The following is a 57,671-nucleotide window of genomic DNA, read 5'->3' as shown; positions in this document are numbered from 1 at the left end:
TCGGCCGATTCACACAGTTTCAATACTGCTTCCACTCCGCGGGGGGCTTTTAAGTTAAGGGCGATGGATTTCTTGCCCCGCTCACTAATAATATTGGCTACTGGGGCGTCGGCAGCGGCAGATTTGCGGGTAATCGAAATTACCTCGGCGCCCATGTCTGCGAACATCATGCCGGCAAAGGGGGCAGGCCCCAGTCCTTCCAGTTCAATAATCCGTATTCCGCTAAGTGGTCCCATAGTTATTTCCTGTTAATAGCATTGATTAGTGAGTGCGCCCAAGGTGGGCTTTATTTCGGATTAATCCGATTATTATTTAGCGGCCAACATTCCATTTTTGCCGCCAAGCCCGCTATTTTGCACCGCTCGCACAAATTAGGCAAAACGCGGACTATTGAAAGTGGCACCTAGGGCCAATGGTTGAGTTTCCAGTAAAGTGCTATACACATACCCGCAAGCACTGACACCACCAGACAGCCCGCGACAAAAATGCCATGATAAGTTCACTAATAAAACCTAAGGCCAGAGGCATTTATGACTTCAGCTACGCAGATTCAAATCGACCGCCGTCCACCACTGCTGTGGGTCACTATTAATCGGCCCCTCGCCCGCAACGCTGTAGACGGCAAAACCGCCCACGCCCTCGCCAAGGCGTTTCAAGCTTTTGATAGCGACCCAGAGTTATCGGTCGCTATTCTCTGCGGCGCCGAAGATCATTTTTGTGCGGGCGCAGATTTAAAGGCCGTGGCCAGCGACGATCCCGTGCAACGCAACCCACTTAACACCGAAGGTATCGGCCCTATGGGGCCTAGCCGGATGCAACTTAGCAAGCCAGTAATTGCCGCCATAGACGGCTATTGCGTGGCCGGCGGACTCGAATTAGCACTGTGGTGCGATATGCGCATTGCCACCGAACGCGCCATTTTTGGGGTATTTTGCCGACGCTTTGGGGTGCCGCTTATCGACGGCGGCACGGTGCGCCTGCCGCGGTTAATAGGCATGAGCCGCGCTATGGATATGATTCTAACCGGCCGCGCCGTCGACGCCGCAGAAGCTCACGGGATCGGACTAATTAACCGCGTAGTGAGTGTTCACAACCTGCGTGATAGTGCTGAGCAACTGGCACTGCAAATTGCTGCCTTTCCCCAGCAGTGCTTGCGCAACGACCGGCTCAGCGCTTACCAGCAATGGGGCATGGATGAGGAGCAGGCCATTCGCAATGAGTTCACCTTGGCGGCAATAACGCTCGCATCGGGTGAAACCCTCGCTGGCGCCCACAGCTTTAGCAATGGCCGTGGCCGCCACGGCGAAACCGAGAGTTGATGTAAACTGCCTAGATAGCCATTAAGTAAGCCTAACGCTGCGATCAAACCGTGTTCTTAGGCTCAAATTCCGGACCAAAGGGTTTGGTGATTAATAATAACGCAGGCATAAATAGCATATCAGCCAATAGTGCCACGCTAATTGCCACGCACAGCAATACTCCAAAGCTAGAGATAATCGCCATATTCGACAGCAAATAGCAGGAAAACGCGCCGATCAGTATTACCGTAGTAATCACTAGCGCAGGGCCTACATCACGCATAGCGTCTTCAAGCGCACGGCGGTAATTGCCAGTTTGTAAAAAGCAGCGCCGAAATCGAATCACCAAATGCAAGGTGTCGTCCACGGCAATACCAATGGCAATGGTCGCTAACAATAGTTTCATATAGTCGAGGTGAATACCCAGCCAACCCATTACCCCCAACACCACAATTACCGGCGCCAAATTGGGGATCATCGCCAACATACCCACTTTTACCGAACCAAAGGCCACACACAAAAAGCCAGCAACCATAATAAATATAAGGCTATAACCATAGAGCTGAGTCTCGGCAATGTACTCACCCATTTTCACCCACATTAGGCCAATACCCGTTTTACGCACTTGGGCGTTAGGCAATGGGTTTGCCGCGATATAGTCATCGATGGTTTTTAGCAGTTCGGTAATTGCCGCCGAGCCGGTCATTTCTACCCGCAGTTCCATCACTGTGCGGCTATAATCCTGGGACACAAACTCCTGCAACTCTTCGCCACCGGAAATTTCGTAAACCAAGAAATATTGCGCGATTAAATCCCGCGCGTCCGGCAGTCGATACCAAGCGGGGTCGTCGCCGTGAAAACTGCGATTGAGGTCTTTTTGTATATCCACTACCGAGTAAGCTTTTTTAACCAGCGGCTGCGACTCGGCAAAGTTTTGCACACTTTCAATGGCCTTTAATAAATCGGGGCGTTTAACACCTTCGGCGTCATTGGTGTCGATGATATAAGTCACATTTAGAATGCCGCCCATGACACTTTCGGCCAGTTCAGTATCTTGGCGCCACTCAACGTGGGGCTTAAAGTCTTCTAAGAAATTAAAATCTACTTTGATCTGAGCCAAACCAATAAACGATACCAGTAGCACCGCCCCGCCCAGTGCTAGCAACGTCATTGGCCGCTTGAGGTTGACCGCAATGCAGGCCTCCACGGCGCGCAAAATCACTGGCAATACCGTGGCTTTTACTTGCTCAGGCCTTGCCTTTACGTTGCTTGGCTTGCCAAAAGATAAAACCACTACGAGCAAGGTCATAGACAATAAAAAGGTGAAAATCACCCCAGATGCCGCATATAAAGCCATCTCGCTCAAGCCCTTGAGCTGCGACACCGTCATCACCAAAAAGCCAACGGCGGTGGTAATTGAGGCTAGCAAGCAAGCGCCCCCCACCTTAGCTATAGCGGCCTTGACCGAGGCCTTGCGATCGCCGGTTTCGCCGTAGGCGCGCTGAAACTCCAATAAAATATGCACTGCTTGCGCCACACCAACCGCGCAAATTAAGGTGGGCACAATGCCAAAGAACAAACCCAGCACCCAGCCAAAGGCGCCCATCATGCCCATTACCATCACAATACTGAGCAATACCACCGCGAGCGGGCCGAGCAAAGCAATAACGCTTGCCCTAAACAGAATGGCAGAGAGAATGGCTAATATCACCAAGGTCACTGCGGTGCCAATGGCGGCGTCTTCCATAAACACATGGTTATAGGCCGAGTTCATTGGCACGTCGCCGGTCACAAAAAAGTCGATACCGGCGTACTCTGGCCTTGCCAGTATTTCGCGTATTTTATTGTCGCTGACCTGGGGGTAGAGGTTCTCTAACTGGTTACCCAATTCCTCGTCGTAAATAATCTTTTCTAGCGGGTCAACGCTGCTGCGTTCCATTTCTAAAATAATCGCGGCGTAGTCCGCCTTGGCGTTAATCAGGTAATTAACATACAGGGGGCGATTTAAGACCTCTTTGCGCAGTTCCAGCAGTTCAGCCTGACTCTGAGGAAAATCCAACATCAGCTCATCAACGCTAATCGAATCGCCGTCGGCGCGAATAAACTCCACCGTCGGCAGGCTAATCACATCACGTACATAGGGAACCTCGTCAGTGAAGGCCTGACTGAGCTGGGCAATTTGGCGCATGGCATCAATATTAAAAGGCCCGTGAGCACGCTCTGGCACCTTATAGACTATATAAGTGACTTCGTCCGACAAGAACTCATCTAAATATTCAGTGTAAGCAATATAAGCCGGATCACTTTTATCAAAATAAGCATCAAGGCTATTGTCGCTCTTCACCATGCTAGCGAAGAACAAACCCGCACTCAAAAACAGCAGGGACAACAGTAAAACGATCGCGCGATGATTAACCGCCCATTCGGCTAAATGGCCAAATAGCTGATCCACTTTGTCGACAAATTTATTACCCTGAATAGCCATACTCGGCAGCAACTCCCCTGTTTATTATTATCGCCTGCGGTGAGTCCAGCGAAGGCCACTGCGCGCACAAACTAAGCAAATTTGATTTATGGCCCGATTATGCTTTAAGTTCACCCGTCCCTACAAATGTATAATTGCTAACCCCCCTGTCGCTCCGGAGCTTGCCACGTGACCATAATAAAACCGCTAGCACTTAGTATTAGTCTTGCTTTTAGCCTATTACTGCCACTTCCCAGTACAGCACAAGAGACATCATCTGCGGCCACTCAACAGCTTTCTCCACAAGCCAAAGGCCTCACCATTGCCAAAGAGATGAAAGCCCGCGACCGCGGCTGGCAAGACAGCAGCGCCGACATGGAAATGGTATTGCACAGTGGCAAGCGCGAAAGCCGCCGCGAGATGCGCATACTCGCCTTGGAAGTTGCCGATGACGGCGATAAATCTATGACCATCTTCGACAGCCCCAACGACGTTAAGGGCACAGCATTCCTCAGCTTCACCCACACCAATGCCATGGATGACCAATGGTTGTACTTGCCCGCGCTTAAGCGAGTTAAGCGCATCTCGTCCAAAAATAAGTCCGGACCGTTTATGGGCAGCGAATTTGCCTACGAAGATCTGAACTCCTTTGAAGTAGAACAATACGACTACCGCTGGCTGCGCGATGAAACTGTGGACGGTCAAGACTGCTTTGTTATTGAATCCACTCCACGCGACCAGTACTCCGGCTACCGCAAACAAGTAGCTTGGGTAGATAAGACCCACTATCGCGTCCTTAAAATTGATTTCTACGATCGCAAGGACACCCTGCTTAAAACCCTCACCCTGTCGGACTATAAATTACATCTCGATAAATTCTGGCGCCCCACCACTCAGAGCATGGTTAATCACAAAAACCAGCGGCGCACCGAGGTATTTTTGCGCAACTACCAGTTTGGCACGGGTCTCGACGAGAGCGACTTTACCGAAAACAGTCTGAAACGGGCGCGCTAAGGGCGGGTTTATGAAGTATTGCCTCACTACCTTACAAGGTCTTAGCTTAGCCACAATCACGCTGCTGCCCTTATGCGCACACAGCGAGTTACTCGGCTATATCGGCATACAGGGCCGCACTTACCCGATGTCGGCCGCCGAGCAGGCGCAAGGTTCCGAAACCCTCTCCGCGGTGATTGCACCCGAGTGGTTTAGACAGTGGAATGACGGCGACGACAGTTTTAATATCAAGGCCTTTTACCGCTACGACTCCCTAGACGAGGAGCGCAGCCACGGCGATCTGCGGGAATTTTACTGGCAGCACGTCGGCGCCGACTGGGAGCTGAGCGTGGGTATTAACACCGTATTCTGGGGCGTTACCGAGTCCCAGCAATTAGTCGACATTATTAATCAAACTGATTTTGTCGAGTCCGCCGACGGCGAAGACAAGCTCGGCCAGCCCATGATTCACTTCGCCAGTATTAAAGGCTGGGGCGTGATCGATGTTTTTATACTGCCCCAGTTTCGGCCCCGGCAGTTTGCGGGCGAAGCGGGCCGCCTGCGCTCTACCCCCGCCACTGTCAATAACCAAGAATTTTACCAAAGTAGCAAAAAAGAAAATCATATCGACTACGCCCTGCGCTGGAGTCATTATTTAGGCGACTGGAATTTGGGCTTATCTTGGTTTCAAGGCACCTCGCGGGAACCCCTCTACCAAGCAATAAGCCATAACGGTGGCATTGCCCTAGCGGCCTATTACCCGCTAATTGAACAAAGCGGCATCGATGCCCAATACATCAGCGGCAATTGGTTGTGGAAGCTAGAAGCCATTCATCGCCGTGGTATTGGTCACTCTCCGGCCGAAGATCTTAGCGCCAGTACCGCCGGTTTTGAATATACCTTCACCGGCATTAATCGCCGCTTCTGGGATTTAGGCCTGCTACTGGAATATTCTTGGGACAGCCGCAGCACGGCGCAGGCGGGGATTTTCCAAAATGATCTGTTCACCGGCGGCCGCCTCAGTTTGAATGACATTGCCTCCAGTGAAATTTTATTTGGCCTGAGCCAAGATCTCGACGACGCTCAAAGCCGTTCAGCGGTCATCGAAGCCAGCACCCGTATTGGCGACACCGTGCGCCTAGTTGGCGAGCTATATCACTTTCACAGCACACGTAGCGATGACCCACTGTATATGATTCGCCGCGACAGCTATCTTGAATTAGGCTTGGAGTTTTATTTCTAGGGCGGTTACTACTCGCAAATACACACCCTCGCCCAAAGCAACGCCGCTCACAATCTAAAACCATGCCTTGCATACTTTATGGTTTTCCAGCAATGCGGTAGCGAGCAGCGCCATTATTGACTATGATGACAATTCACTACATTACACGGGAGGTATTTGGTGTAGTGAGTAATGGAGCGTGCATTCCATTGCACAAAAATAATGATTTCCAACATCGAGACGGACCCCGACGCATAGAATCCGCAGCTTATTTAAAACCCACCTCATCGAACCGTGGTTGCCCAACGCAAGCGGAATAAGCGACTATAAATTACATCGAAACCGCTTTGTTGTAAGAGTGCTGTGGGCAACGCTGTTTTACATTACAACAGTAGTACTTGCCAGTCAGTTTTGGGAACATATCGAAATAGAAAGCCGCAATTTATTAAGCGAATTTTCATTATTCGCCATCGGCGGCATTATCGTTTCATTATTTACAATTCGTCTCGCTAACCGCTTGTTTTTGGCTGTAAATATTTTCATCACCACACTCAGTTGCGGGCTACTCTATGTTGTCCTAAACACCGGCGGCATTTATTCGCCTATAACGCCCTGTATCGTTATTATTCCCGCCTTGGCTACCCTTAGCATTGGCGCCGTAGCGGGAGTTATTTGGAGTGCCATTGTATTTATTGCAAGCCTGTGCCTCTATTTAGCGGCGCAAAAAGGTGTTGTTGTAATGAATGTAGTAGCGCCACAAACTCAAATTCTGGCCGAGTTTGTCGGCATCTTCACCGCCACGGCATTTACTATTTTTATTACGGTGCACTACGATCTATCAACCCGAAAACTGCGCAAACTCGTGGACGCTGAGCACCGCAATGTTGTGCATTTAGCACACCACGACAGCCTCACAGATTTAGCCAATCGTCGTCATTTTATTAAAGAGATCGAGCGCGCAATATTTAACGCCAAACTTAACGACAGCGTCTTCTGCGTTTTGTATTTTGATTTAAACGATTTTAAAAAAATTAATGACACCCTTGGCCATCACTGCGGCGATATTATTTTAGTGAAATTTGGCAGGCGTTTACGCAGCCAAAGTCGCGGCAGCGACATTGTCGCTCGCCTTGGCGGTGACGAGTTTTGCATGCTATTACCAGGCCTAGGCGACAGTGAAATAATACAGAAGAAAATATATTCATATTCCAAGGCCTTGGCCGAGCCAATACAATTAGAAAATCTCTCTTATCAAATCTCCGTTAGCATCGGCTATGCGGTCTATCCTAGACACGGCGAAGATTACGAATCATTGCTCAAAGTCGCAGACCAAAGAATGTACGAAGTGAAACGGGGAAACACGGGCAAAATCCCAAGTGCGGTGTGAGCCTAAGCAAGTACATCACTCTAAAATCCCCGCTACCGCCTGCACGATTGCCGGCGAATTTCCCGCAGACACCCACACCACCAAAACACTCTGCTGCTGTCCCCGCTCAGGGATACTGGGCGGCTTAAACCGCGCACTGTAACTATCAGAAATATCGCCTGCAAGCGGCTGCCGCTCCAGGCTCAACACCACAAAGTCGTGGGCCAAGGTTCTACCACTATTTTCACCGCGCTGTACTTGTGTTGTTAAGCCCATACCCAATATCGCAATATTTGCCCATAGCGACTTATCTGCTAACACCTGAGGCTTAAAATCCACCGCAATGAAATCGTCTGGGCTTTCCCATAGCGCCGTTAGCACGCCTGCGTCTCGGTTTGGATTCACAAGCTGCGCCGCCGACGGCTTACTGCCGCGTTTAAACCACCCCCGCCATTCTGCGTTGTTCACCACAAAACCTGGGGTATACACCTGCGACAACACAGCATGAGCCTGCATTTGCCGCTGGCGAGTAGAGTAAGCCGCTGCGGAAAAGCGATCTCGCCAACCCAGCTGATTCCAGTAATCCACATGAAAAGCCATGGGAATAAAGCGCGTAAATAATTGGGGATCGTATTTAAGGGAAGACAACCACACATCGGCTGGCGGACAACTGCTACACCCCTCAGAGGTGTATAGCTCAATAGTTGCCGTTGCCATTGTAGCGCTGCGCAGCTCTAGAGATTGCGCATTGGCAGTTGCCAGCACGCATAACAGCGTTGCCACTGCACCTCGCATGTTCATTGCACATACTCCACGTTGCGAACAGAGCACAAGGCCGCCGAGCAGTGGCCGACCTTGGATATGCAATTAAGACGAGGCGCGCTAGGCCTTGTTACAAAGAAAAATACAAAACCAACTTATTTATTAATGGCACGCAGCATCCACGCGGTTTTCTCGTGTATGCGCATGCGGTCAGACACCAGCGAGGCGGTAGACTCATCATCGCCCTGCTGCGCCACTTTTAAGGCCGCGCGGCAGCTTTTTACAACTTGCTCGTGGCCACGGGTAAGGATGTCGACCATGTCCTCGGCAGAGGGCACACCGTCAATCTCTTCAATCGAACTTAAACGCGCAAACTCCTTGTAGGTACCCGGCGCAGCAACGTCAAGCGTACGAATGCGCTCGGCAATATCATCAACCGCCACCGCCAATTCAGTGTAATGCTCTTCAAACATCAAATGCAGATCGCGAAAACGCGGGCCGGTCACATTCCAATGAAAGTTGTGAGTTTGTAGGTACAAGGTGTAAGAATCAGCAAGCAAAGCTTTTAAGCCACCCGCGATCTCTTCACGGTTTGCTTCGCTAATACCAATATCAATGTTTTCCATGACATACTCCTGTGAATTTCTAAGTCTTGATGCCAGACTAGCAAAAGCCTATCCATATCTAAAATTTTTAATTACGATAGATACGATAGCTGTTTACTATGATGACTTTTTGGACTCAGGGTTCCCTTGCCGTACCTGATACCTCTTAACCACGCACAACAATGGACCGACCGATGCCATCAACTATTTACCTACGCGCTGTGAAACTAAGCTTATTATTGCTGTTGGCGGGGGGCTTACTCAGCGCCTGCGCAAGCTCTAAGCCGGCACCCGATGCTGCCGTTGTCGAGGGTTTTAAAACCTGCGAAGCGCCTCGCCCAGAGATGTGTACCAGAGAATACAAGCCCGTCTGCGGCCATGTTGACACCGGCATTCGCTGCGTAACAACGCCCTGCCCGTCAAAGCGCCACCAAACCTACGGCAATGCCTGTAGCGCCTGTGCAGACGAAAAAGTAATGGGCTTTGAGCTAGGCGATTGTGCTAGCTACGGAAAATAATGCACTGCAGAAAAACAAAAAGGCCAGCTTCCTTAAGCTGGCCTTTTATTTAAAACGCGAAAGCCTCCCCAAAGAGGCGCAGCGAACTTAACGCTCAATAATCGCCGTTACGCCCTGACCGCCTGCCGCGCAGATCGAAATCAAGCCGCGACCGCTGCCCTTCTCTTCAAGCATTTTTGCCAAGGTCGCTACAATACGACCGCCTGTAGCCGCAAAGGGATGACCCGCCGCCAATGAACTGCCGTTCACATTCAGTTTGCTGCGATCAATACTACCCAGTGCTTTATCTAGTCCCAACTTGTCTTTACAGAACGACTCATCTTCCCATGCCTTCATTGTTGCCAAGACCTGAGCGGCAAAGGCTTCGTGAATTTCGTAATAGTCAAAATCCTGCAAGCTCAAGCCCGCTTTAGCCAGCATCCGTGGCACAGCGTAGGCTGGAGCCAGAAGTAATCCTTCTTTCTCAGAGGCGCCATCTTTACCGAAAAAGTCCACCGCTGCGGTTTCGACAAAGCTCAAATATGCGCGAACTGGCAAGTTATGTTCAGCAGCCCACTCTTCACTGGCCAATAACACCACGGAAGCACCGTCGGTTAGGGTAGATGAGTTACCAGCCGTTAACGTGCCCTGCCCGCTTTCTTTGTCAAAAGCTGGCTTTAAGCCGGCTAACTTTTCTGCGGTGGTATCGGGACGCAGAATATTGTCTTTGTTCACGCCATTGAACGGCGTAATTAAGTCGCTGAAAAAGCCGCGATCGTAAGCTGCCGCTAAGTTCTGGTGACTTGCCGCCGCCAACTCGTCTTGCTGGTCGCGGGGAATTTGCCACGCTTTGGCGGTAATTTCGGTGTGACCGCCCATCGACATGCGGGTGCGCGGCTCAGCATTGGCGGGAATCAACACGCCCACGTCTTTAGCGCGCAGCTGCAGGAAGGGCTTAACGCGTTCGCCAAACGAGCGCGCCTTGTTGACTTGCAGTAAAATTTTACGCAGACCTTCGCTCACACCAATCGGCGCATCAGAGGTGGTATCAACGCCACCGGCAATACCGGCATCAATCTGACCGAGGGCGATTTTGTTGGCCACCAAATTAATGGCCTGCAAGCCAGTGCCACAGGCTTGCTGAATATCAAAACACGGGGTATTGGCGTGCAGCGAGGTGCCCAATACCGATTCTCGCGTTAGGTTAAAGTCGCGGCTGTGCTTCATCACCGCACCGGCGGCCACTTCGCCCAAACACTCGCCCTGCAAATTATAGCGCTGCACCAAGCCTTCTATGGCCGCAGTGAGCATTGTCTGATTGCTGACGCCAAAATACGCAGTGTTGGAGCGAGTAAAGGGAATACGGTTACCGCCAATAATTGCAACGCGCTTAATAGCCTGTGTCATATCTGGACCTCAGTATTAAAAATAAGGATATTGAGTAAAGCCTAAAGTGCGCGCAGTGTAACAAGCCTGAATTCCCCAGCATTGGCTGAAGCGACGGCCAGCAGGCGCGCCACTGTCAATCATGTTAGCTTATAGAGTCGTTACAATGCCCAACACAACGCAGTTATCAAGAAATTGTCGGGCCAACATTAGCAAAAAATACCCCTGAGCCTAGGCAATGTAAACTGAATTCAGACAATAGCCCCATAGGGCTGCGGAGCACACAGCATGAGCGACAAAATCGAAAATTTGATCAATTCCAGCGTCGGCAAAAAAATCATGGGCGCGCTCGGCGTAACCGTACCCACCGAATTATTGCGCTACCACGCCGAGCAAAATAACTTTTTCTCGGGCGCCCTGCTGTTCGGTGCGGGCAACAACGCGCAGTTAGTTGATGCCACCCTGCGCAATCTTAACGACAGCGACGCCAGCCTCGCGCTAACCACTGAGTGCGCCGCCCAAGCCAGCAAGGCCCCAGAAACGGTGGTCGCTGAGCGCTACCAGGCACTGGTTTTTGACGGCAGTGGCTTTACCGACGGACTGCAATTAATTCAAGCCTACCGCTTCTTCAACGCCAATATTCGCAAATTACGCCCCAGCGGCCGCATTGTTATTCTGGGCCGGCCGCACATGGAGTGCGCCACCCCCGAAGCGGCCGCTGCCCAGCGCGCCTTAGAGGGCCTGAGCCGCTCACTGGCCAAAGAAGTTGGTAGCAAGGGCGCAACCGCCCAGCTGATTACCGTCGCCGAAGGCGCCGAAGCCAACCTAGACAGCAGCCTGCGCTTTGTGCTGTCGCCCAAGTCTGCCTACATTAGTGGCCAAGTTATAAAAGTGCGCAGCGCCGCAGTAAACGAAACCGCCGATTGGCACAAACCTTTGGCAGGCAAAATCGCCCTCGTTACTGGTGCCTCGCGGGGCATTGGCGAAGCCATTGCCGAAACCCTTGCCCGTGACGGCGCCACCGTTGTTGGTGTCGATGTAGTGCAAATGGAAAAAGAACTCGCATTGGTCATGACTCGCCTTAAAGGCCAGCCAGTTATTGCCGACATTACCAGCAGCGATGCCCCCGCAAAAATCGCCGCAGCCCTTAAAGCTTTGGGCGGCGCCGACATTGTAGTTCACAACGCCGGTGTAACCCGCGACAAAACCATTGCCAATATGTCTGAGCAGTTCTGGCAGATGACTTTAGACATCAACCTCGCCGCTGCCCAGCGCATTACCAGCGAGCTGCTCAGCAGCGGCGCGCTTAACGATGGCGGCAGCATCATTGGTGTTTCTTCTATGAACGGCATCGGCGGCCAGCGCGGCCAAACCAACTACGCGGCATCTAAAGCCGGTGTTATTGGCTATGTCGACTTTATGGCCAAATCAGAAGAGCTGGCGGCGCGCAACATTACTGTTAACGCCGTGGCGCCTGGCTTTATTGAAACCGCCATGACCGCGGCCATTCCCCTGTTCACCCGCATGTTTGGCCGCCGTTTAAACTCGCTATCCCAAGGCGGCCTACCGGTAGATGTAGCTGAAACAATCGCCTTCTTCGGCAATCCGGCTTCACGCGGTGTTAGCGGTAATACTGTGCGTGTTTGCGGCCAATCCTGGTTTGGTGCGTAAGCGTTAGTTTAGCCCCAAAAACCAAAAAACCCCGCAGCTAATAGTAGCTGCGGGGTTCAATTAAGGCGGGGAAAATTATGCTAAGCCCGCTGCAACAAGTCTAGAAACGCGGTCTATGTGACGCACTCAAACTCAATCGTAGCATCCGTATATAAACCGTAAGCTTAAAGGCCACTTTGGGTACTGAGCGAATCACAACACTTCCCAACATTGCGCGCTAATCACGCCCTGCAGGGAAGCTGCCTCCCTTTGGTCAGAAGACTTTTTTGAGTACTACGTAGAAATCGGTTTCTAGGCGCTCGATCTCGTCGTTAACGTCGAAACCATCGTCAGCAATATTACGTGCCGCGACCGCATCCAGAGTAAGCCCCCAGCCGAAGTCTGCGCTTACACGCACACCGGCGTCGGCAATACTGCGCTCGTCACCCGCTGCACCCGAAACATTTTCATACCACGCTGCGCCGTATTCGGTGAATATTGAGCCAGTGATCTTCACGCCTGAAAAGTCAATTTGATGCTCATAGTTAGCAATACCAAAATAACCGCTGTCACCTGCCAATACACCAGGCAGATACGCGCTGATCGAACTCATGCCACCCAGTACCCACTGCTGCTGCTGAGGTACTTGCTCATCCGAATATTGGGCTAACACATTAATGTTAAATGAGCCCGCATCGCTCACGGGGAGCTTGAGAGATAATTTCGGTTTCAGGGTAATAAATTCAGCGGTGCGCGCTGCTGGCGAAATCTGTGCTGACAGGGCCGCAGCGGGATTAGCCGCTATAAAGTCGTCATATGTACCTAAGGTGCCATCATCGCCAGTCACGCCGCCTTTTACCGACAACTGCGCCGACCAACGTAACAAGCGCTGATTACTGATGGCGTGTGCGGCGAAGTACTTTACGCCTAACTCTAGTGTGGCGTATTTTTCATCTTGTATGGGGTCAAAGCCATCGACGTCAATTTGCGAATCAACATAATCCAAACGTTCAAACAGATTAAAGCGATAATCAAGGTCGCTAGCGAGCACTTGTTCACCGCTTAAGCCGACAACATTTATGTCCGCCTCTAAATCGACACTAGCACTTGCGGACGCAGCCGGCGTACACAAGCCCAGTGCCCCCAATACCTGACACAAGCCTTGGGACCCAGCGTCACCAGCGTTACTGCCAAGGTTCTGCGCGTATTCAACATGACTTGCTGTTACGCCGTACAATCCCGACGCAAAGGGTTTATCCAAGCCTATTTGTATGCGGTGATAATCTTCGCCTCCGCGAGATTCACCCCACTCGGTAAACGCCGTCTCATACCCAATAGACCCTTTAGCGCCACCGCTAAAGTTGTGGTTAAGTGCGATGTCACCAAAGTAGCGACCTACATAACGACTGCCCTGATTACCAAGCTGCAGGATTAGGTCAGTGGCGTCGTGATCTTCAACCGGCTGCGGATTAAGTACGAGGGTGACGCCTTCGCCGTCGTTATCAACACGAAAAGAACTGGTGTAGTTCACACCAACTCGCTCGCTTTTAACATTGGCCATTACGCGCGCGCGATCAAATTCACTGCGGGTTAAATCAACGTCGCCGACAATCGAGTCGAAGTAGCCAGCAATGCCTTCACCCTCAACACGGCTCACTCGCTTCTGAACGGCGTGCACATAAACCACTTTACCGTCTGGCACGTAAACCATACTGACTAAATAGTGGCCTTTTAACGCGACTTGCGCATTCATCAAAATAATGGCCTGCGACGTTGTTTTGGCCGCAGCCATCACTCGGTCTAACTCATCGTTACTCAAATAGTGTTGGCCGCTAATATTCAGCTGGTAGCCATTCACATTACCCACGTATGGCGCGCCCGATGAATAGGATTGAATTTCTTGCAGTGTTACTAACTGTGGCGGAAGCGCCGGAGGAAGATCAATAGCCATAGTGCCCATCCCTTAATAATCAATATTCAGTTTATGCAAGCCGATGCCGATCTGTCTGATGTGCATCAACTCGCAAATATCATTTAGTACAGCGCGACTTAGCGCTCCTTACAATTCTGTGGTTTTATTAATCTTGTTCGTTATTTTGCTTTGCTACCGCAAAATCTTCCGGTGAGAGAATGTTCAGTTCAACTCGGCGGTTTTCTGCACGTCCAATTGGATTGTCGCTGCCGTCCTCGTAGGTGTTTGGGGCTATCGGCATACTTTCGCCAGCACCACGGTACACTAAGCGATCTCCGTCGATACCTGAATTAACAAGGTACAAGTAAACTGTGCGTGCACGGCGATAAGACAGGCGTTGATTGTAGTCATCGTCACCTTTTGAATCAGTGTGGCCATCGATGGACACCAAGGCCTCAGGTTGAGCATTTAGCACGCTTACCGCATGTTCCAATATCGGTGTAGAAACAGACGTCAGCACGTCTTTGTCAAATTCAAAATTGACGCCACGCAATACCAATGGCACACCTTCTTTAAGCACCTCTTCACCATCGGGTGGAATGCAGCCATCGAAATCAACCAAAGTGGCAGCAGGGGTATCTGCACACTGGTCATACTCGTTGCAAACGCCATCGCTATCACTATCGATACAGCCATCCATTTGTTTCAAAAATTCAGTGTTAGGGCAACCTGTTGCGCCGGAAGCAGTACAATCCGTCGCGCCACTGTTGTCTTCATTGCTAGGAGTATTAATCGCTGCAACCGTAATGGCACCGCCGGCGCCAGAGTTAGGCCCATTCAGCGCGGCAACACTGGTGAAGTCGGTATTACCTGAATTTGCGCCATTGATTGCCGCCACCGCTAGCGTACCGGTATTACCGGAATTATCGCCATTTAATGCCGCTACCGAACCAAAATCAGAGTTGCCCGAGTTATCGTCGTTTAGTGCGGCAATAGCCAGTGCATCAGCATTGGCAGAATTATTACCATTGAGCACACCCACCGCAGCAGAATCGCCATTGGCACTATTGTCACCATTTAAAACACCGGCGCCAACACTGCCACCGTTACCACTATCACTGCCGTTTAACACGGCAACGCCAAGCGTGTCGCTATTGCCACTATTGGCACCACCTAGCACAGAAACCCCGATAAGGTCACCGTTGCCAGCATTGTTTCCGCCAAGAACTGACAAGCCGATTAAGCCGCCATTTCCAGAGGCGCCATCTGTTAGCAGAGCAATACCCGCCAAACCATCAGCGCTTGCGTTGCCAGAATTGGGTTCACCCAAAATAGCCAAACCCAAGGGTTGGTCATTCAAACCTGGCAAGCCGCCCAATTCACTTACTTGTAAACTGCCATCACTAATCATTGCCGTCAGTTGGTCAATGCTATCGACAACGGTGAGGGTAACAGTGCCATCTGGACCCAGCAGCCCACGCAATTGAGTTGCCAATCCAGTGTCGTAGGTCAAGCCTAAGGCATCCAGCAATTGGCTCAAACCTAAAGCATCCAGAGGAATTGCTGTCGCGGTTCCCGTATTATTGCCGAATCCAAGCAACTCGCCTGACGCTAGCGTGGCGCCCAGATCATTTTCAGAATTCAATAAATCAGCACCAACAAAATCATTATCGCCGGTACCGTTGGGATCTAATACCGAAGCACTGATATCGCCCACTGGTTGCGTAACATTCTGCAATTGACCAGCACCAATTGACTCCAAAAAGTCAGTAATCGGATCAGCGGCTACGTGGCCGGCCTGTGACAAGATCAGCGAAAATGCCAAGCCTGTGAAAATTTTATGAGGTAGCACCATAGGGAATATCTCCATTGGCTATGCGGAAATCACCTGCAAAAGTATCGGTAGCGGGTAACGAATATGGTTAAGTAGATGCAACACTTCCCACAACAGCAGGTATTGCAAAATGCGGATCTGTCAGTGTGTCGAGCCAAAATTGGCCGGTAGACTATTAGACCAAATAATGCATGACGAAACAATTACAATCCCTGCGGAAAAATCACGCAGCAAACCACGCGAAACGAGACCTACATCACATTATAATCATTATGTGCAATATAGCCGATAGCCATCGCTGCAAAAAATACGATACAAACAAAACACAAAACAGTGCACAAAAAGAATCTTGGCAATATGGCAAGTTCGATTTGCTCGCCTAAGCAGGAAGCTATACTGCCTAAATATCGCGTCGTTAATTTTTTTGGCATATATTTAAAATCAACCCGTAATACAGAGCCCAACAAGGTTCTTTGTGCAAAAAAATCATCTAAGATTGGCAAGATATTATCGGCAGCGGCTACGATGGATACCCAAATGGCGTCCATTTGGAGGCATAAATATGACGAGTAATTTCACAAGAAATATTGCACCACATGTGCAGGCCGAGCTGGAATTGGCCGACAAATCCCGCGCCAGCGGTGATCCAGCTAACGAATTTCATCACCTAGAAAACGCCCATATTATTGGCCAAGAATCAACCTATTGGCACGTAAATGTACACTGGCAAATGCTGAAATGGGCCGTTAGAAACTGCGGTGGCAAAGAATTTCTTGGTCAAATTCTTCGCTTGGTTGGCGCGGCGGCATTAACCGCGTTTGGCCTGATACCTCAAGGCAATACTGGCGGCGCCAATGTCAGTCCCTTTAGCGTTATGCCAATTAAAGCTGAGCATCAAACTATCATTAGCAAAGCCAAACGCTAACGTTCATTTCAAGCAGCGGGCACCGGCAATGAAAGCTACAACCACAATAAAAACCAGAGCCTCGCTGAGTAATTGGTTCTCTAAAAACCTCGGTGACGCGATGCTAGCATCAGAGGCCATTGCGTCCCTCGAAAATTATTTTTTGACTCGATACACCGACGCCAAGCAGCCCAAAGATATGGCAATTTTTATGCGGCATGAATCAGAAGGGCGACTGCATTGCGAAGTAAAGGTCTACTTCTCCCCTGCCGCAGCAGATATTGCAAAAGAACTCAATGCTGAGCCATGCCAAAAACCCTACCCCAACGGCTTAAGCCTGCTCGCTGGTGCAGAAGAGGCTTGGCAAACACTCTTTCCCTCAGCCGAGCCGAGGCTGCCATAAAAATCGGTATTAACAACGCATTATTAACAATGCTTAAATCGGCTCTACTATTGAGCCAATATCTCCCGACTTTGCCAAGGTTAAAAACGCCTCACCCAGCTCTAGGCTCCGTTTCGCAGAATCCCACCACAGGCGTTTGCGCAGTGGGTCGTCGCCCTGCATACGCAGGAAATCGCGACGATCAGGAATGCGGCCTAATTCAGTGGAAGCCAAGAAGGATTCCGACGGGCTGATTAACACCACTTTATCAAGCAGGGCTTTAGGAGTTTTGCGCCAAAAAAAGTATTTATCAAACCAGCCAGAAGTAACTTCTGAGTAAAAATGTGGGTAGAGCACCAAGCCATCCCCCTGCCACACGTTACCTGGCACGGGGTGATAATCGAGCAAGCCGCCGTCGCGGTGCATACCCGCCGGCGCGCCAACAATGTCGCTCACGCCGTGCATCACCACCGGAATCGAGCCAGAGCCAGTTATCGCAGCACGTAAATTGTCGCGGTTTAACACAACTCTATGGCTCGTGTAGGCGTCGCGACCCGCTAGGGTGCCATCGGCTCTGGCGTCTGCAAATATCACCCGCTGCATGATCTTTGTGTGTATATTGCGGCCAAAGCCATTCAGCGCAAAGGCCATGGCCATTGCGTATTTTTGCCGAGTTACCGACGTACTCGCCAACCCGCCTTTGGCCAGTACACTACCGCAGTGATACCGAAACACCGGATGACTGAGGATTTCATCAAGCCCCGCTGCATCAACAACAGAGTCCAATAATTTTTGAGTTTCTCTATCGATAAGGTCAGCACTAAAGCCATTGGGGTAGGATTGTTCAATATAAGCGTGTGCCAATTCATCTAGCGCTTTGCCAGGATTCTGCCGGCACGCCCCCGCCAATTTAAAGGCGCCTACCGAGGTGCCAAACAGATTGATCGGCTGGGGAGCATCAACCAGCCACTCTGAAAATATAGCGCGGTCTAAACCGTATATTGCCAGCCATTTCGCAGCGCCAGAGGCACCGAACACCGCACTAATATCAGACGGGCTAAGCCCCTTGCTTCGAATATGCTCAAGTGCAGATTGTCCTGCTCGAATTCGTAGTAAACTCATTACACCCTATTAAAAATATGCCACCTGCTGATGCTTTCCATAATACACCACCCGACACTTATGCAGATAAGCACCGCAGGCTTGTATCATTACCGTACACTGTGCGCTCGCAAAAACTGGATGCCCTGACGTTGACTACTGCCGCTGTCCTACTTATTACAACTTTGGTATTAACCGCACTGATGCTGCCAGCTCTGCGCCGCGCTCGCGACTGGCGCGCCACGGTCACGCCCTTAGCCTCCATAATCGGCAGTGGTTTTTTGGTGGTTGCGCCGCTGCTCACCTCCAGCTTTGGCAACTATGCCGTGCTCGCGATGCTGCTTATTGTCATTACCGCCTACGGCTTAGGCGATGCAATGCGTTACAACATATTGCATGTTGAGCCCCTGCTAATAAAACAAACCCCACCACTTGGCCTAGCTCAACGCGAACAATTATCCCGAGTAGTGCTCGCTTTTGCCTATGTAGTATCGGTATCGTTTTATTTGCAGTTACTGGCTGCATTTGTGCTTGAAGCGCTACCGGCTAACGTCGTTTTATCGTCTAAATCGATTACCGGCGGTATTTTGTTGGTGATTGGTGTATTGGGTATTTGGCGCGGCTTGCAGATGCTTGAGTCGTTAGAAAAATATGCGGTCTCGGTCAAACTGGCAATTATAGCGGGGCTGTTGGCGGGGCTGTTAAGCTACGACCTATCGCTGCTAAGTAAGCCCGCGTTAGCCGCCTTTCCAAGCCTGCCAATATTCAATGGCGATAGCGTGCGCAGCCTGCTGGGCATGTTGATTATTGTGCAGGGCTTTGAAACCTCCCGCTATTTAGGGGATGAATACAGCGCCGCAACTCGCGTTAGCAGCATGCGCCGCGCGCAGCGACTATCCTCGCTAATCTATCTGCTATTCATTATTTTAATCTTGCCCGTGGCCGGACTCCAACAGGGTATTAGCGAGACCGCGATTATTCAATTTGGCGCACAAATCAGCTGGGTGCTGCCGCCGCTATTAATTATTGCGGCGTTAATGAGCCAATTCAGCGCAGCGGTGGCCGACACCATTGGCGGTGGCGGTTTATTCAGCGAGGCCACGCACAGCAAAATACCACCGCGCCGCGCCTATTTGCTGGTTACCGCACTCGCCCTTGCAATTACCCTACTCACTAATATTTTTGAGGTTATCAGCCTTGCCTCCCGCGCGTTTGCACTCTATTACCTATTGCAGTGCATAGACGCAGTGCTGATAGCACATCACCGCAAAGACCGGCGCCGTAGTGTTATTTACGGGTTGCTCGCGCTGATTATGCTAGCGGTTGCTCTATTTGGAATTCCAGCTGAATAAGCCAACGCAATACCACAAAACCTCAATAAAAAAGGCATTATTTGTTATTACGCACTACCGAGGCCAAGTCGATCGCGCACGCAGCTCAGTGATCGGTTTAGGTTTATCAATGTGGTAACCCTGAACCAGATCCACACCGATGTCGGCAAGGGTGTCCATTATTTCTTTAGACTCGACGAATTCGGCTATGGTGGTGAGGTTCATCAAGTGCCCAACATTATTAATGGTCTCGACCAGCGCCTTGTCGATAGGGTCGTTAAGAATATCCCGCACAAAAATGCCGTCTATTTTTAGGTAGTCCACTGGCAGGCTTTTGAGGTAGCCGAAAGACGAGAGGCCGCTACCAAAATCATCTAGGGCAAATTGACAACCCATCTCCTTAAGCTCAGTGATAAAAACCCGCGCCTTGGCAAGGTCGGCAATGGCGGCAGTTTCGGTGATTTCAAAACACACCCACTCTGGCTTAACCTTGTAGCGCGTAATACAGGCTTTAATTTCGGCAAGGAAGTCGGCATTGGTTATCGACGAGCCCGACAAGTTAATTGCATAGCAAGCTGGCTCGCAGGGCTTGCTGCCGATAAACGCCAAGGTATTGCGCACCACCCAGCGATCAATAGCTACCATTAGGTCGTAGCGTTCTGCCGCGGGAATAAACGAACCTGGCGATACAATTTCATTGTTTTCATCAAGCATGCGCACAAATATTTCGTAGTGGGCGACCGCAGCTTGTGTAGTTTTATCTGCCGGCACAATAGACTGGTAGTAAAGGCGCAGCCGGTCTTCATCTATAGCTTGCTGAATTCGCGCCGCCCAGTGCATTTCGCCGCGGCGCGCGAGTATTTCGGCATCGTCATGCTGATGAATGTGTACGCGATTACGACCGCCGTCTTTGGCCATAAAGCAGGCGGTATCAGCCATACCCATTACCTCTTCCGCGCTCTCTACCTCCTTGGTAATTGCCACCACGCCAAGGCTGCCGCCCACTGAGAAAATCCCCTCGCCCCACTTAAAACGGTAGCGCTCAATTTCCGCGCGAATATTCTCGGCCAATACAGCGCCCTGCTCTAGCGAACAATTTCCGAATATCACACCAAACTCATCACCCCCTAAACGGCCAACGGTATCGCTGCCCCGCACACTCTCGGTAAATACATTGCCGAGCTGGCGCAGGAGTTCGTCGCCCGCATGGTGCCCGCAAGTATCGTTAACAATCTTAAATTGGTCGAGATCGATATAGCAGAGCACATGGCAACTATCATCAATCTTGGCAAGGTGCAGGGCTTCGCGCAGGCGATGCTCAAACTCGCGGCGGTTAATCAAGCCGGTCACCACGTCGTGAGCAGCTTGATAACTCAGTTTCTGCTCCAGCTCGCGCTCCTGCGACACATCCTGAAACACAATAACAGTGCCTACCGGCTCAAAGTGACGATTGCGAATCGGTGACGAAGTGCATTTTACCGTCACCTCGGTGCCGTCTTTTTTACGCCGCAGGGTAAGCGCATTGTGGCGCTCAACTCGCAAGTGAGTGCGCGACAGACGGCCAACTTCTATCGGTTCGCCTGACTGCTCATCTATACACTCAAAGCAATCTGCCAAACGTTTAGGTAGAGCATCGGTTTTTGCTAAGCCTATAATTTTTTGCGCCACCGCATTTAGGTAGGTAACTTCACCGTCGGGGTCAGTGGTAATAACACCCTCGCCCAAAGACTCCAAGGTCACCTGAGCCATTTCCTTTTCGCCAAATAATTGATCCTCAAAACCTCGGCGCTCAGAAATATCACGGATTAGCGCAGTGAACGTGTCCGGCGCGTCATTGCCGTCAATGCGGGTATTAAAGGAAGTAAATTCTAGGACCAGTTCACTACGGCCTTCACTTAACCGCGTTGCCTCGCGCATTACTGGCTCCAAATCAAAGCCTTTAGCGTTACTGCGCGCAGGGTTTAATCGCCGCTGGCAGAGGGTCTCAACAAATTCTGACTCGGTGGTGAATCCAGCATTTTCAAGCACCCCGACTAGGGACTTACCAATCGCGTAGCGGCCCTCTTGGCCAAGTAGTTTTTCGGCGCCAGGGTTTAAGCTCGTAAGCACCCCTTCGCGGGTAAACGTAATAATACCGTCGCGAATATCACGCAAGACCTGCCGAGTTTTTTCATTGGCAGACTCCAAGGCCTCCATTACCCGATTGTAACGGCCGGCAATCTGGCCAACTTCGGTAAACGGCTCAACCGGCACACGCGCACTCAAGTCGCCGCTGGTGCGCTGCAGCTCCATTGCATTGAGCAAATCTAGCATTGGCGTTCTGGCGCCGTGCTCAGCCACATTCAAGCCAATATCCTCGGCTTCGGCGCTAACCCGCAAAGGCCTGCGCCTAGCGCGAATTTTAAGGGCGCAGTAAGTCAATACAAAGGCCAACAGCCCGCAGCTCACAATGCCCTCTAACTGCACTTGCAGTTGCGCCATTCGCGACAGCCCGGTACCGAGTATTTCTAGGTCACCAAATAATGCGACCGCAACCGTACCCCAGATTCCGGCAAATAAGTGTACGGGGATTGCGCCAATGGCGTCGTCAACTTGGTTTTTAAGCAATAAGCGCTCGCCAAGTAACATCACCACCGCCCCGCCCATGCCAATCATCGCCGCCTGCCCCGCGTGAACTGCGTGACAACTGGCAGTGATTGCCACCAAACCGGCAAGCGCACCGTTAATCAATGCCGTAGGCCCGTCAGTGTCTGGCGACAACCGCGTGCGCAGCATAGCCGCAGTAATCGAACCCACACAGGCCGCAAGAATGGTATTCATGACGATGCCCGGAATCGCCATCGACATTTCTAAAGTGCTACCGCCGTTAAAACCAATCCAGCCAAAGATAAACAACACCAAGCCCAGCATACACAGCGGCAAATTAGAGGCCGGCATTTGCTGGGGTTTACCATCGACAAAGCGGCCGCGACGGGGGCCTATTAGCAATACCGCTGCCAGTGCTATCCAGCCACCAACACTGTGCACGACCGTTGAACCGGCAAAATCGACAAATCCGCTGGCGGCAAGCCAACCCGGAGCACCCACCAGCACACCGCCCCACGCCCAGTGGCCAAACAAAGGGTAAATTACCGCGCTGGCAAGCACAGTGAGAAAAATATAGGTATCAAACCGCGTGCGCTCTGCCACCGCGCCCGAAACTATGGTGGCGGCGGTTGCGCAGAACATCGCTTGGAATAGGAAGAATACCGCTTCCCAAGGGTCAAAACCCGACGACCCAGAGAGAAAATTGGAGAACCCGAACCAACCGTTAACGCTTTCGCCGAACATAATGCCAAAGCCAAGCACCCAGAACAGAATTACCGCAACGACGAAGTCGACCACGTTTTTCATTGCGACATTAATCGCGTTCTTGGTTCGAGTAAGACCACTTTCTACACACAGAAACGCCGCTTGCATTAGCAGTACCATTCCCGCCGCAACCAGCAGCCACAAAATATCGATATGGTCTTTACCGTTCAAGGACACACCCTCATTCCATATATTCAGCATCCTGCAAAGGTCGCCGCCTTAAACCAATACTGTTTTATCAACAGCAGCGGGTAGTTAAGAAAGCGATAAATTTCAGCAGCTCAACGAATCAGTAAGGAACGCTGGGTAGACGCGACACACATCTGCAAAGTCCAATTTCACACAAGATGCCCTCCACAAACCCAGAGTAGGGTAAGGTGGCAAGAAACGTCGATAGGGGATTATCCTTAAGCCTCGCCGCCGCCGTAACGCTGCGGCGCAAAAACTAACGAAATCAAGGAGCGATTCGTTATGCTAGCCAAGCAAGGCGTACTATTGCTTTTGTTGCTCACTGTACTCTGCGGTAACGCAGAACAAGGCCGCGCAGTAACACCAGATTCACACCCAGACAAACCCGCACTGATGCTAGCAAAAGCCTATCGCAGTGATATTAGGCTTAGCGATTATTGGGTTAGCGAAAAACTCGACGGCGTTCGCGCCTACTGGAATGGCCGCCAGCTTATCTCCCGCCAGGGAAATACCTTTGCCGCGCCACAGTGGTTTATCGGCAGCTTTCCCAAAACCCCGCTAGACGGCGAGTTGTGGATGGGGCGCGAAAATTTCGCCGAGGTTTCCGGCGCAGTACGGCGCCAAATACCCAATCCAGCCCAATGGCAAAAAATTCGCTTTATGGTGTTTGATGCCCCGAGTGAATTGGGTGACTTCGACCAGCGGTTACAAAGCCTCAAGACTTTGTTCCACACCTTCAACTCCCCCTATATTGCATTAATAAAGCAGTATAAGGTCGATGACGAAGCAGCATTGATGCAGGAGCTCGACACAGTCATTGCCGGCGGCGGCGAAGGGCTGATGCTGCATTTAGGCAGCGCGCCGTATCGCGGTATACGCAGTGATGATTTATTGAAGCTGAAGCGCTTTAGTGATGCCGAAGCGATCGTTATTGGCCACGTTCCTGGCAAAGGTAAATTCAATGGCATGCTGGGAGCCTTAATTGTAAAAACCCCAGCGGGGCGCGAATTTAAAATCGGCTCGGGCTTTAGCGATGAGCAGCGCCGCCGCCCACCCGCAATTGGCAGCACCATAACGTATAAATACCAAGGTTATACCGCTACGGGGCTACCGCGCTTTGCGAGCTTTTTTCGGGAGCGCAATGACTTTTAAAACCAGCTTGGCGAGGACTACTCAGCCTCGTTAACACCGTTCTGCGCCGCCTTCTTTTGCTGGCGATATTCGATGGGGGTTAATTCGGTCCAGCGTTTAAACGCGCGATAAAATGTACTGGGTTCCGAAAAGCCAGTGAGGTAAACCACGTCGGCGATACTTTCATCGGTTCTCGCCAGCAGGCGCTTGGCCAATACGCAGCGGTAATCCGCTAACACCTGATTAAAGCTGGTGCCGGCTTCGGTTAATCTGGCCCGCAACACACGTTCATTCATATCTAAGCGAGTCGCTACGCTCTCTAAGCTCGGCTGGCCAAGCTCGAGCATTTCGGCAATGATTTGCCGCACATCGCCCACCACATCTTGGCGCGACAGCCGCTCTAGCTGTTTACTGGCCAGCTTCTCGTGCAGGCGCAGCAAGTCTGGCTCGGCATGGGTAGAGGGTGTTGCCAGGATACTGGTGGCAAAAACCAGCGAGGCTTCCTGTTGTTTGAAATTCACCGAACAGCCCATCACCTTGGCGTACTCGGCCGCGTCGCCCACCGCCTCGTGACGCAAGTTCACTTCGTCGGCAACAAACGCGCCCTCGGTCACGGCTTGAAAATAACGAATTAAAAAGCGCGTAAAACACTCGTTGCGATGACGAAGGCTTTGACCATCATCACCCGCGAAGCCCAAAACCAATTTAGATTGCACCTCCCCCAGCTGAAACTCAAACTGCATGGCGTCGGTTACCAAGCGCTGGTAATTCTGGGCGCGCTTAAGCCCCTCGCCAAAGTTGGGGCTACTTAAAAACAGGTATTCTAGTACTTGGCCTCGATATACTTGCACCGCGTCGGCAAGGTGCAGGCCAATCTGCGGATCGCCGCTCACCTCTTCTAACACCCGCCAGAATTGCTGCTGGGCGGCGTGGGGGAAACGCGAGCTGCGATCTTGTAGCAAAGCCGGCGATATCCGACATTCGCTCACAATACGCTCTACGTCTAAGCCCATTGCCTGCATGGCGGGATAAACCAGTTGAATTAAAAAACTGGAATCACTGAGGTCAGAGAGATTTTTGGACCTTACTTCAATCATTCAACGTCGTTTCTATTGTGTATAAAGGTGAACAGGATTAAATCAGTGGCTATTGGCCGAAAACCAGATAAAAGACCATGGTCGGGCTAATTATTGGCAGGCAGTTTTTCATTATACTGCAAGCTCACGCACCACTGGAATTTTCCAGTATGGAGATAGAGTTGTATGACCGCAAGTAATGAGTTGAGGCTGAAACGCCTGCCCAGCACGCTGCCGATGCTATTAAAAGCGGCGATTACCCGCAAAAAGCCCAGCTCTGCCCCCCGCTTCCCCAGCTACACTTTAGACGTAGATAAGGTCGTTTGCGCTAATAGCCAATTACAACGCTACCGCAAAGCCTGTGGCTTTAATACCGACAACACTATTTTGCCCGTCAGCTTCTTGCACGTTCAGGCCTTTCGCCTGCATATGAAAATGATGCTAGACAAGCAATTCCCTGTGTCGCCCATGGGCTGCGTACACCTAAGTAATAGTATTACTCAGCTGCGACCAATCAATGCCAAAACCCCTGTTCGCCTAACCTGCCGTGTTGCTGGTCATCAGATTACCGACAAAGGTATCGAGTTTAGCTTTCACTGTAGCGCCTTTGTCGACAATGAAAAGGTTTGGGAAGACACCAGTCGCTACCTGTCGCGCTGTAAAACCGACGTTGCCGCTGCGCCCAAAGCTGCGCGGAGCAGCCCTCGGGTTTATAGCCACAACCGCAGCATTGCTATTGGCCGTCAAGATGCGCGCAGCTACGCGCGCGCCTCGGGTGATTTCAACCCGATTCATTTGCACGACATAAGCGCCAAATTATTGGGCTTTAAGCGCATGGTCATTCACGGCATGTGGAGCAAGGCAGCGTGTTTGGCGGCATTGAGTTCAGAAATCAACAGTGTGAGCTATTCCTGCGATGTCGATTTCAAAACCCCAATTTTTTTACCCACCAGCGTGCAATTGCACTACGACAGCCTCGCTGACGGCGTGGATTTTGAGCTGCGTGATAAATCTGGCGACAAACCCCACCTCATTGGCAGAATTCGCACTATTGGCAATTAAAAGAAGTAGTGGAGATAGCAGCCAGTACCGTGCAAGGCAAGGTACTGGCTAATGTGGCGGGGCTTATCGCTTACAAGTAACTTTCCAGCTCACGCAACCAATCTTGAAGTTTTTTCATATTGTCCGGCCCTAAGCGCCACATCCACTTACTCAGGGGGTCGGCATTTTCCAGCACGGGATCAACATACTCGTACAAAACTTTGGGGCGTTTAAACGCGGCGTCTTCAGGAATAGGTTCAACCAATAACAAGTGCTCAATCATGGTTCGCAGCTGATTATCAAAGGATTGAGGATTACCCAATTCATTGTAGGTTCCCTCTAAGAACGGCGACCATTTCTTATAAAAAATAGCCAAATTCTTAGGTTCTGCCGCCGTCACAGTAGAAATCATACCGTTCCAACGCTGGTAGTTGCCCGGATCGTTAACCAAGCCTTTTTCGGACTTAATCACCAGAAAAGGCTCTTTATTGTACACAATGGGTAAATGTTTAATGGGCAGGCGATAAGTGGCGAGTTGATCGATAGCCGACACCCACTTGCGCACTTGCTCGGTGGGTTGCAGCCAACCCGCCAAAGGCGCAGACAGTTTAGCGGCAGCAGCGCGCAACTGTTCGTCGCTGCCATTTATCTCGGCAGGCGGCTCTGGCACTTCAGCCGCTTTTTCGCTGTAATCGGCTTCAGATTCAACCGCCAAGGTTTCCTTAACGGTCTTTTCAGGTTTTGCAGAGTCGTCCGTCACCGTAGCCATAACTTCATCGTTAAATTCGCTAGTGGCAGAACGATCCAATACAAACCATACGAAGGCCGCAATTCCGACGATGACCGCAACCGCAGACAAGGCTTTCCAGTTCATTACAAAATCCTGTTGTTAAATGGAACTAATTATTGCTGTGCCTATAGTTTAGGCCAGTGGCAGACTCCTACCGTAACGCTCAGGGCAACTGCATGCAAATACCCTTATGTTACAACGATGGTATTACTGCGAAGGAAATTCAGCAAGCCGTAGCGCAAAGCGAAGAGATATAAATGAAAAACGCCACAAATTGTGGCGTTTTGCTGATGAACTTTGCGCTCGCCCCACGGTTGAAAGGCGCAACACATCACTACAGGTCGAAATCGTCCAACAAATCCAGTTCATCCATCAGGCGTTTACGCTCTAAGCGCTCCTCGATTTTACGGCGGATACTGCTGTCGCGCCCCCCCATATCACGACGCTCGTCAAAGTCGGCGCTCGAGGAATCATCGTCAACGATATCGTCGATATCGTCATCTGCTAGGTCACTTGCCATTGCTTGCCCACTCCAGTACTACGTCGATACAGAATGAACACCTCGGCTAACCGTGGTGGTTCAGGGCACTATTTATGATGATCTCGCATTTCTGTCAATATAAATTTTCGACTATTTCATCGCGCCAATTTTTAGCTTTCGTCAAAGCCAAAATTCCTACAGCAATATCGCCAACAATCTCTCGCGGCAAGCGCGAGCAGCCACTAACTTTTATGCAGCAGAGGTAGGTATATGTCGCCGTCAGATTGCATCGCAATTAAAGGCGGTTTAGACCATTCAAGGCGGCAGTACGATAAGCCTCGGCCATGGTCGGATAATTAAATGTGGTCGTCACAAAATAGCGTAGCGTATTACCGCCGTTCTTTTGTTTCATTATTGCCTGACCAATGTGGATGATTTCGGCCGCCTCGGCACCAAAGCAGTGAATGCCAAGAATCTCCAAAGTATCAACATGGAATAGCAATTTGAGCATTCCCACGGTCTCGCCGCTGATCTGGCCGCGGGCAGTGTCTTTAAAAAACGCACGGCCCACTTCATATGGCACTTTTGCCTCGGTGAGTTCGCGCTCGGTAAGCCCTACCGAACTAATCTCTGGCAGGGTGTAAATACCGGTCGGCACATCGTCAACAAAACGGCAGCTCTCCTTGCCCCGCGCCGACGCAGCCGCCGAGCGACCTTGATCGTAGGCCGCGCTAGCCAAGCTGGGCCAACCAATAACATCGCCCGCCGCGTAAATATTTGGCACGGTGGTTTGATAGTGCTCGTTCACCACCAACTGACCGCGATGATCGGTTTCCAAGCCAATAGTCTCTAACCCCAAACCGTCGGTGTTACCGCTGCGGCCATTACACCAAAGCAGGGCATCGGCATGCAGGCGCTTACCCGATTCCAAATGCAACACCACTTCTTTATCGCTAGCTTCAACCGATTTATACACCTCGCGGTGACGAATCATTACGCCGGTATTGCGCAGCTGGTAGCTCAGGGCGTCGGAAATTTCATCGTCCAAAAACTCCAATAGGCGATCGCGACTATTGATGAGTTCAACCTTCATGCCAATACCAGCAAATATCGACGCGTATTCGCAGCCAATCACCCCCGCGCCATACACAATAATTTTCTTGGGGGTGTTATTCATTTTTAAAATGCTGTCGCTGTCGTAAACCCGCGGATGCTTAAAGTCGATATTGGCGGGCTGATATGGCCGCGAGCCCGTGGCAATAACCACCGTCGCTGCCGTAATGACGTCTTCCTGACCATCCTCGCCACGCACCGCAACGGTGTGCGCGTCAACAAAGCGGCCAAGCCCGCAAATTAGCGGAATTTGATTGCGGTGGTAGAAGCGGCTACGCATTGCCACTTGGCGAGAAATAACCTCATTGGCGTGGCTCAGCAAGCGCGGATAAGTGAGAGTACGAGGATCACCTATTTCGCGAAAAATAGGGGTTTGATTAAAGCGAATCGCCTGCCTAACCATATGACGCAGGGCTTTAGAAGGCAATGTGCCCTGATGGGTGCAAGCGCCACCGACGGTGTCTTGCGCTTCAATCACCACCACACTACTGCCGTGCTTCACCGCATTAAGTGCAGCACTTTCACCTGCGGGACCACTGCCCAACACCAACATATCGTAATCGAACTTTTTCACCACGGTCCTTCCTCGTATTTCGTAACACACCCAATACTGAGTCAGCGCTGTGCGACAAAACCAGCGCACCTACTCCTTCCTCATCAAATTGCGAGCATGAGCAAAATTACTCGCCAGTTTTCAATTCAAACCATAAAATGCACGCCACACTTAGCGCCAAGCAGGAGATTCTCCATGTCTGCCCCCACCTCCCACAGCCAGCAGTTTTATGGCGTTACCAGCTTACTAGCCGCCCATCCCGATATGCGCAGACTCAAACGGCGCACCGCGGCTACCCATTTGCATGGCAATAAACTCTGGGGCAGCGCCTATATTCTAATGGACTATTTGCAAGAAAATCCTTTGCCGCTGGGGAGCCGCGTACTTGAGCTGGGTTGTGGCTGGGGCCTAGCCAGCATATATTGCGCCAAGTACCAGCAGGCAGCAGTAACAGCGCTTGATGCCGATCCTGCGGTGTTTCCGTATCTGTCCCTATTAGCAGAGCATAATCAGGTGACGATCAACACCTTAACAGCTGATTTTACCGCGTTTAGCACTGAAGAACTCGGCGCTTACGACATTATAATCGCCAGCGATATTTGCTTCTGGGACGAGATGAGCGAAACCCTGTTTAATTTAATCGACCGCGCGGTGAATGCTGGGGTTAAACAAATCATCATTGCCGACCCTCACCGCCCGCCATTCATCGACGTGGCCGAAGCCTGTATAGACGAATTTTTTGCCGAACTTCTGCCCAGAGAAGTAACAACCAATCGCCGCCATCGCGGCAGTATCTTGCTAATAGAAAACGCCTAAATGCGCTTTTAAAAATGCCTATTTTGTCTTAAAAGTGACATAGCACAGTCACACAAATGCAAACAGCGGGGCGTATGGTCTTAAGTGTGAGGACCATACTATGCGCTTAATACAGTCGATAAATCAGTTCGATGTGAGAATGTTTCTGGCCTGCGTAAATACTCGCCACCAGCAACATTTATCTCGTGTAGCCCGCAGTGTATCAAAAACTGGCGACGGCTACGCTCAACTCGGCCTTCCTATCTTGGTGTACGCCACGGGTGTGCAGCAGGGCCTAGCCTATTTTAGCGCAGTGTTAATCAGCTTTGCCGCGTGGTTGCCCGCATACTGGGTATTAAAAAATACCTGCCGAAGACGGCGCCCACCGGCGGCCATCCCCGCCTTTTGCGCCGCGATTATCGCCTCAGACGAATTCAGTTTTCCGTCGGGCCACACCGCCGCCGCCTTTCTACTGGCAACAATGACCGTGCTGTTTTTTGGCATTATCGGCGCGCCGCTATTCATTTGGGCCACGGCCGTTGGTGCATCCCGCGTCATCTTGGGGGTTCACTTCCCCACCGACACCTTGGCCGGCGCCAGCCTCGGCATTGCCATCGCACATTTAGGCCACAGTATTGCGACCGTCTGACTGCCAGCGCCTGCGCCCAACATCAGCGCTCGCGCATTTTATTTACCCAGTAAGAGAATCTCTATGAAATTGCTTTACGGTGTGCAGGGAACCGGCAACGGCCATATCTCGCGCGCCAGAATGATGGCTCACCACTTTAGCCAACGCGGCATTGAGGTCCAATATTTATTCAGCGGCCGCCCGCCCGAACAGTATTTCGACATGGCCGCCTTTGGTAATTATCAGGTTTATGCGGGACTGACCTTTGTTACCGACAAGGGCCGTATCAGCAATTTAAAAACCGTACTCCAAGCGCAGCCTGTGCAATTTATTCGCGACCTGCGCAGCCTCGACCTCAGCAGCTACGACGCCATCATCACCGATTTTGAGCCCTTAACCGCCTGGGCTGGCCGCCTGCAAAACAAGCCAGTAATCGGCATTGGCCACCAGTACGCCTTTGGCAATGCCGCCGTACCAGAAAGCGGTGTAGACCTGCGCAACCGGCTAATTATGCGTTATTTTGCACCGGCAAAATTTCGCCTTGGCCTCCACTGGGATCGGTTTAACGCCGCCATCGTGCCGCCGATTATAAACCCCGCCGAACAACGCCAAACGGTGGCGGAACATGTTTTGGTCTACCTGCCTTTTGAAGACCAAGCAATTGTAAGCGCCGCGCTGCAAAATATTAGCGGCCAACATTTCATTCAATACGCGCCGCAGCTCAGCCATGCCGAGCTAGGCAATGTTAGCCAGCGCCCCACCAGCTTGCACGGATTTAAAAAAGACCTGTGCAGCGCCAAGGCGGTTATTTGCAATGCGGGCTTTGAATTAATTAGCGAATGCCTGCACATGGGCATACCCGCACTGGCCAAGCCGGTGGCCGGCCAATCTGAGCAACTCGGCAATGCCGCCGCACTCCAGCAACTCAAATTAGCCACCGTGATGCCCGAGTTTAGCCAAAGCGATATTGAACGCTGGCTTAAGGCCATTCCCGCGCAAGCGCCCCAATACTACCCCGACGTAGCCGAGGCCATTTGCGACTGGCTACTGAGTAAGCAATGGCATAATAGCGACGCACTGGTCGCGCAATTGTGGCAGAGCAGCGGCGCTATTCGCGAGACCTACCCAGCCGCTGTGGCTGGCTAAACGATGCCGCAAAGCCAAATTTATACTGATTTTGACGCCACCAGCGACACCCCTGCCAAAGAGCCCGTCGGCCCCGCGCTGCCCGATCTCACCACCGTTATGGACGCCTGCCGTGGCCGCCTGCATCGGCGCCTGTCTGAGCTGCTGTCGCTGGAGCAGCTCTGCCGCCAAGCCGGCGCGCTGATCAGCAGCCGCACTGAAGCCCTGATTGAGGTTGACGAATTCACCCTGCCACTCACGTCGCTGGTCATAGGTAATCCAGACACCGCCAAGCACTGCCTATTGCTCACTGCCGGCATTCACGGCGTGGAACGTATTGGCACCCAAGTTTTGCTAGCGTGGCTAGAGAGCGTCATTGAGCGCTGTCGCTGGGACAGCCACTGGCGCCGCCAATTCGACGAAGAAATCTGTATTGTCGCCCTGCCCATCGTCAACCCCGGTGGCATGCTCAGGGATTCGCGCTGCAACCCCAATGGAATAGACATCAATCGCCACGCCCCCATCGACGCCGAAGACAAAGTACCCTTCCTCGTTGGCGGCCAACGCCTGTCGCGAAAAATACCTTGGTATCGAGGCCGGCGCGAAGACGACTTTGAACCCGAATTTGTTGCGCTGCAAAATGTAATTGGGCGGCACTGCCGTGTCGGCCGTCCGACGATTGCCATAGACTTTCACTCTGGCTTTGGCTTTCAAGACCATATTTGGATCCCCTACGCCTACCGTCGCCAACCCATCGCCGACATCGGCAGCTACGTGGCGCTAAAGCTATTGTGGGAGCGCAACTTTCCCCACCATAATTATATTTTTGGGCCCCAGGCCATGCACTACCTCAGCCACGGCGACATCTGGGACTACTTTCACCAGCGCTGCCGCAGCGAGGGCATTAGCCTACTGCCGCTAACCTTAGAAATGGGCTCTTGGCTGTGGATTAAAAAACACCCTCAGCAATTATTCAGCTTTGCTGGTTTATTTAACCCCACCGTACCCCACCGCCACGCCCGCGTATTGCGCGGCCACTTACTGCTTATCGATTTTATCCTAGCGGCCGCCCGCAATATTGAGCACTGGCAGCCCCACGGCGAACAGGCCCGAGAAATGCAGCAAATGGCGCAAAGCCTCTGGTACCGACAGCTTTAACATGGCAAACCACATTCAAAGCACTATTGAAGCACCGATTAAAGACTGGGTATTTTTGCGCGGTTTAAGTCGCGAGCACGCTCACTGGGGAGATTTTCTCAGCCGTTGCGAGGCAGAGTTGGACTGGAATTGCCACGCTATTGACCTACCCGGCTTTGGCAGCGAGTACCAGCGGCAATCGCCACGTAATATCAGCGCTATTCGTCGCGACGTGCAAACGCGGCTCCCCCACCCCCTTCAAAACAGCACCAAGCCATTTGGCATAATCGCCCTCTCGCTGGGCGGCATGGTCGCACTAGACTGGCTGGCGAATAGCCCAGAGCAGATCGCCAAAATAATTTTCATCAATACCAGTACCGGCGACTGCCCCTTGTTTCAACGCCTACAGATCAAATCGTTAGGCCCCGCCCTCGGCGCACTGCTCGCGCCCAGCCTTATTAAACGCGAGCGCGCCGCCTTAGCCATGGTGAGTAATTGCCATTCCAACGACCCAGAGCTGTTAAAAGATTGGTGCCAAATAAGTACTGCGCGGCCAATAACAAAAACAAATGTGCTACGCCAGCTATTCGCTGCCGCCCGCTATCGGGCTCCCGCGACAATATCCGGCGCACCGCAGTTACTCATTAGCAGCCGCGCCGACCGTATGGTTTCTTATCACTGCAGCGAATGCTTGGCGGCAAAATACCGCTGGCCACTTGTATTGCATAATAGCGCTGGCCACGACCTGCCAATTGATGATCCGACGTGGTTGATTGAGGTGTTTAAGAGGAATGCTTAAAAAGTCGGACGTCGGGTGTCGGAAGCCTGACGTCAACGCTCGTAGCTGACATCGGACGTGGCTCGAGTTTGCCATGACATTTAAAAAGATTTACTTTAGCAGTAATCCGCACACAACGATCCTTCCGGTGGTTTTACCCCACGTCAGACATCAGACATCAGACACCCGACCTCGCCCCCCAAATACCGTTTCCGCCTTGCCGCTTTCATTTTCGTAATATCCACCAACACCAAGCCATCAATACAATCGGCAAAGTCGGGATCGACATTAAACGCCGCAAAGCTAACACCACCCGGTTCGCACAGCTCAGTGTATTGTTTAAACAAGGTGGGTACCGAGCACGACAGGTCTGCGAGCTCTTGTTTTAGCTGGGTAAACTCCTCGCGGTAATCCTCGCCGGTAAAATTAATATTGGCAGACTCTGGCCGGTAGGGGCTTTTAGCATTGACCCATACCTGCGTTGTGGGAAAGTGGGTTTGATAAAAGGGTATCAACAGGTCTTTCGCCGCGCGGGGCAGACTGTCGCTTAAGCTCACCGGCCCAAACAAATAGCGCACTTCTGGGTAGCGCTGCAAATAGGTGCCCAGCCCCTGCCATAAATAGTCTAGGCCGTTACGGCCCCAGTAGCGCGGCTGCACAAAGCTGCGACCAAGCTCGGCGCCATGTTCAAAATACTCTTCGGCGTAGGGAATCTGATAATCGAATAAGGATTCGCTGTACAAGGTTTGGCCATCATCAAGACTGGCAATGCGCTTTAGCCGGTAGGCACCCACTAGCTCTAATTGGTTTTCGTCCCAGAGCACAATGTGGTCGTAGTAGGCATCGAAGCCATCAACGTCTCGGCGGCGACCGGTGCCTTCGCCAACGGCGCGAAAACTCACTTCGCGCAGGCGGCCAATTTCGCGCATCACGGTGCAGTCGCCGCTGTATTGATAGCAGTAAATTTCCATACCGTCGCGGGTGCTGCCTAAATGGTCGCAGCGGCGAATCGCAGTGCGCAGCTCCTGTCGGTCTTCTGGGTGAGCCACCGCCTGCGCCACTGGCATAAAGCAGGGTTCGCCACCGCGCTTGCGCCGGCCAAGCTTATACAAATGCTTCTTAAATAAACGTGCCTTGGCTGGCGCGGTAACAGGTAAATTTTGATATACGTCATACTCAACTGCCGAGCCAATAGTAACTCGCACCGTGCGGTTATTTTGTTTGAACATTTCGCGAATCAACCACAGGGTCGACAAGGGCTTGGCCAGCAGCGAAAGCGCATAGAAAAACACCGAATTACGGGCGTTAATATGCACAGGTAAAATGGGGGCTTTTGCCTTAGCGGCAAACTTAATAAAACCATTGCGCCAGCGACCGTCGCGAATTCCTGCGGGGCTAAACCGAGACACCTCCCCAGCGGGGAAAATAATCACCGCGCCTTCGTCATTTAAATGGCCGTGAATAGCCTGCAAGTTTTCTTTGCGGTTACGCTTACCACTCATATTATCAACCGGCAGTAATAAGCTGCGCAGTGGTTTTATGGCGTAGAGCAATTCATTGGCAACCACTTTTACGTCTGAGCGTACCTCAGATACCAGCTTCAACAGCGCCAAACCATCCAAACTGCCAATCGGGTGATTAGAAACAATCACCACGCGGCCAGCCACCGGAATGCGCTCTTTATCTAGGGCACTTACCGCGTAACCAAAATCAAAAAACTCTAAGCCTTTTTCAACAAAATCCAGCCCTTGTAGGTAGGGGTAGTCGCGTTCAAACTGTTTGAACTCCGCTTCGTGAAATAAGTATTTAAGCAAGGCTGCCAAGGTTTTTTTAATGCGCGGACTGCCCTTTGATATCCGGGGAAACTGCTCATCGATAACTGAATCAACCGATATCATATTATTAACTCCTATTGATTAACCGACGCGACGCAAAGGCAGAACATCGGCCGTTGCCCGGCCGCCATTGCCGGTCATGCTCTGTAGCAGGGTTTGATGTTCCGTCCACTGCAGCAGCTCTAAATTGCCTTCGTAAGTCTCACCCAGCAGGGTGCAATTCTCGATCCAGTCGCCGTCGTTGCAGTACAGCAAGCCCTTCACTTTTTTAAGCGCCGGCTGATGGATATGGCCACACACCACGCCATCTAAGCCGCGCCGAGAGGCTTCCCGAATAGCGGCCTCTTCAAAAACACTAATAACTTGGCGGGCGTTAGGAATGCGCTGCTTTATATAGGTAGCCAACGACCAGTAGTTGCGCCCAAAGCGACGACATCCAAAATTGGCCCAGCGATTGAGAAACAGCAAAAAATCGTAGGCAGCGTCGCCAACCAAGCCTTCCCATTTACTTAAACGCATGTGCTCGTCGAGGCAGTCGCCGTGAAACATCAGCAATCGTTTACCGGCAACCGTGGTGTGAATAGCTTCGCGCTTAATTTCGATGGGGCCGAGAATATGGCCAACATAGTCCCGCAGGGGCTCGTCGTGATTGCCCGGGATGTACACAACACGGGTGCCCGTGCTGGCTTTTTTGAATAAGCTGCGAACCACCTCATAGTGGCTTGTTGGCCAGTACAAGCTGCGCTTCAATGCCCAAAGATCGACAACATCGCCAACCAAGTACAAGGTTTCGCACTCTGTTTTGGCTAAAAAATCGAGAAGATAGTCCGCTCGGCAATCTTTAAAGCCGAGGTGGATATCAGATAACCAAACAGTTTTATAACGCTGTCTTAGCTCCACCCGTATATATCCTCTTTGCCTATTTAGGGCAAGACTAGGGCTTTACTGTGACAATAGCGGGACTAAACAAGGACAGTTTTATGACAGAAAGCTCGAGTCACACTGAACTCAAACATTCGTATTAGAGGAGTAATCGTGAGATAGGGGCGATTTAAGTTTTCACTACCTGAGGGTAGTGAGCCGCGAGTACTTCTTCTAATTTTTTCTCAGTTAGCGGTTTACTTGAAAAGGCTTTAACCTCTATTTTGCCTTCCGCCAACGAGGCGTCATCGGGATTTAATGACGTAGTCAGCATCACAACCACTACACCAGCCTGTTGTGCCTCTGAGAGCTCCGCATATTTTTCTAGGAACTGCCAGCCATTCATCACCGGCATATTGATGTCTAAAAAAATCAACTCTGGATTGGGAAAGCTACCGTCTAAGTCATTGGTCAAATAATCTAATGCCTGACGGCCGTTACTAACCTCCACCACAGCCTCGGTGCAGCCATACCTCTCTATTACCAGCCGATGAATATAATTTGTTGCCTTACAATCATCTATAAGCAACACTCGTTTAAGCTTATTCATCACAATTATCCCTGAGCGTAAAATAGAATACCGTGCCCACATTAGGCTCCGATTCTAGCCAAATTTCGCCGCCGTGTAACTCCACCACTTTTTTACAGTGGGCCAAGCCAATACCACTACCTTCAAATTCATCACGGCCATGCAGGCGTTGAAAAATCATAAATATGTGCTGAAAATGCTCGGGCTCTATGCCAATACCGTTATCGCTAACACTAAACTGCCAACAATCTTTACGGCGCTCTGCGCTAATAGCAATTTTAGGAGGCACTCCCACACGGCTAAATTTGAGCCCGTTGCTAACTAAATTTTGAAACAATAAGCGCAACTCGGTTTTCTTTCCGCAAATAACCGGTAAATCCTTGTATTCAACAGTACCGCTCACATCATTAATCCGCTGCGTCAAATCCACACACACCGCCGCCACCAACTCTTGGCAATTTACCTCACTTACCTCTGACTCACCACCTAAGCGGCCATAATCCAACAAACCGCGAATCAACTCAGTCATCCGCGCGGTGGATTCATTGATAAAACCTAGAAAGGTCAACCCCTGCTCATCCATCTTGTCGCGGTAGTTCTCTTCAAATAACTCAACGAGGCTTTGCACCGTGCGCAGCGGTTCCTGCAAATCGTGCGACGCAATATAGGTAAATTGCTCCAACTCCTTATAGGCGGCAGACAATTTTTGATTATTCATCCGCAGCTCTAGCTCAGCAGCTTTGCGCTCATTCACCTCGGCCGCCAATAGCTTTTGTTTCTGTGATAGTTCTCCCAACAAGTTATCAAAAGCACGTGCCAATTCACCCAACTCTCCGCCGTCGTGAATCGGTAAATCTCCGCTCTCAGTTGCCAAACCATTATTATTAAGGGTGTTGTGCATGGCAACAATCGGTCCCGCGATACGTCGCGATACATATATTGCCAACACACCAGACATCAACAGTACAAAAATCAAAAACAAATAAATTTTACTCAACATCTTGTTTTTGAGCACTAAGGCATCTTGAAAACCATGGCTAGTCGCTAAGATTATACGGTCTGTCTTATCCGCGGGGTTATAGGCAATACTGCGCATAGAAAATACCGTTTCTTGGCCATTAAATTTACCTTTACCGTTAAGCACCTCAAGCTGAGCGTTTGTTAGTAAATTTTGTGCGGTGGGAAAGTCCTCTAGAATATTACTGCTGCGGCCGTATTCAAACGCAAAGCTACGCTCAGGATCAGAGTGCACAATATACTCACCGGCACGGTTAGTAATTACAAATTGATGATCAACTCCTGCCAATGATTTCAGCGCGTCGAAGGTAGCCTGCAAATTGTGATTTATAATCACAATACCAAATAGCCCACCATCACTGGTATACACCGGCGTTGCCGCTCGAATAACGGGCTGTATAGGCAGCGAAATTTTGCCAAATTCGCGATTAAGCTCAATATCAGAGAGGTAAACATCGCCAGCGCCTAATTTTAGAGACTCCGATAGATATTTACTTCCGCTTTTGTCCTGTAAGCCATTTAGAGGGACTAGCCGAATATCGCCGTTAGGGCCATAACGATCGACCCTAAGAAACTCAAGACCATTTGCGCGAATAAGGCGAATTTGCACGTTCTGGGGTTTTGCCTTGAGCATTTCAGTGAATATCACCCCAAGGCGCTCTACCCATGCTTGCTCGCTAGAACCATCTAAAGGATCCGCCCCGCCATTGCGCTCGGCGCGAATAAGCCCCTGAATTGGCGGCGTTCCCGTCACAAATCGCAGATCTCTACTCAGTTCGAGTATATTGGCGCGAAACTGCACCGCTTGCAGCTCAGACTCATTAATTAAGTCCTGTTCAGTGGCATCAAGTAATTGTTCATCCAATTGGCCAATGATAATCGAAATAATCACCGCATTACTGAGCACAATAAGTACAACTAAAGGAAGCAGGATACGCCGAGTAATACTTTTTCGTTTGCCTAAAATTGGCATACGCTAGGAAGCAGACATATAGCAAGCTCGTGATATAAGAATGGCCATTATAACGAATGACGCACCGACAATGGCGAAGGTCGACACATAATCCCTTTGCTTCACTATAGGCATTATGTGCGCATAAGGCTATTGCGTGTCGACCAAGTCAAATAAGTAGTTGCCACTATATTCACAAGTATTCTGCCTCGGTGACCTCTGCGAATCACCGAGCTAAATCTGCCTAAAAGTGGTAGGCCAAGCTCGCTCTAAAGGTGCGTGGCTCCATTGGATGGGCGTGCATGTCTAACTGAGCTTCAATACCGGCGCTGCGCTCGGATAAAGTCCGTGAGGCATAGTAATAAGTGATATCGTCATCACGTTCATCCAAGGCATTGATAATCTCAAGCCCCAGCGATATGCCGTTGTTAAAACGGTAGCCAATATTGGCATTTAGGCTCTTGGATGCCGCCGATTCAATATCACCAGCTTCCGTTAACTTGCGAGGGCCGAAGTAGCGCAGCCTAAGACCCGCGTAGACGCCATTGTCTAAATCGATACTCGCTCCCATAGCAAAGACCTGCTCCACGCTGTCGGGCACATATTTACCCAATACCTGCCCCTCCTCGACCTGCAGTTGCTTAAACTCGGTTTCCGAGGAGGCAACATCCATATCCAGCACAAACCAGTCCACCGGCTGATAAAATACGCTCACCTCAAGGCCTTGGCGACGGCTGGCATCCCGAGGTTCGGTTGTCGACTCATCGCCAACAAACACCAACTCTGAGTTTAAGTCTAAGCGAAACGCCACCACCGACAGCTGAATATCATTGGCCAGCAAGCTACGCATACCCAATTCATAGCCCACCGACTCAGACATCAGCGGCACTGCACTTTCCTTTCTCACTACACCCCGCGCATCATTGCTGTGAAAGCCCTCGCCATAATTAATGAAAAACTCCGTGCTCGCGAATGGGCCAAAGCGCAATGATAATTTGGGCGACAACAAGGCCTCGCGGTCGCGGCCACCCGCCGTCGCATCAAGCTTATCGGCTACCGCCACATCAATGGTTTGGTAACGCAAACCCGCTATTGAGGCAAACCACGCCGTCCATTGGCTGTGTACGCTGCCGTATACACCGAGCGCCTGTTCTTCCACCGCGGCGCTGGCAAACAGATCATATATTAGGCCTCGCTGGCTAAAGCCCACACCCACGTCGTTAATATCGTCCAGTCGCAATTCACCGCCGTAGCGCAATTCATGTACCGCGCTTAGGGCCTGCGTAAAATCTAGCTGGCCGCCGAGGGTCAGGCGATTATCGAATTGGGTAAATTGGTCACCGCGCACCTCGGGGTCGTCACTGTTATCGCGGGAGTAATAACTCGCGTTAGAGCTTAAACGCAGCGCGTAATCCACCACGTAAAAATGACTTTGCAGATTCAGACCATCGTTCAATACCGACCAAATTTCAGCCGACAGGCTATAGCGATGAGTGTCGCCACCCGTGCTTTCATCTAGGGAGCCATAACGATCCACGCTACCCTCAGCCACTAGCCGCTGGGGAATCTGATCTGTCGAGGTCCAATCCGCTTGATAGGCCATGGCCGTCAGCGAATAACCTTGCTTGCGATCACCACCGCTGTATTTCAATACACCATTGGCTTTATCAAATCCCTCTGGCACCTGCCATGGGCCGTCGTTTTGCTGAGACTCAAGAGCGTAAACCAGCTGGCCATCTGCCGCAGCCACTCCGCCAAAGGCCAAGAGACGCGCATAATCGCTTTCGCCCACGGTAAGTTTCACGGTCTGATTTGCCATAGCCCGCGCATAAGATGTTCGCGCTGTACCCGCAGAGGAAAAATCCCCCGCTTCGGCATAATAGGGACCTTTGCGATAAACAATACGGTCGACCAATTCGGGAATTAAAAAATTAAGATCGGTATAACCTTGGCCATGACCGTGACTCACCATATTGATGGGCATGCCGTCGACATAATTGGCAAAGTCACTGCCGTGGTCCAGATTAAAACCCCGCAAAAAATACTGATTCGCCTTGCCGTCACCGCTGTGCTGGGTCACCACCATACCCGGTATGGTTTCTAATAACTCGGCGGGGCGCAGCGCTGGGCGGTGCGCAATTTGCGCTGCCAGAACCGTGCCTACCGAAGCAGCCTCAGCATCGGCCAGGCCCGTATTGGCAAGTGCGCTACCTGTAACCTGCACTTCTTCAAGCTGGCCGGCGCTGCGCTCACTTACACCACTTATGCCAGCCCCATATGCTGGACATACAATTGTAAAACAACTTATTACTAGCGGATTAAATATCGAATTTTGCAAAGGAATCGCCTCTTGATTGCAACAATCTCAATGGCGGCGGGAAATTAACGAGGAAATAGCAGAAGCCACAGAAATGACTCTGATTATACTCGCCTGATTGCACACCCCGACCATCAGGTAAATGCATATCAGGCAGGTCTACTGGCTCACGACTTCATTCTACGCGTTTAAGAAAACGCCAGAAAATGCGCTAATCGCCTTCCCAAGTTCAGTGACAACACCTTACTCAGTGGCCGTGATTAGCGCTCATCGCATACAGTTGCGGGGACAGCTTCAATTAATCGCGCAAAACCGAAAGTCAATTTTACGCACTGAATTCCCTATTAATCGCTACGGTGAAAATATCACCTTGGAACCTGAAAATGCGCAGCGACTTTAACCCAAGTAATATTTAAATTCATCAAAAAAAACTATTTAAACAAGTTACTTTAAACCGCAAAAAATAAATGAAACAATATGGTATCGAAACCCAAAAACCGAATTAAATGTCTGTAAATAAACACTATTTTTACCTAAAAAGCACAACACGCAACAATCCAACCGCTCTCAAAATAAAAACTAAAGACGACAAAATACCCTCCAACAATATGGAGTCATTCAAGTACAAAGCTATTAAAAAATTAATTTATTTACACGCCATCAATAAACTTAATCCCTCAATACTAATCAGTTACATCAATCCTTTTACTTCAATCACTTCTACGCAATGGACACCCGCATGACGAATTTAGAAAACCTGCCCAACAATTGCGGCTTACTTATCTGTGGTCACGGCAGCCGCGCCAAAATCGCTGAGCAGGAATTTAGCCTACTCGCTAAAAACCTGCGCCAGCGCTACCCCAAACTCAAAATCGAATACGGCTTTTTAGAGTATTCCGCGCCCAATATTCACATGGCCCTGGATGCGCTTCGGGAGCAAGGTGTAAAAACCATGTACGCCGTTCCCGGTATGTTGTTTGCCGCCACCCACGCCCAGAACGATATTCCGTCGGTACTCACCAGTTACCAGCAAAAGCACCCAGATCTGCATATTCACTACGGCCGTGAACTGGGCCTACACAGCAATATGATTGCCGCCTTTCAGCAGCGCATTCTCAATTCTCTTGGCCACACTGAGATTCCCGCCCCCGGCGCCCTCTACGACACCATGCTAGTGGTGGTCGGTCGCGGCACCTCGGTCGTTAATGCCAATGCCGACGCCGCCAAGCTCTGCCGTATCGCCGCCGAGAGCCTGGGCTTCGGCTGGTCCGAGACGGTCTATTCCGGCGTCACCTTTCCCTCGGTTGGCCGCGGTTTAGAAATGGCCTGCAAGCTCGGCTTTAAAAAAATTGTTGTCGCTCCTTACTTCTTGTTTGGCGGCCGGCTTATTGACCGTATTCACCGTTATATTGATAAAGTCGCCGCCGAACAGCCCGAGGTGCAGTTCATCAAAGCCGACTATCTCCGCGACCACCCCAAGGTCATTGATACCTTTGTGGCCCGCTTTGCCGAAACCATGAATGGCAGCCAACAACAAACCGGTCTACTCGCCGACTTTAGCGCTCGCCTCGCCCGAGGCGAAGTTGACTTACATCACCACCACGCCGAATACCAAGAACCCAATGCAACGCATCATCACAGCCACGATCACCACCATAGCCATTCACATGAGCAAGAACATTCCCATGAACATGAAAAGCAACATGAACATGGCCATAGCCATGCCCGCTACCAACACATCGCCCATCCCCACGGCCCCCGCACCATGATTAACGACAATGTCTGCTGCTGTTTTATGAGCCAATTCCCAGCAGAGCTCATTGCCGAAGAGCAGGCGCGCAAGCCTGCCCTAGACGGTATACCGGCCTGCAAGAAGCGGTCTGCTTAACACCATTCGGCCCATTCCAAACTTACAGCACCGGCTGTTTTAAGCTGGGATGGGCGGCACTGCTATTCACATCGCGCTGGCGAGCCGGCTTAACTTTGGGGCGATACACATGGGCCTTATCGTGGTCGTATAAATACGAGTCGCTAAAGTCTTCACTGGCCAAAACCCAGCCCACTAAAATCAAACTGGTACGGGTAAATTTCTTGTCGCGCACCTTGGCAACAATATCGCTTAAGGTGCCAACAACCTTGTCTTGATCCGGCCAGGAGGTGCGGTAGCAAACTGCCACTGGGCAGTCGGCGCCGTAGTGGGGAATTAGCTCCTCCACAATTTTATGAATACGGGTCACCCCCAAATGAATCGCCAAAGTCGCGCCGCTGGCGGCCAAGGCAGGCAGTCGCTCGCGCTCCGGAAATGGGGTTTTACCTTCGTAGCGGGTGTGAATAATGGTTTGCGACACCCCTGACAAGGTTAACTCCTTGCCGAGCCACGCCGCCGAGGCCGAGGTTGCGGTCACGCCGGGAATAATCTCATAGTCAATATTTAGGGCCTGCAAACGGCGGATTTGCTCGCCGATGGCGCCGTAAACCGAGGGGTCGCCGGAGTGAATCCGCGCCACATCATGGCCCTGCTCACTGGCCCAAGAAATATGCGCCATGATTTCATCCAGGTCTAAAGACGCGGTATCGACAATCCGCAGGGCATCGCCTTGCCGTCCAGCAAAAATATCGGTGGGCACCAATGAACCAGCGTAAAGCAACACCGGACAGGCGCTAATTAAGCGCTGGCCTTTTACCGTGATTAACTCTGGGTCGCCGGGGCCGGCGCCTATAAAAAATACTTTCACAGCGTTTCCTTTTTAAAAATCTTTAAGCAAGCCAGTCTTAAAATTTACGCCTTGCTGGCATAACCGCGAGGCGTGTAAATCCATTCTTTACTGCCGTTAACAATATGGCGGGTTTCGCGATTGCCCACCGACACCAAGGTGAACATATCAACGTCGCTGGCCTTAAGATCGCCCAAGCACGTAAAACGAATATCTTCGTCGCTGCGAGTGAGCTGGCGACCGATCACCACGGGCGTACTTGCAGGGCGGTACTGCAATAAAATGTCGCGGGCAGTATTCAGCTGCCAGTCCCGCTTTTTAGATACCGGATTATAAAAAGACACCACAAAATCGCCGCTGCCAGCGCCGTGTAAACGTTGTTCAATCACTTGCCAAGGCGTGAGTAAATCAGAGAGCGAGATTGTGCAAAAATCGTGGCCTAACATGGCGCCAACACGGCTCGCCGCGGCCTGCATGGCCGAAATACCTGGCACCACTTCAATATCGACCGCCAGCCATTCGGGGTGATGCTCTGCGCCGTTAAGCTGCTGATCTAATAGCTCAAACACCAAGGTGGCCATGGCGTAAATACCAATATCACCACTGGACACCAGCGCCGTGGCCTTGCCACTGGCGGCAAGATCTAGCGCCAACCGCGCCCGGCCAATCTCCTCGCCCAAGGGCAAATCATGGCAGCGTTTACCGGTGGTCATGTCTGCCAGCAAATCCAAATACAAGCCGTAGGCCACCACGTCGCTACACTGGGCGATAACGGCGCTAGCCAGCGGCGTAATCAAGCGCTCGTCGCCTGGGCCCATACCTACTAAATATAATTTACTCACAATCGCTCAATGTCCTTTTTGTGCTTCTATCGAATTCAACTTGGGGTAGGCTCGCGCTATCGCGCAGGTCGCCTTGGCATTTTTCTGTTTGCTTAGCAGTAATTCTGGGCTGTCGCCGGCGTAGTCTTGGGCCGCGTACAAGGCGGCGGATTCGGCCACGCCGTATACACCCACCGTTGCAAATACATAATCCGAGCGCTGACTAAGCAGCCCCTCAACCGTCGTGAGTTGCGGCACCGACCAAGTTTGAAACGCCAAGCGGTGCTTTGCGGCCAAACTGATTAAACCCATTTCGTCAGCCTTAATATCAATGCTGTTCAGGCTGTGAATATCGACCATCGACAATCCTGCTTGCTGCAGGCAGCTCGCCAGTAACTCTACCAAGACGCCTTCAGGGCAATGTCGCTCGCAGCCCATGCCCACGGTATACACTGGCTTGAGATAGGGTTTAGCCGTGGTTTGCACAAATTGCGCGCCGAGCAGCTGCGCCACGTCAAAGCCCCAATCATTGGCGCCGCCCTCGTGACCAGACAATAGCGGAATCACAAACGTGCCCTGCTCATCTAACACCAGTACGGCGGGGTCTTGATGCTTACTCACCAGCACCGGCGCCAAGCAGCGCACCGCAATACCGGTCGCACAAATAAGAATTAAACGCTCGCCGCGCAAAAAGGCCTGCTGCACAGTGCTAGCAAAATTAACTGGACGATAGCTCAGCACAGACAATGGAATCCGCGACAGTAAGTGCTCACCTAAACACTTCCCCGTTGGCGTTAAAGCAAAAATCCGAATCATGCCCGCGCCCCGCTACGGCTCACCAAAAACAGCGAGAAATACGGCCCCTGCACTGCCTCCAACTGCCTAACATCCTCAACAATGCGCTCATTGGGCCGCCCCACAAATTCAAGATAGCGGGCATCGGCTTGCCGCCCCGCCTCGCTCAGCGCAGCGAGAATTTGCGGCCGCGCCTGCCCTGCTTTTAAAATAACCACCGTATCGTGGCGCCCAAGGGCCGCGCGTAATTCATCTGGGGCGTGGCGACCGCTAAGCACCGCAAACGACTCGGCAAGCATGGCGAGTGGTGTTTTACTGCGAGCAGCGGCGGCATTAATCGAGCTAATGCCGGGCACCACTTCGCAGTGAAACTCCTCAGCCAAACGCGCCATTAAATACGCAAAGGAACCAAAGAACAGCGGGTCGCCCTCACACAAAAACACCACATTACGGCCCGCACGTAGCTGCTCGCTAATCCGCTGCGCGGCATCGTCATAGGCAGCATTTGCCAGCGCGCGGTCGCGGTTCATGGGCATATAAATAGCAAGTCGTAAAGCTATACTCGCACTCATAGACGCCGCCGCAATTTCAGCCGCTTGAGAGTGACCGTCGGCATTTTCTAAAAAGGCAATCACATCGGCTTGGGCAATTAGGCGATGGGCTTTTAAGGTCAGTAGCTCTGGGTCGCCAGGCCCCACCCCCACCCCGTAAAAAATACCTTTTGCTTGGGCTGGGAGTAGAGTGGGAGTTTGCGTTACCGGCAAATGCTCAGACATTGTCGATAACCTCGCTGCGCGCCGCCGTTTTTTCAAAACGGTACAAATACACCGGCAATAGTGGTCTAAAGCAGGGTTCACCGGCCAGTTCACCACGGCGACTCACCGCAATTTGAAGGGCTTCGCTGCGATATTGGCCAGCAACTAATTGCTGTTCAAAACGGCGTAACAACTGCTGACTGGTCTCGGTAACCGCGCTCACTACCACGCAGCCCCCACGCGGAATACCCGACCACACTTGCTGTAAAATATGAGTAAGCTCACCACCACTGCCGCCGATAAACACCTTATTCGCTGGCGGCAACTCAGCCAAGGCCGCAGGCGCGCGCCCCGCAATAATATGCAGGCGATCTGGCACCCCAACGTAATCCCGATTTTGCTGCAAACACGCGAGGCGCTGCGCATTAGATTCCACCGCGTACACCTGCGCCCCGCCGCCCCAGCGCGCCAACTCTACCGCCACACCACCGCAGCCTGCGCCGATATCCCACACCACATCGCCGGCCTGAACTTGCATTAGCGACAATATGTTCAAACGCACTTCGCGCTTGGTGAGCATGCCCTGACCACTGGCGCCGTCGGTAAAAAACTGCGCGTCGGCAATACCGGGGAATACCGGTAAGACGCCACCGCCCACCCCCGCGTGAATCACCGAGACATGGAGCGCAGCAAACTCGCGATTCTGCCCGCTCCCCTCTGCCAGCAATTCAGTGACAGTCCAATGGCTAATCGCTTCCTGCGGGTAGCCCAAGTTCTCGCACACACTGATTCGCGCTTGGCTAAAACCGCACTCCACACAGAGCTGAGCCAGCTGGCGGGGATGACTGTGTTTGTCGGTCAATATCAGCAAGCGCGCGCCAGCGCGCAAATAACGCCGTAAAACTGAAACCGGACGGCCATGCAAACTCAGTACGTCTACATCCTGCAGCGACAAAGCCAAGCGATGGCAAGCCGCCTGAATACTGGATACCCCTGCATGGAAGCGCAGCGCATCAGCGCCAAAGTGGGCGATCAAACAGCGACCAATGCCGTAGTACAGTGGATCGCCCGAGGCCAAAACCACCACCCGCTTGTCTGGCATGTCCTCAAGCTGGGCGAGTAGTTCTGGAATTTTCGGCAGCAGACGCGCTCGCTGCTCAGGAACCCACGGCGCAACCAGCGCCAATTGCCGCGCACTGCCGATAACCCAATCTGCAGCGCCCAGTGCCGCTTGCGCGGTGGCGGCTAAATGCAATGGCTCGCCAGCCGAATTACCCACGCCCAAACCAATGACATCCACGGGGGAAAGACGCGTTTGGCTTAATGACGGCATCGCCTTATCTAGCGGCATCAATACAACTCCCCGCGATTACAGCGCAGCAGGGCATTGCACACCGAGGCGGCAATAGCGCTGCCCCCTTGACGGCCCAATAGGGTAATACACTCTATACCGAGTGTTTGATGACAATCCCACAGCGCCTGTTTGGATTCCGCCGCGCCGACAAAGCCTACTGGAATGCCAATCACCAGTGCGGGGCGGCCCAAACTCGAATCACTCGCCAGCATTTCTAACAAACGAAATAAGGCGGTGGGGGCATTACCGATAATCACCACGCTGCCCGCTAAGTGCGGCCCCCAAAACTCCAGTGCCGCCATGCTGCGGGTTTCGCCCCGCGCTTGGGCTATTGCACTCACGCCCTCGGCATTTAAAAAGCACTGGGCTGGGCGCGCCAACATGCGCTTGGTCAGCCCCTGCTTAAGCATTTCTACATCGCAGAGTATTGGCGCCTGCGCGGCCAAGGCCCGCCGCCCAGCATCGCAAGCGCCCACACTAAACCGCAGCTGTGCTGCCAATGCAGGATCACCCGCGCTATGAATTACCCGCATTGCGACCTGTGTTTGCACAGCGTCAAAGGCCGACAAATCAGCCAGTTCGCGAATCATCGCAAAGCTATTGCGCTCTATTGCTTGCGGGTCTATTTCGTAATCGAATGTCATTTTAAAACCACGTCCAAAAACTATTCATTAGGGCTACTCGCCAAATAGCTTTGTTTAAGCGCTAACACCAAGGCCTGTTCGGTACTAAATTCTGTACACCATCTTTCATCACCCAGCACAGGCTCTGGCCGCCGCTGCATATACACCGGCAGGGATAATTGCCGCGCCGCCGCCAATTTTGCTGCCACTGCGTCGCCGCCACTGTTTTTGCAGACGATGGCGTCAATACCGTAGTTGCGCAGCAGCGCAAGTTCGCCCGCTAAAGAAAACGGCCCCACGGCCTGCACCCAAGACGCGTTATTTGTAAGCCCGCCTTGCAGCGGAATAGCGCTGCGAATGAGCAGCAATTGGCGATCTTTAAACAGCGCCAAATCATCGCTATCGAGCTGGCCTAGGCTCATAAAAATACGCTGTGGGCTTGTCTGAGCACTGGCCTTAAACAAGCTCGGTAACTCCGCAAAGTGGCTAAACTCATGCCAATTATCATTCGGCCCCGCCTGCCACAGCGGGCGCGTAAAGCGCCAACAGGAAATACCTAGTTCGGTACTCGCAGCACTGGCACTGGCGCGTATTCTGCTGGCAAAGGGATGGGTGGCATCGACAATGCCTTGCACCCCGCGCCGCTGACACCACGCGGCCAAGCCGCCGTATTGGCTGAAGCCGCCACTAATGACCTCGCAAGGCAAGACTGGCTGGCGCACGATGCCAGCAAGGCTATAAATCAGCGGTCGGCCAATATTGGCTAACTGCTGGCAAATCGCCTTGGCCTCGCTAGTGCCGCCCAATATTAAAATCGTCATTGCGCTAGTGCCGTAGTGTTAGCCGAGAAATCACTGGCATGGCCGACGACTTCGCCACGGCGATTTATTGCCCAAACTTCTAATTCGGTGGTGTGCGGCACAATGCGCCGCGCTTGGACTAGAGCTTGATTGCAAACAACGGCAGCGAGGTCTAGCCCTGCTGCATGGCAGAGGTTTAGCGCCTCTATACTGGTGTTAGCATTTTTTACTTGGTTGCAAAGTGCATCATTAGCCCCTGCTTGCGCAGCCCAGTCGGCCAACTGCATAAAGTCGATGCTTGAGGCGCGGCTGTGTAAATCTAAATGCCCCGCCGCCAATTTACTGATTTTGCCAAAGCCGCCGCAGAGACTTAATTTCGCGATAGGCTTACGGCGTAAATACTTTAAAACCGCGCCAACAAAGTCGCCCATTTCAATCAACGCCATATCCGCCAGCTGATAATGGCGGCGAATAAAATCTTCACTTTGGTTGCCGGTGCTGGCGGCGATATGCGCGTAGCCATTGCTCGCCGCCACATCAATGCCCTGATGAATAGAGGCGATGTATGCGCTACAGGAAAACGGCCGCACAATGCCGCTGGTGCCTAGTACCGACAAACCACCAAGAATCCCCAAACGCGGGTTCATGGTTTTTAAGGCGAGGGCTTCGCCGTTTTCTATGCCAATACCAATATCAAAACCGCCGTGATAATCCGCACCCGCCGCAATACCTTGCAAATGCTGGCTAATCATTTGCCGTGGTACCGGATTAATCGCTGGCTCCCCCACCGCCAAAGCCAAGCCACTACGAGTCACCGTGCCCACGCCGCGCTCGGCACGAAAATGCATGCCGCTGTTGGCGCTTAAAGCGAGATGAACAAACACCGTGGCGCCGTGGGTAACGTCGGGGTCATCACCCGCGTCTTTAATGGTTTTGGCCAGTACCCCTGCGCCTGCGGGGGCCAAATACACAATGGGCAAGTCCACTATTTTGCCCTTGGGCAAGGTAATGCTGGCGCAGCTTATCGATTCATTGAAAAACAACTTTCTCGCTGCCGCTACCGCACAGGCTGTGGCGCAGCTACCCGTGGTTAAGCCGCTGCGCAGCGGCGTAACTGGGCTAGCGTTTTGGCTGGAATCTGCGCTCTCTGGCCACATAATTTATAGCGCCTGCACAAACCACACCGCGCCAAATACCACCGTGGCCGCGCCTAAGGCCTGCCTGAACAAATCAAATAAATTGCTGTGGCGCTGAGCCAAATACGATTGCACACTGCCAAGGCCCAAGCCGAACACCACCATGCCCAATAGCACCGAGCAGGAGAAAACCAAGACATAAAGCAGCGCCGACAATAGCGCCATATCATTAATCACCGGCACCAAGGCCAAGGCTGGCGCGCTGCCCGCCAAGCCGTGCAGAGCGCCAACCATAACTGGGGTATGGGCTTTGGCCGCAGGCATTGCGCTATGTTTTGTAGGGTTTGCGGAATCGGCACCGGCATCATTCGCTGTACTGCTTTTTACTAAGTGAACATGCTCCAGCTCGCCATGCTCGTGCTGGTGCTTATGACGCAACACCACCACCCGTTCCCGTCGTAATTGCCACAACAGCGAGCCGCCAATCACGACCAGCACCAAACCCACCGCAAGCTCGGCAAAATGACCTAGGCTCGCAGGCAAGCTCAGCCCAAGCCCAAACACCACGCCAGCGCTCAGCAGCAATACCGCGCCATGGCCCAATGCCCAATGACTGCAGTGCCGCAAGGTCAGCGCTAAATTGGCCGCTATGCCGCGCTTTTTACCATTGTCGTGATGGCGATTGCTCAAGGCCGACACCGCCATAACATGATCTGCATCCATGGCGTGAATAAAGCCCAGCGAGAAACCCAAGGCGAGAATTGAAAGACTAATCCCTGACACAATCTGCATCCTTTATTTGCGTATGTGGCAAAAATACCTTGGCGATTACCTCGGGTGCCGAGGGAAAGAACAAGTGCAAATACGAGGCGGTTAAACCACCCTGCCGGTATATGGACTCACCCGGTGCGGGGTGCTTTGGCCGCCTGCCGTAGCCAATCGGTTCTGGGGTGTTTTCTGACTGAGAGCGATGATGGGCGTGGGCGCGCAGCTCACCTTCAGGCAATACCGCACTCTGCATACCTTGGCAACCGCCACGGCCACGCATAGCTGCTTGGCCAGCCAACAACCCCAGCATGGTATGGCGAGTGCCAGCCAAATCTTTGAGGCTTTCAAGGCAATACATAAAGCCGCCACACTCGGCCAAAAGCCCTTTGCCGCTTTGATAAAACTGCTGAATTTCGCTGTGCATTGCGGTGTTCGCCGCCAGCGCCTCTGCGTGTAATTCTGGGTAGCCGCCGGGCAACCACAGGGCGTCGGCCTCGGGCAATTCAGCATCGTGAATTGGCGAGAAAAATAACAATTCCGCGCCCATCGCGGTTAACAACTGGGTATTGGCTGGGTAAATAAAACTAAAGGCTTCATCCTGCGCAATCGCAATGCTTACCCCCGCTAACAAGCGCGGCGGCGGCATAATTGACTGGGCAGAAAACTTCACCGGCGGCGGCAGGCTCGCCAAGCTACTGGCAGCAACCAGCTCGGCGGCGGCATTAAAGCAGGCCTCTAACTCCTCGCGCACTTCACAGGCCTGCACCAAGCCGAGATGACGTTCCGGCAAGCGAATATTGGGGGTATTGGCAAAGCTCGCCAGCAGAGGAAGGCTCGCAGGCAGGGCGTCGGCAATCAGTTGCCGATGGCGTTCAGAAGCGCAGTGATTGACAATTAAACCCGTCACCGCAACGTCGTCGCGGTAATTGGCTAGGCCACAGGCCAGCGCCGCCGCCGTTTGCGCCATGCCCTTCACATCCATAATCAGCACAATGGGAATGCCAAAGGTACGCGCCAAATCTGCACTCGAGGGATCGCCGTCGAACATACCCATGGCGCCTTCCACCAAAATCAAATCGGCAGTTTGCGCCGCGCGGTAAAACTGATCTCGGCAATAGGCCTCCCCCGCCATCCACAAATCGAGCTGGGCCACGGGATGACCAGAGGCCTGCTCAAGAATTTGCGGGTCTAAATAATCGGGGCCCATTTTAAAAATGCGCACCTCGCGGCCCTGCAAACGGTGGTAGCGCGCAATAGCCGCAGTAATTGTGGTTTTACCTTGGCCCGAGGCGGGCGCAGCCAAAAACACCGCCGGACATAAAATATCAGCAGGCATACATCAACCCATCCTTTATTAAACGAGAACGCGCAATAGCCCGCATTTGGGCGTGCAAACGCCGTGTCATTTCCTACTCCTTTAGAAATTCTGAATGTACTTATATCGCCGTTAAATTAACGACGACGCGATACCATAAAACTCAGAACAAACGTGGGATGTAGAATAAGACAGGTAGGCGAAATAGCTTAGCAACGCGAACAACACGCGTTATGAAAAACGAGGGAATATGCGGAATAGCGGCAATAAAGCCGAATTCCAGCGCTGGAAATTGCGCAGAAAACCGAGAGTACATGAAATCTCCTCGCACCCGCCGTGCGATGTTCTGTGAATGAAACCAATGGCCGGTCTTCGGGCTCATAAGCGGATCTCTCCTCGGTTCACCCCTTCCCATACCGTGGCACAGTGGTTATGGCGAACCTAGCTTAATTACCGATGCGGGGGCAGCGCTGGATTTAAATACACACCAGACTTCCCGATTATCTCTTTACAGAGCACCTTTGGTGGGGCGATTGTAGCGACTTTAGGCTAGGAGGCAAAGGACTATATTGATGGGTGAGCCAACATGGCTAATCGCTACACTGTTACGCGAGACTAGAATTTAAGCTTGCGACAACACTTGTGATGGCGGCCTAAGCTAGATTCAGCCAAGGCTTGTAACATCACTAAAGCCGTTTACACTCTTAGCTTGCTCCGTTACTCGCGGTAGAACTATTTACCAATTTCTGTCTAAATTTTTGGCTCTATAGTTTGATTAAAGACTGTTATTGAGTAAAAAGCTGACGGTCGAAATACCAAAATTAGATGGAAGTTGGCAGGTTTTTCTACAGTGTCAACGCCCGGCTCACCGAGCAAATTTTTGATGGCGGCTTTTGTGCGAGTTTTTGCACAAAAGGTGACAGTGGAAATTTGTCCGGTGCAGCCGCTTGTTACATGCTATTAGTGGTACTTCATTTTTCTGTTAACGAAAGCAGGCATTGTACCTTCAAGCACATCGACAACCTTCCTATTTATAGCGCTGCATTCAATAGCACCAGGTGTATACGAAATTTTTTGCGCATTCTTCCTGTCAATTTCACAGTGAACTATCTGCTCTGCATCGCAAACTACAGCTAAGTTAGGATTATGAGTAACCATTATAATTTGTCGTTTTTGCTTCGCTTCGTTCAATACCGGCACCAACAAACTAACAATCGTTTCGTTATCGAGATTTTCTTCTGGCTGGTCTAATATAATCGGATTATTCCCTTTATCTACGAGAAGGTAGAAAATTAAAAGTAAAGAGCCTCTTTGTCCCGGGGAAAGCTGTCCTATATGGGCATCTTGAAACATCAAAGTATATCTTGGTTTCAGGTACTCAAGGTCGAATAAAAAGTCGTAAACTTCATTTGCGGAGCGCCCTTTGCGCAACATAGACTCAATACCAATCTGCCCGTTCGAAGAGCTTTCCAATTTATCGTGTAATTCGGATAAAAAATTAAGCAAGGATTTTTTGTTGTTTAGATCGTGCTTATCTTTTAAATCCTTTATGGTAGCTAAGCTTTCTGAGTCCCCTCTAAATTCACCGGACGCTTGTTTTACAATCGAAAATAATTTATCAGCGATTAATTCTGTAGTACTGCTTAGCTCAGCTTTAAACTCCAATCTGTACTCATCCCTAATAAGCTTGTTGCTGTGAATAAGTTGTTGAACAGGGTGAAATAACGTTTCTCTATTAACTCTTTGCTCGTCTAATAGATCGAATATTTGAGCGGACTTATCTAACCTTTCATCCTGCAAACTCTTTCTTTTCTCTGGCAACTGGTCCAGCTGCTCTTTTCGGTGTTCCAATCCTTTTAACGTATCTGGCAAATAGCTATTGCCTAATATATTAGATCTGTTTTCTTCCCACTCTTTTAGATTTTCAAGGTAATTTTGATAGGCTTGTTGTGGAGCATTTAATTTCAAGTTCAGAGGCTCTCGATTCGACACAAGGAGCAGCTCACGCTCCTCAATATCTTGATTTTCCTTTCTAAGCTCGGCTTCACGAGCTATCGCATCATTATTGACATCAGAAATTCTCTGGTCATTTATTTTTAGATTAATAATATCCTTTATATCGATCCCTAATAATGCAGCGTCATCAGCAAATGATGCGATGAATTGCTGAAGGGCCTGATTAACTACATCTATACCTTCACGAATATTTCGACCAGCCTTTTTCTTGGCTGCTAAATTTGTTAGCTTTTTATGATTATTTTCTTTTCTAATTTTGATCTCGTTTAGCTCAACCGCTATTTCAGCAAGACTATCGGAAGCTGTTTTCTGATCATCTGACAATTCACTTTTTGGCGTGGAAACTTCTTCTGGCTTAACCTTATTGTGCTCATCCAGAAGTCGGTTTTTCTGTAAGAGCAGCTCTTCTATTGATCGCCTAGTCTCGGGCAACATTTGCTTTTCAATAGAATATATTTTTTGATTGATGTTATGTAGCTCGCTTCTTAATGATTCAAGACGACTTCTTAGCGAACGTTCCTGCTGCTCTATTAACTGATCAAAATCAAGCGCACCTAAACGAACTGCATCATCAGCATGAGAAAATATTACTGCGCGAAGCTCTTTTTCAAATGCATCCGACTTCCCAGAGACATGTGCATTACAAAGCTCTTCAAAATGTCCTTGGGGGATATATTTAACTAGCTCTACGTTTTCGATTGCAGAGTTATCATTTAGATTTCTTTCCATCTCCTGACCATCCGCCCATGTAGACTTAGCCATGAAATGCTTAGCTGGCTCCCCAGTCTTCCCTCTAAAGCGATTTTCTTTCAAGAAAGAAAAGTGGTGGTTTTGCTTTGAGTTTCCTAATAGTGCGGTGATGTCTGCCAACGCGCTTTTACCACTTCCTTTATTTCCAATAATTGCTATTAAATCGGGATTTAAACTCAGCTCAGTTTTATTGAGCCACTCATCATTAAGAGCAGAGCCTACGACCTTGTTAACTTCTAACTTATCAATAAACAAACTTCTATTTGCATTGTAGAGCTTAATTTTTAACGGCTGCTCTCCAATGTACGAACGCTTGGCAGGTTCTTTGATTGCTTGCTGCAGTCCTTCAAAAGTTGGGTTCGCTTTAATCCAAGTAATTTTACCCGATGGGTAATCTCCATATCCTCTTTTATCATTATTGCCAGTCTCTCCAATAAAGCAATGAGCATCACTACCAGATACTGCCAGTCTCGGGGTATTGTTAAGGGCGATTTGAAATTCATCAACCCAACCCGAATTCCGATCACTCTTAATACCAGAAAAAGCTTCCCAAAGACCAATATTTCTGGTTTCAAAAATCGGTGATGATTTAAACAGCCCTAAGACATAAGCATAGTGCTCGTTTCTCTCTATTCCTGTGAGTCCATCACTAGTATCAAAAGGCATAAAACCAATTGCCTTATTGTCTTTTACTTTATAAATAGCTTGCTTATAGCTGTCACAGTTCAGCTCAGCCATTATTGAGCCTGCTCTAAGAGCATAATTTTCATCCTCCAGAATTTTAGTTTTATCTAAGGAGTGATGATTCAGCTTATCGACAGGTACAGAACGAGCGTATTCTTTCAATGCGCTATTCGAAAGCTTTCTAGCGGGTTGACCTGGAAACTCGATGAGAAGATCTGACTTGAAGTCCACTAATTCTTGATCATCAATTTTGTCAGAAAACAAAACGTGAGCATTCAGCCGTCCTTTCATTGGAGCCATTAAACGTAATTCAATACCTGGGAAGACTGTCTTTTCTAGCTTAGGGGCGCCTGTTTGCGCTAGTCTACGCTTCAGTGCAAACCAACCATCAAACGTCCAATAATCCATAATCGCAAATACTGCCGGTTCAGCAGCATTTATTGCACGAATCATTTCATCGACTAGAGCTGTGTTTTCCGGACAGTCAGGTTCATCCTTAAACCTTTTCCCACTCCAGTGGAACGATGCTGGAGTGTGTATATGAAGATCCCACTTCCGCCATTCGGAACCGCGATTATATTTTAAATCCGACATGTAAATCCTTCTTCATAATCCTACAAATGCCACGAAAAGTGCGTACGTTTTTGGCATGTAACGTCGTAAGCAGGCGCGCCGCTTTTTGGCGTCGCCCTGCCTTACCTTGTTAAATGTTGCTGGATTTCTGCTACAGAGTTAAACATGCCATGTCCTTCTACGTATCCTACATTTGGCAGAAATTCTAGGAGCTCCAGCCCCTCCGGAAACGGCCGCAAATCGTACACGCCAGAAACGACTGTGAAGCTGCCCCGCTTATTTGGCTTTGAGAATACTACCTCTAAGCTAATGCCGTGCTCGTCCCAGAATAAACATTCTCCGTTTTCAACGTCGATTCCCTCGCAAGCAGCAATAGCCGCTTCTTTTGATTCGAATACTTCAAGACCTCGGTCGTCTGTGGAAAAAACGAAAATCTTCATAGACATTTAACAGTTTTGTTATGACGACTCGCGCCATATATCACTTTGGCCCCCTTATCTAAAAATGGGCTTCAGCATCGATTTAAAAAACTCAGGGGATTCAATGGGATAGTGGCATCGCAAAAAAACGCACCGGACAAACGGTGACCAATTCCCTTTATTTCTGTGAAACATCCCTTTCCCCTGATCATATCCCGTTTTATATAGATTTCAATGCGTTAAATAGCGCGCCGCGATGTTAATGGGAATGGCTCTACTGTTCACCGCTCATAATGGCGCAGAAAAAGAGATTATACGAGTAAGGTAGGTGTTTGCTGGTTCAGTGGTATTGGATTCTGAATCAAGTTCAGAATGACGGGGGGTTGCGTTAAGAATGACGATGCGTGACTTTCAAAATGACGACGCGTGACGTTCGGCATGACGACGCTTGACGCTCATGATGACGACGCGCAGCGCTCATAATGACGCAGAATCAGGGGTTATACGTGTAAGGTAGGGGTTTGTTGGTGCAGTGGTATTGGATTCTGAATCAAGTTCAGAATGACGGGGGGTTGCGTTCAGAATGACGGGGGGTTGCGTTCAGAATGACGACACGTGACGTTCAGGATGACGACGCGTGACGTTCGGCATGACGACGCTTGACGCTCATGATGACGACGCG

At 51.0% G+C, this 57,671-nt stretch carries 48 protein-coding genes and 2 riboswitches (1 of these 50 running past the window's edge); of the genes, 17 read left to right on the top strand and 31 right to left on the bottom strand.

Features of this window, described 5'->3' with window-relative positions; genetic code table 11:
• Positions 1-236 carry the 5' portion of a CaiB/BaiF CoA-transferase family protein gene (locus P1U47_RS03325; protein WP_301027144.1) on the bottom strand. Its footprint begins 901 nt before the window's first position, so the window shows 236 of its 1,137 coding nt (coding positions 1-236); it begins with the start codon at positions 234-236; the stop codon falls past the left edge of the window.
• Positions 237-530: 294 nt separating this feature from the next.
• Between P1U47_RS03325 and P1U47_RS03320 the strand changes: the two genes are divergently transcribed.
• On the top strand, positions 531-1,319 hold the full coding sequence (locus tag P1U47_RS03320; RefSeq protein ID WP_301027143.1) for a crotonase/enoyl-CoA hydratase family protein: 789 nt from the start codon (positions 531-533) through the stop codon (positions 1,317-1,319).
• A 43-nt stretch (positions 1,320-1,362) separates the two neighbouring features.
• Here the strand turns inward: P1U47_RS03320 and P1U47_RS03315 are convergent, their stop codons facing one another.
• Entirely contained in the window at positions 1,363-3,783 is a 2,421-nt protein-coding gene (locus P1U47_RS03315) for an MMPL family transporter (RefSeq protein ID WP_301027142.1), read from the bottom strand.
• A gap of 168 nt (positions 3,784-3,951) precedes the next feature.
• On the opposite strand from P1U47_RS03315, the gene P1U47_RS03310 reads away from it, so the two are divergent.
• The 3 genes from P1U47_RS03310 (at position 3,952) to P1U47_RS03300 (ending at position 7,364) form a co-directional block, all read left to right on the top strand.
• A complete protein-coding gene (locus P1U47_RS03310) occupies positions 3,952-4,776 on the top strand; it encodes an outer membrane lipoprotein-sorting protein (protein WP_301027141.1) in 825 nt (274 codons plus the stop codon).
• 10 nt (positions 4,777-4,786) lie between these two features.
• Positions 4,787-5,998: a hypothetical protein gene (locus tag P1U47_RS03305; RefSeq protein WP_301027140.1), complete on the top strand. Its 1,212-nt coding sequence runs from the start codon at positions 4,787-4,789 to the stop codon at positions 5,996-5,998.
• Positions 5,999-6,275: 277 nt separating this feature from the next.
• Complete coding sequence (locus tag P1U47_RS03300) at positions 6,276-7,364, top strand: diguanylate cyclase (RefSeq protein WP_301027138.1); 1,089 nt, start codon at positions 6,276-6,278, stop codon at positions 7,362-7,364.
• Positions 7,365-7,379: 15 nt separating this feature from the next.
• Here P1U47_RS03300 and P1U47_RS03295 read toward each other — a convergent pair whose 3' ends face one another.
• Both P1U47_RS03295 and P1U47_RS03290 read right to left on the bottom strand, forming a co-directional pair.
• Positions 7,380-8,144 carry a DUF1223 domain-containing protein gene (locus P1U47_RS03295; protein WP_301027136.1) on the bottom strand — a complete coding sequence of 255 codons (765 nt, stop codon included), beginning with the start codon at positions 8,142-8,144 and terminating at the stop codon, positions 7,380-7,382.
• 116 nt (positions 8,145-8,260) lie between these two features.
• A complete protein-coding gene (locus P1U47_RS03290) occupies positions 8,261-8,731 on the bottom strand; it encodes a Dps family protein (protein ID WP_301027135.1) in 471 nt (156 codons plus the stop codon).
• A gap of 173 nt (positions 8,732-8,904) precedes the next feature.
• Here P1U47_RS03290 and P1U47_RS03285 point away from each other — a divergent pair, with 173 nt between their 5' ends.
• Positions 8,905-9,228 (top strand): hypothetical protein, encoded by a 324-nt coding sequence (locus P1U47_RS03285; RefSeq protein WP_301027134.1) that lies wholly within the window; start codon positions 8,905-8,907, stop codon positions 9,226-9,228.
• 87 nt (positions 9,229-9,315) lie between these two features.
• Here P1U47_RS03285 and P1U47_RS03280 read toward each other — a convergent pair whose 3' ends face one another.
• A complete protein-coding gene (locus P1U47_RS03280; RefSeq protein WP_301027133.1) occupies positions 9,316-10,614 on the bottom strand; it encodes an acetyl-CoA C-acetyltransferase in 1,299 nt (432 codons plus the stop codon).
• 267 nt (positions 10,615-10,881) lie between these two features.
• Between P1U47_RS03280 and P1U47_RS03275 the strand changes: the two genes are divergently transcribed.
• On the top strand, positions 10,882-12,264 hold the full coding sequence (locus P1U47_RS03275) for a 3-oxoacyl-ACP reductase (protein WP_301027132.1): 1,383 nt from the start codon (positions 10,882-10,884) through the stop codon (positions 12,262-12,264).
• A 253-nt stretch (positions 12,265-12,517) separates the two neighbouring features.
• Here P1U47_RS03275 and P1U47_RS03270 read toward each other — a convergent pair whose 3' ends face one another.
• From P1U47_RS03270 to P1U47_RS03260, 3 genes are all read right to left on the bottom strand, one after another.
• Positions 12,518-14,194, bottom strand: coding sequence for a ShlB/FhaC/HecB family hemolysin secretion/activation protein (locus P1U47_RS03270; RefSeq protein WP_301027131.1), 1,677 nt, complete (start codon positions 14,192-14,194; stop codon positions 12,518-12,520).
• A gap of 127 nt (positions 14,195-14,321) precedes the next feature.
• Positions 14,322-16,010, bottom strand: coding sequence for an OmpA family protein (locus P1U47_RS03265; RefSeq protein ID WP_301027130.1), 1,689 nt, complete (start codon positions 16,008-16,010; stop codon positions 14,322-14,324).
• A gap of 230 nt (positions 16,011-16,240) precedes the next feature.
• Positions 16,241-16,537 (bottom strand): hypothetical protein, encoded by a 297-nt coding sequence (locus tag P1U47_RS03260; RefSeq protein WP_301027129.1) that lies wholly within the window; start codon positions 16,535-16,537, stop codon positions 16,241-16,243.
• 14 nt (positions 16,538-16,551) lie between these two features.
• Here P1U47_RS03260 and P1U47_RS03255 point away from each other — a divergent pair, with 14 nt between their 5' ends.
• Positions 16,552-16,914: a DUF3703 domain-containing protein gene (locus P1U47_RS03255; protein WP_301027128.1), complete on the top strand. Its 363-nt coding sequence runs from the start codon at positions 16,552-16,554 to the stop codon at positions 16,912-16,914.
• 28 nt (positions 16,915-16,942) lie between these two features.
• A complete protein-coding gene (locus tag P1U47_RS03250) occupies positions 16,943-17,296 on the top strand; it encodes a hypothetical protein (protein ID WP_301027127.1) in 354 nt (117 codons plus the stop codon).
• A gap of 33 nt (positions 17,297-17,329) precedes the next feature.
• On the opposite strand, the gene P1U47_RS03245 is transcribed toward P1U47_RS03250, so the two are convergent.
• Positions 17,330-18,397, bottom strand: a complete 1,068-nt coding sequence (locus P1U47_RS03245) for a hypothetical protein (protein ID WP_301027126.1) — start codon at positions 18,395-18,397, stop codon at positions 17,330-17,332.
• 131 nt (positions 18,398-18,528) lie between these two features.
• Here P1U47_RS03245 and P1U47_RS03240 point away from each other — a divergent pair, with 131 nt between their 5' ends.
• Positions 18,529-19,728, top strand: coding sequence for a hypothetical protein (locus P1U47_RS03240; protein WP_301027125.1), 1,200 nt, complete (start codon positions 18,529-18,531; stop codon positions 19,726-19,728).
• Positions 19,729-19,782: 54 nt separating this feature from the next.
• Here P1U47_RS03240 and amt read toward each other — a convergent pair whose 3' ends face one another.
• A complete protein-coding gene (amt, locus tag P1U47_RS03235) occupies positions 19,783-23,235 on the bottom strand; it encodes an ammonium transporter (RefSeq protein WP_301027124.1) in 3,453 nt (1,150 codons plus the stop codon).
• Between the two features lie 294 nt (positions 23,236-23,529).
• Between amt and P1U47_RS03230 the strand changes: the two genes are divergently transcribed.
• A complete protein-coding gene (locus P1U47_RS03230; protein ID WP_301027123.1) occupies positions 23,530-24,399 on the top strand; it encodes a DNA ligase in 870 nt (289 codons plus the stop codon).
• 17 nt (positions 24,400-24,416) lie between these two features.
• On the opposite strand, the gene P1U47_RS03225 is transcribed toward P1U47_RS03230, so the two are convergent.
• Positions 24,417-25,475, bottom strand: a complete 1,059-nt coding sequence (locus P1U47_RS03225) for an AraC family transcriptional regulator (RefSeq protein ID WP_301027122.1) — start codon at positions 25,473-25,475, stop codon at positions 24,417-24,419.
• A 165-nt stretch (positions 25,476-25,640) separates the two neighbouring features.
• On the opposite strand from P1U47_RS03225, the gene P1U47_RS03220 reads away from it, so the two are divergent.
• On the top strand, positions 25,641-26,516 hold the full coding sequence (locus P1U47_RS03220; protein WP_301027121.1) for a MaoC/PaaZ C-terminal domain-containing protein: 876 nt from the start codon (positions 25,641-25,643) through the stop codon (positions 26,514-26,516).
• Between the two features lie 70 nt (positions 26,517-26,586).
• Here the strand turns inward: P1U47_RS03220 and P1U47_RS03215 are convergent, their stop codons facing one another.
• From P1U47_RS03215 to sthA, 3 genes are all read right to left on the bottom strand, one after another.
• Complete coding sequence (locus tag P1U47_RS03215; protein WP_301027120.1) at positions 26,587-27,369, bottom strand: DUF3014 domain-containing protein; 783 nt, start codon at positions 27,367-27,369, stop codon at positions 26,587-26,589.
• Between the two features lie 250 nt (positions 27,370-27,619).
• Positions 27,620-27,805 carry a PA3496 family putative envelope integrity protein gene (locus P1U47_RS03210; RefSeq protein WP_301027119.1) on the bottom strand — a complete coding sequence of 62 codons (186 nt, stop codon included), beginning with the start codon at positions 27,803-27,805 and terminating at the stop codon, positions 27,620-27,622.
• A 256-nt stretch (positions 27,806-28,061) separates the two neighbouring features.
• Positions 28,062-29,453 carry a Si-specific NAD(P)(+) transhydrogenase gene (sthA, locus tag P1U47_RS03205; protein ID WP_301027117.1) on the bottom strand — a complete coding sequence of 464 codons (1,392 nt, stop codon included), beginning with the start codon at positions 29,451-29,453 and terminating at the stop codon, positions 28,062-28,064.
• Positions 29,454-29,627: 174 nt separating this feature from the next.
• Between sthA and P1U47_RS03200 the strand changes: the two genes are divergently transcribed.
• The 5 genes from P1U47_RS03200 to P1U47_RS03180 all read left to right on the top strand — a co-directional run bounded on the left by P1U47_RS03200 (position 29,628) and on the right by P1U47_RS03180 (position 33,916).
• Positions 29,628-30,248, top strand: coding sequence for a methyltransferase domain-containing protein (locus tag P1U47_RS03200; RefSeq protein WP_301027116.1), 621 nt, complete (start codon positions 29,628-29,630; stop codon positions 30,246-30,248).
• 100 nt (positions 30,249-30,348) lie between these two features.
• Positions 30,349-30,876: a phosphatase PAP2 family protein gene (locus P1U47_RS03195; RefSeq protein ID WP_301027115.1), complete on the top strand. Its 528-nt coding sequence runs from the start codon at positions 30,349-30,351 to the stop codon at positions 30,874-30,876.
• A gap of 63 nt (positions 30,877-30,939) precedes the next feature.
• A complete protein-coding gene (locus tag P1U47_RS03190; RefSeq protein WP_301027114.1) occupies positions 30,940-32,001 on the top strand; it encodes an MJ1255/VC2487 family glycosyltransferase in 1,062 nt (353 codons plus the stop codon).
• Between the two features lie 3 nt (positions 32,002-32,004).
• The gene (locus tag P1U47_RS03185; protein ID WP_301027113.1) at positions 32,005-33,138 is read left to right on the top strand and encodes a DUF2817 domain-containing protein; all 1,134 of its coding nucleotides are present in this window, start codon (positions 32,005-32,007) and stop codon (positions 33,136-33,138) included.
• 1 nt (position 33,139) lies between these two features.
• Entirely contained in the window at positions 33,140-33,916 is a 777-nt protein-coding gene (locus tag P1U47_RS03180) for an alpha/beta hydrolase (RefSeq protein WP_301027112.1), read from the top strand.
• Positions 33,917-34,059: 143 nt separating this feature from the next.
• Here P1U47_RS03180 and P1U47_RS03175 read toward each other — a convergent pair whose 3' ends face one another.
• The 5 genes from P1U47_RS03175 to P1U47_RS03155 all read right to left on the bottom strand — a co-directional run bounded on the left by P1U47_RS03175 (position 34,060) and on the right by P1U47_RS03155 (position 41,487).
• Positions 34,060-35,793, bottom strand: a complete 1,734-nt coding sequence (locus P1U47_RS03175) for a lysophospholipid acyltransferase family protein (protein ID WP_301027110.1) — start codon at positions 35,791-35,793, stop codon at positions 34,060-34,062.
• A gap of 18 nt (positions 35,794-35,811) precedes the next feature.
• On the bottom strand, positions 35,812-36,630 hold the full coding sequence (locus P1U47_RS03170) for a UDP-2,3-diacylglucosamine diphosphatase (protein ID WP_301027109.1): 819 nt from the start codon (positions 36,628-36,630) through the stop codon (positions 35,812-35,814).
• 151 nt (positions 36,631-36,781) lie between these two features.
• Positions 36,782-37,201 (bottom strand): response regulator, encoded by a 420-nt coding sequence (locus P1U47_RS03165; RefSeq protein ID WP_301027108.1) that lies wholly within the window; start codon positions 37,199-37,201, stop codon positions 36,782-36,784.
• The gene (locus P1U47_RS03160) at positions 37,194-39,170 is read right to left on the bottom strand and encodes an ATP-binding protein (protein ID WP_301027107.1); all 1,977 of its coding nucleotides are present in this window, start codon (positions 39,168-39,170) and stop codon (positions 37,194-37,196) included. Before P1U47_RS03160 ends, P1U47_RS03165 begins: the two co-directional genes overlap by 8 nt.
• Before the next feature lie 223 nt (positions 39,171-39,393).
• Entirely contained in the window at positions 39,394-41,487 is a 2,094-nt protein-coding gene (locus P1U47_RS03155; protein WP_301027106.1) for a TonB-dependent receptor, read from the bottom strand.
• A 113-nt stretch (positions 41,488-41,600) separates the two neighbouring features.
• Positions 41,601-41,862, bottom strand: a riboswitch (cobalamin riboswitch).
• A 343-nt stretch (positions 41,863-42,205) separates the two neighbouring features.
• On the opposite strand from P1U47_RS03155, the gene P1U47_RS03150 reads away from it, so the two are divergent.
• Positions 42,206-43,354 carry a sirohydrochlorin chelatase gene (locus tag P1U47_RS03150; RefSeq protein ID WP_301027105.1) on the top strand — a complete coding sequence of 383 codons (1,149 nt, stop codon included), beginning with the start codon at positions 42,206-42,208 and terminating at the stop codon, positions 43,352-43,354.
• A 22-nt stretch (positions 43,355-43,376) separates the two neighbouring features.
• Here the strand turns inward: P1U47_RS03150 and cobM are convergent, their stop codons facing one another.
• The 12 genes from cobM to P1U47_RS03090 form a co-directional block, all read right to left on the bottom strand.
• A complete protein-coding gene (gene cobM, locus P1U47_RS03145; protein WP_301027103.1) occupies positions 43,377-44,201 on the bottom strand; it encodes a precorrin-4 C(11)-methyltransferase in 825 nt (274 codons plus the stop codon).
• 44 nt (positions 44,202-44,245) lie between these two features.
• Positions 44,246-45,022, bottom strand: coding sequence for a precorrin-3B C(17)-methyltransferase (gene cobJ, locus P1U47_RS03140; protein WP_301027102.1), 777 nt, complete (start codon positions 45,020-45,022; stop codon positions 44,246-44,248).
• A gap of 6 nt (positions 45,023-45,028) precedes the next feature.
• Positions 45,029-45,817 (bottom strand): cobalamin biosynthesis protein, encoded by a 789-nt coding sequence (locus tag P1U47_RS03135; RefSeq protein ID WP_301027101.1) that lies wholly within the window; start codon positions 45,815-45,817, stop codon positions 45,029-45,031.
• Positions 45,814-46,572, bottom strand: coding sequence for a precorrin-2 C(20)-methyltransferase (cobI, locus tag P1U47_RS03130; RefSeq protein ID WP_301027100.1), 759 nt, complete (start codon positions 46,570-46,572; stop codon positions 45,814-45,816). Before cobI ends, P1U47_RS03135 begins: the two co-directional genes overlap by 4 nt.
• The gene (gene cbiE / locus P1U47_RS03125; RefSeq protein ID WP_301027098.1) at positions 46,565-47,902 is read right to left on the bottom strand and encodes a precorrin-6y C5,15-methyltransferase (decarboxylating) subunit CbiE; all 1,338 of its coding nucleotides are present in this window, start codon (positions 47,900-47,902) and stop codon (positions 46,565-46,567) included. The genes cobI and cbiE overlap by 8 nt, the downstream gene beginning before the upstream one ends.
• Complete coding sequence (locus P1U47_RS03120) at positions 47,902-48,549, bottom strand: precorrin-8X methylmutase (protein WP_008246577.1); 648 nt, start codon at positions 48,547-48,549, stop codon at positions 47,902-47,904. The genes cbiE and P1U47_RS03120 overlap by 1 nt, the downstream gene beginning before the upstream one ends.
• Before the next feature lie 20 nt (positions 48,550-48,569).
• Positions 48,570-49,349: a precorrin-6A/cobalt-precorrin-6A reductase gene (locus P1U47_RS03115; RefSeq protein WP_301027096.1), complete on the bottom strand. Its 780-nt coding sequence runs from the start codon at positions 49,347-49,349 to the stop codon at positions 48,570-48,572.
• Positions 49,346-50,485: a cobalt-precorrin-5B (C(1))-methyltransferase gene (locus P1U47_RS03110; RefSeq protein ID WP_301027095.1), complete on the bottom strand. Its 1,140-nt coding sequence runs from the start codon at positions 50,483-50,485 to the stop codon at positions 49,346-49,348. Before P1U47_RS03110 ends, P1U47_RS03115 begins: the two co-directional genes overlap by 4 nt.
• A gap of 3 nt (positions 50,486-50,488) precedes the next feature.
• Positions 50,489-51,247 (bottom strand): hypothetical protein, encoded by a 759-nt coding sequence (locus P1U47_RS03105; RefSeq protein ID WP_301027094.1) that lies wholly within the window; start codon positions 51,245-51,247, stop codon positions 50,489-50,491.
• Entirely contained in the window at positions 51,234-52,568 is a 1,335-nt protein-coding gene (locus tag P1U47_RS03100; RefSeq protein WP_301027092.1) for a cobyrinate a,c-diamide synthase, read from the bottom strand. Before P1U47_RS03100 ends, P1U47_RS03105 begins: the two co-directional genes overlap by 14 nt.
• 324 nt (positions 52,569-52,892) lie before the next feature.
• Positions 52,893-53,085, bottom strand: a riboswitch (cobalamin riboswitch).
• A 422-nt stretch (positions 53,086-53,507) separates the two neighbouring features.
• Positions 53,508-56,591, bottom strand: coding sequence for a TrlF family AAA-like ATPase (locus P1U47_RS03095; protein ID WP_301027091.1), 3,084 nt, complete (start codon positions 56,589-56,591; stop codon positions 53,508-53,510).
• A gap of 101 nt (positions 56,592-56,692) precedes the next feature.
• Positions 56,693-57,016, bottom strand: coding sequence for a hypothetical protein (locus tag P1U47_RS03090; RefSeq protein ID WP_301027090.1), 324 nt, complete (start codon positions 57,014-57,016; stop codon positions 56,693-56,695).
• Between the last annotated feature and the right edge of the window lie 655 nt (positions 57,017-57,671).

It is taken from the genome of Zhongshania sp. (assembly GCF_029212375.1).
Lineage (GTDB): Bacteria > Pseudomonadota > Gammaproteobacteria > Pseudomonadales > Spongiibacteraceae > Spongiibacter.
This window is presented reverse-complemented; position numbering and strand designations above follow the sequence as displayed.

Bases quoted from the DNA above. Each gene is read 5' to 3' on its own strand.
- P1U47_RS03110 (WP_301027095.1), bottom strand. From the start codon at position 50,485: ATGTGGCCAGAGAGCGCAGATTCCAGCCAAAACGCTAGCCCAGTTACG.
- P1U47_RS03225 (WP_301027122.1), bottom strand. From the start codon at position 25,475: ATGATTGAAGTAAGGTCCAAAAATCTCTCTGACCTCAGTGATTCCAGT.
- P1U47_RS03135 (WP_301027101.1), bottom strand. From the start codon at position 45,817: ATGATTCGGATTTTTGCTTTAACGCCAACGGGGAAGTGTTTAGGTGAG.
- P1U47_RS03210 (WP_301027119.1), bottom strand. From the start codon at position 27,805: ATGGCAAGTGACCTAGCAGATGACGATATCGACGATATCGTTGACGAT.
- cbiE (WP_301027098.1), bottom strand. From the start codon at position 47,902: ATGCCGCTAGATAAGGCGATGCCGTCATTAAGCCAAACGCGTCTTTCC.
- P1U47_RS03305 (WP_301027140.1), top strand. From the start codon at position 4,787: ATGAAGTATTGCCTCACTACCTTACAAGGTCTTAGCTTAGCCACAATC.
- P1U47_RS03290 (WP_301027135.1), bottom strand. From the start codon at position 8,731: ATGGAAAACATTGATATTGGTATTAGCGAAGCAAACCGTGAAGAGATC.
- P1U47_RS03160 (WP_301027107.1), bottom strand. From the start codon at position 39,170: ATGCCAATTTTAGGCAAACGAAAAAGTATTACTCGGCGTATCCTGCTT.
- P1U47_RS03275 (WP_301027132.1), top strand. From the start codon at position 10,882: ATGAGCGACAAAATCGAAAATTTGATCAATTCCAGCGTCGGCAAAAAA.
- P1U47_RS03150 (WP_301027105.1), top strand. From the start codon at position 42,206: ATGACGAATTTAGAAAACCTGCCCAACAATTGCGGCTTACTTATCTGT.
- P1U47_RS03120 (WP_008246577.1), bottom strand. From the start codon at position 48,549: ATGACATTCGATTACGAAATAGACCCGCAAGCAATAGAGCGCAATAGC.
- P1U47_RS03115 (WP_301027096.1), bottom strand. From the start codon at position 49,349: ATGACGATTTTAATATTGGGCGGCACTAGCGAGGCCAAGGCGATTTGC.
- P1U47_RS03255 (WP_301027128.1), top strand. From the start codon at position 16,552: ATGACGAGTAATTTCACAAGAAATATTGCACCACATGTGCAGGCCGAG.
- P1U47_RS03100 (WP_301027092.1), bottom strand. From the start codon at position 52,568: ATGCCTGCTGATATTTTATGTCCGGCGGTGTTTTTGGCTGCGCCCGCC.
- P1U47_RS03175 (WP_301027110.1), bottom strand. From the start codon at position 35,793: ATGATATCGGTTGATTCAGTTATCGATGAGCAGTTTCCCCGGATATCA.
- P1U47_RS03195 (WP_301027115.1), top strand. From the start codon at position 30,349: ATGCGCTTAATACAGTCGATAAATCAGTTCGATGTGAGAATGTTTCTG.
- P1U47_RS03180 (WP_301027112.1), top strand. From the start codon at position 33,140: ATGGCAAACCACATTCAAAGCACTATTGAAGCACCGATTAAAGACTGG.
- P1U47_RS03230 (WP_301027123.1), top strand. From the start codon at position 23,530: ATGCTAGCCAAGCAAGGCGTACTATTGCTTTTGTTGCTCACTGTACTC.
- cobI (WP_301027100.1), bottom strand. From the start codon at position 46,572: ATGTCTGAGCATTTGCCGGTAACGCAAACTCCCACTCTACTCCCAGCC.
- P1U47_RS03295 (WP_301027136.1), bottom strand. From the start codon at position 8,144: ATGAACATGCGAGGTGCAGTGGCAACGCTGTTATGCGTGCTGGCAACT.
- P1U47_RS03245 (WP_301027126.1), bottom strand. From the start codon at position 18,397: ATGAGTTTACTACGAATTCGAGCAGGACAATCTGCACTTGAGCATATT.
- P1U47_RS03285 (WP_301027134.1), top strand. From the start codon at position 8,905: ATGCCATCAACTATTTACCTACGCGCTGTGAAACTAAGCTTATTATTG.
- P1U47_RS03095 (WP_301027091.1), bottom strand. From the start codon at position 56,591: ATGTCGGATTTAAAATATAATCGCGGTTCCGAATGGCGGAAGTGGGAT.
- P1U47_RS03315 (WP_301027142.1), bottom strand. From the start codon at position 3,783: ATGGCTATTCAGGGTAATAAATTTGTCGACAAAGTGGATCAGCTATTT.
- P1U47_RS03185 (WP_301027113.1), top strand. From the start codon at position 32,005: ATGCCGCAAAGCCAAATTTATACTGATTTTGACGCCACCAGCGACACC.
- P1U47_RS03260 (WP_301027129.1), bottom strand. From the start codon at position 16,537: ATGGACGCCATTTGGGTATCCATCGTAGCCGCTGCCGATAATATCTTG.
- P1U47_RS03090 (WP_301027090.1), bottom strand. From the start codon at position 57,016: ATGTCTATGAAGATTTTCGTTTTTTCCACAGACGACCGAGGTCTTGAA.
- P1U47_RS03270 (WP_301027131.1), bottom strand. From the start codon at position 14,194: ATGGCTATTGATCTTCCTCCGGCGCTTCCGCCACAGTTAGTAACACTG.
- P1U47_RS03280 (WP_301027133.1), bottom strand. From the start codon at position 10,614: ATGACACAGGCTATTAAGCGCGTTGCAATTATTGGCGGTAACCGTATT.
- P1U47_RS03265 (WP_301027130.1), bottom strand. From the start codon at position 16,010: ATGGTGCTACCTCATAAAATTTTCACAGGCTTGGCATTTTCGCTGATC.
- P1U47_RS03165 (WP_301027108.1), bottom strand. From the start codon at position 37,201: ATGAATAAGCTTAAACGAGTGTTGCTTATAGATGATTGTAAGGCAACA.
- P1U47_RS03200 (WP_301027116.1), top strand. From the start codon at position 29,628: ATGTCTGCCCCCACCTCCCACAGCCAGCAGTTTTATGGCGTTACCAGC.
- P1U47_RS03215 (WP_301027120.1), bottom strand. From the start codon at position 27,369: ATGAACTGGAAAGCCTTGTCTGCGGTTGCGGTCATCGTCGGAATTGCG.
- P1U47_RS03220 (WP_301027121.1), top strand. From the start codon at position 25,641: ATGACCGCAAGTAATGAGTTGAGGCTGAAACGCCTGCCCAGCACGCTG.
- P1U47_RS03250 (WP_301027127.1), top strand. From the start codon at position 16,943: ATGAAAGCTACAACCACAATAAAAACCAGAGCCTCGCTGAGTAATTGG.
- P1U47_RS03320 (WP_301027143.1), top strand. From the start codon at position 531: ATGACTTCAGCTACGCAGATTCAAATCGACCGCCGTCCACCACTGCTG.
- P1U47_RS03190 (WP_301027114.1), top strand. From the start codon at position 30,940: ATGAAATTGCTTTACGGTGTGCAGGGAACCGGCAACGGCCATATCTCG.